This window comes from uncultured Paenalcaligenes sp. (genome assembly GCF_947630565.1).
Classification (GTDB): Bacteria; Pseudomonadota; Gammaproteobacteria; order Burkholderiales; family Burkholderiaceae_B; genus Paenalcaligenes; species Paenalcaligenes faecalis.
The window spans coordinates 57,672-115,342 of sequence record NZ_CANRIC010000001.1; the positions used below are offsets into that span (position 1 = coordinate 57,672).

Genomic DNA, 57,671 nt, shown 5'->3' on the forward strand with positions numbered 1-57,671 from the left:
CAGGCTCTGTGGTTCGTGTCGAAGACATGACCATTGCTTATTGGAACAAACGTTATAATGGTGCTCGACGCTTAGCTAGTGTTAAATAAGCAAAACTCAATATAAAAAAGGCGCTTTAAGCGCCTTTTTTATTAGGTTTATTTTCACTACATCAACACCTAGTGTAATTGTTTATACGGACAATTTTCACAATAGCCTTCTTGTGTTAAGGCTGCCTTAACACTGCAGACTGACCGTCTACAAGCAACGATTTTGATACCAGATCGTTGGGCTGCAGCTCTAAATGTTTTCATCACATTATGCCCAAGAAAATCCGTTAATAAAATCAACAACTCTGTGCCTGATGGCAGAGCTAAGGTTTTCTTTTGATGAGCCGGATCACGGCCACTAATATGCTGTTTGATCTTGATGTTATGAGTTTTGAGCAAGTCTGGAATATTCCCCAAGCGATCTGCTCCGACGATAACAGCACTTACCTGTTGCAACATAACATAGTCTCCATCTATTGATATGATTACAAATGATAATCATTCTCATTTAGATTGTCAATTGATGTCTTAGATCAAAATCAACTATGGCGAATCACGTTCACTCATTTGCACCCAATGCAGCCTCAATCACATCGCGCTCCAAATCAGGATTTAACATCTCTAGCATGACATATAAATAGTCACGCATAAATGTTCCCTCTTTGACAGCAACCTGTGTTTGATGAGTACCGAATAAATGGCCAGCAGGTAAGCCGACTAGAGCCTTATCACGACGAGGATCAAACGCCATGCCCGCAATAATTCCTATACCTAGACCAACATCCACATAGGTTTTAATTACATCTGCATCAATCGCCTCTAAAACAATATCAGGAGTAATGCCTTCTTTGGCGAACGCATTATCAATAGAGGTACGACCTGAAAAAGCGTGGTCATACGTCACGATTGAGTATTTGGCTAATTCTTTTAGGCTGAGCGCCTCGGCTCGATTCGCTGGCAAATCAGCCAATGGGTGATCTGGACGCACTACGACGGTGTGCTGCCACGAATACACAGGCATCGTAATCAAGCCAGGGGTGTTTGATAAGGTCTCTGTCGCTATAGCTAAGTCAGCTTGTTCGTGCAAGACCATCTGCGCCAATACGGGAGGGCTGCCCTCGGCTAACGACATATGTACCTTGGGAAAGCGCTCTCTAAAAGCGGGAATCACCTTAGGTAATAAATAACGGGCTTGAGCATGCGTACAACCGATGACTAAAGCGCCCTCGTCGTGACGAGCAAAATCATCACTCACTCTGCGTAAGTTATCTACCTCACGCATAATACGCTCAATGACTTGAGCCACGGCATCGCCCGGACGTGTCAGTCCTTTTAGGCGTTTACCGTGACGTTCAAAAATTTTAATACCTAGCTCGTCCTCGAGCTCAATAATCGCTTTAGATACCCCAGGTTGTGAGGTATATAAGGCACGAGCTGCATCCGTTAGATTGTAGTTTTGACGAATGGTTTCTCGTACGAAACGAAATTGCTGTAAATTCATATGATAAGCCCCAAAGTTATGATCTTATTATATAGAATATAGATAGCTTATATTATTCCCTTTAGTTATATGCTTAACCGTATTTTTACTTAACTATTATCTCTATTTTTTGGAGCTTTAACCCGTAACCGTTGCCAGAACATCACGATCATTAACAGCGCAAACAAAGCGTGGACCATCCACACCCCAATTTCAAATGGCAGGCTCTCGTTTGCAATCCAACCACGGGAAAGATTTATTAGGTTCATATAAAGTAACCCAATCAAACCGGCCAGCATCACATCACCTGACTTACCTAAACGTGGATTGACTGCGCCTAAAGGAATCGCCAATAAACACAGATTAATAACCGCTAAAGGTAAAGCTAAACGCCACATTATCTGCGCCCAAGATTTTGCCGTCTGATCGGTCAACAACTGAGTCGTAGGTCTACCTTTAATGTGTTGCTCTGCTTTTGCCCGTATATTTTCTGGGCTGCTTTGATCGTCTTTACTTTCTAATCGAACCCCATAACTATCAAAATACGCTAGACGTAATTGCGGAGCACCGGGTAATACATCATAACGTTGACCTTGTTTTAAAACGAGAAATCGGTCTCCGTTATCAGCAGTTTCAATGTGTGCACTGTTTGCCGTAATCACATTGACCCAGCCCTCCTCATCAATCACCCTAGCCACAACCTTGCCTAAATCGTCCTCGGTTTGTTCGGGGGACTCAGTGAAAAAGACACGATTACCGTCCTCGGTCTCAATAAATTGACCTACCGTGACCTTGCTTAGATCAGAGCGTAACTCAAAACGCTGACGGTACTCGGACATCTGTCTATAAGCCCAAGGCGAAGCATACAGTGTTAATAGAGCGATCAATATTGCCACTGGCACAGCACAGCGCAAAATAGGTGTAATCCAATCTTTGAGAGAAAGACCGCTGGTAAACCACACCACCATCTCGGACTCTCTGAAACTGCGTGTCACCGTGCTTAATACGGCAATAAATAGTGAAACCGTTAAAATAACCGGTAGGGCCGTGATACTCGAAAATACGGCTAAACTAAATACGACCTCGGCTCCAATACTACCTCCTGCTGCCTCGCCTAATAAACGAACCAATAACACACTTAGCCATACAATCAGCAGTGTAGACAACACCACACCCGCATGGCTTAGAATTTCAGATACAACGGCGCGTTTAAATAAAGACATATATGCGACAATAGATAGGTACATTGGCATGGAGCCAATTTTTAAAGGAACAATTATGGAATTTAGCACACAAAGTACAACTGATTTAGCCAAAATCCAAACTCAAGCCTTGAGCGTTGGCGTATTTAAAAATCAAGAACTAAGCGACGCCGCGCAACAAATCGATCAAGCGAGCAATGGGGCCATCCGTGCTGTGCTTGAAGCCGAGTTCAAAGCAGATGCTAAAACCCATCTCGTATTACGTCACCTAGATGGTGTGGCAGCTCAGCGCATTGTATTAATTGGTCTAGGCGAAAAAGCCAAATACAATGCAAAGGCTCATGCAGCTGCAGAGTCTGTGTTTGCATCGTACTGCAAATCGGCCTCCATCACTGAGGCGGTATCAACATTAGCTAGTATAGACGTAGCACAAAATACCGTCGCTGATCGAGCCCGTGCCGCTGCTCAAGCCGTAGGTTATGCCAATTACGCTTACGATGCGACCTTAAGCAAAAAAAATGAAGACAAAAGCATCGAAAAATTTGCTGTGTGGTCAGCGCCAACCTTAACGGCTGAAACCCAAACAGGGCTCACACATGGTAAAGCCATCGCTGACGGCGTTAATTTTACTCGCTTATTGGCCGATTTACCGCCTAACGTGTGTACCCCAACTTATCTCGCTCAGGCTGCTAAAAAACTCGGCGAAGAGTTCGATTCATTAAAAGTCGAAATTCTTGAACGCAAGCAGATTGAAGCGCTCAAAATGGGCTCCTTCCTATCCGTTGCTAAAGGCTCTGAAGAACCGCCTGTCTTTATTATCATCAAACACAGCCCTGCTCAAGCTTCTGACGAAGCCCCTTTAGTTCTTGTCGGTAAAGGCTTAACCTTTGATGCCGGTGGTATTTCCTTAAAGCCCGCTGCCAACATGGATGAGATGAAGTACGATATGGGCGGTGCTGCCAGCGTACTGGGTGCTATGCGTGCAGTCGCTGAACTCAATCTAAATCGTGAAATCATCGGTGTTATCGCCTCATGCGAAAACATGCCTAGCGGCAAAGCCAATAAACCCGGTGATGTCGTTACCTCTATGGCAGGTAAAACCATTGAGATTTTAAATACAGATGCTGAGGGTCGCCTTGTTTTGTGTGACGCTCTCACTTATGTAGAACGATTTAACCCTGCGGCGGTGATCAATATCGCCACCTTAACAGGCGCATGTATCGTTGCTCTTGGTGACATCAATAGCGGTTTATTTAGTAACAACGATGCCTTAGCAGAGCAGGTCAAAGAAGCCAGTCAACAGACCAATGACGGCGTATGGCAATTGCCTATCACTGACGAATATCAAGCTAAGCTTAAATCTAACTTTGCGGATATCGCCAACATTGGTAGCCCAGGTGCAGGCTCTATCACTGCGGCTTGCTTCTTAGCTCGCTTTACTGAAAAGTACCCTTGGGCTCATTTAGATGTAGCTGGCACAGCCTGGAACAGCGGCGCAAACAAAGGCGCTACGGGTCGTCCAGTTCCAGTTCTCGTTCAGTACTTGATCAATCAATGCGCTGAGTAATATGTCTGTACGCGTCGATTTTGCCTTCGGCGCGCCCAACCGTTTGCGCACTACCTGTGATGTGGTGCGCAAACACTATTTAGCTGGGCGCAAACTCATCATTTATCAGTCAGACTCCAGAGAATTACTACGCCTAGATCGTATGCTTTGGGGCTTTGAGCCTACAGCCTATATTCCACATGTGATGGTCGAAGACCCACTAGCCAATCAAACGCCTATTTTACTTTGCCAACACGCTGACGCTCTCACGACCCCTGTGTATCCAGAAGCCTGGCTCATTAACCTAGATCAGCAAGGCCCTCCTCTACCTAGTTCTTTTACTCGTATTTTAGAGATCGTCTCTAACCAAGAAAGCGATAAGAGTTTTGCCAGACAGCGCTGGCGCCATTATCAGCAACACGGGTATGCGCTTCATAGCCACAACTTAGCCTAATTACACACCTCTTTTACTCTGAATGCTTGATCTGTCAGCTAATAGTCAGCTATTCTTAAACCAATTAATCATGCTTCAAAGGAATTAAGATGGATAACTCTCATCAAAATATGCCCTCGTATGCAGGTAATGCTCAATCCGCATTGGCCCGCAATCGAGTATTACGCAATACGTATCTACTTTTAGCCGTCTCTTTGATCCCTACTGTAATTGGGGCATGGGTAGGCTTACAAACTGGTATTAATAGCCTTATGGGCTCTAGCCCTGGCTTTAGTGCAATCTTGTTTTTAGCTGGTGCTTTTGGTTTGATGTTCTTAATTGAGCGTAATAAAAATAGCTCTGTAGGCGTAGCCCTATTATTAGCCTTTACCTTTTTTATGGGTGTCATGCTCTCTCGCATGTTGGGCTTTGTGTTGGGGATGGGGAATGGGGCTCAGCTGATTATGCTGGCTTTTGGTGGCACTGCTGCTGTATTTGGTACGATGGCAACCATTGCCAGCACCACTAAGCGCGATTTCAGTGGAATGCAAAAATTTCTGTTCATTGGTGCTGTTATTCTTATTGTGGCATCACTGGCTAATATCTTTTTGCAACTACCAGCGCTGATGCTGACGATTTCCGTCATGGCCATCGCCATTTTCTCTGCCTTTTTGTTGGTAGACCTACAACGCATCATTAATGGCGGCGAAACCAATTACATTTCCGCAACGCTATCCGTTTACCTAAGCCTCTACAATATCTTTAGCAATTTATTGATGTTATTAGGTGTATTAGGGGGCGATCGCGACTAATTCGCATGCCAACCATACAAAAACGCAGTCAAGCAAAATGCTGACTGCGTTTTTTTTTATTTTAATTTACCCAAACGCCAATCATATACGAGTTTCCATATCCCCTCACTGGCAATCAACGCGACAGCTATCCAGATCGGAATATATGTCCACCATTCCTGAGAAGCTATGGGCTCACCTAATAATAAGAAGGCCACCCAAAATAGCAACATCGGCTCTACATAGCCTAGCAAACCAAATACCCCTAGAGGTAATAAGCGACTCGCACTTAAATAGCCCACCAACGCCACAGAACTAATCAAGCCAAATAAAGGCACTTGCCAAAAAAAACGCGGCGTATCCATAAAGCGCGCAACTAAACCGATGTCTTGGGTATATAGCACATACAAGGCGGGTAATAATAAAAAGCTAAAATCAAACCACAATGAGGGCAACGCACCAATACGTAAATAGCGACGCAACATAAAATAAGGCGGATAACCAAAAGCAACTAAAGCCGTAGCCCATGAAAAAGAATACACACGCCAAAACTCATGCAATACCCCTGCTGCCGCAAAAGCAACAGCGACCCACTGTACCCAGCTAAGTTTCTCTTGGTAGAACACACGCCCAATCAACACCATCACTAAGGGCAATAAAAAATAGCCCAGCGATACATCCAATGCTTTTTGATGCACTGGCGCCCAGACAAATAACCACGTCTGTGTACCGAATAAGAAGGCACTTAGCGCCAATAAAAGAAAAAAACGAAAGTCAGTTACTAGTCGTAAGAAAATGGCTTTTACTTCGTCCCAGCGTTTAATTTTAGTGATAACAACCGCTAAGGCGGGCAAACCTAATACAATACGCCAAGCAAAAATCTCACCGCCAGATAGAGGGTCTAATATAGCGGCAAAATAATAAATAACAGCAAATAAAAAAGAGGCACCGACCGAAAAGGCAATACCTTGTTTCATACTGATTCCGCCATATAAAAAGAGCTAGCCAGCAAGACTAGTTCTGCATAGCCAACCGATAGTGTTTACCGAAATGAAAGAGTCGCTCACGCTTTAATAGCTCTAACACAGATAAAGGTTCTTTATCAGGAGCCGTTACTGCCACAGGCATTTGCTCTAGGATGACGCATAAATCCTGTTGTGCAATCGGCCACAATGAACAGAAAAACAAATCCGGCTCATACCTATCCAAGCCAAAACGTCGCAATTCACTGCGATTAAAATCTTTACTGTTACGCGTTAATATGCGTACAGTTTGTGATGTAAAACGTGCCTGCGCTGCTCTAGCTGCGGCAATCACATGCCAATCCTTAGGATCACTGTACGTTAACCCCTCTTTCCAATTATGAATGATACCTTGATCAGCCAACGGAAACTGCGTATCCCACTGAGTCCAATCTAACTCTAACTGAGAGCGCTCTACCCCCCATAGACGAGACGCATTTCTCAACCACTCGTCTCGAATAATTGGACTCCAAGCGGGTTGAAAATACCCTTTTTCAGCTAGAGACAAACAAATAAAACGCAAAACATTAGAAATCAGGATGCAAGCATCTAAAACCACAACCTCAGGTTGTTTATTTTCAGGCTCTAGCATGTTCTTGTAGCTCCATGAGTTCCATAAGTACATGACGTGTACGTAAAGGTCGACCTAACAAATAATCAATTCGATGCCGCAACTGTTGCCGTAGTCTAGGCTCATCTACGTGATCTGAAAAGTCAGGCGCTGACTCATCCAACCCATAACCCGTTTCTTGAAGTAAAAGCCATTCAAATTGACGTAAAGTCAGTGCGGCACGTTGACTACCCTGCACTAACGCATTTAGCGCAATTTTATATTGATCAAATAGCTCTGGGTGCGGGTCCTCACGCGGTAATAACCGTAGTATTAACTCGTTCATATACCAGGCCGACATCAAGGCTCGACCTGATAAAGGATGCAAACCAGCTAATTCGGCGCGGGTTAGGGTCTTAACTTCATTCGCTCCTGACCAAGACAACAATAAGGGTTGGAAGTTAAGTAGGACGGGTTTTAAAGCAGAATAAGGGCGCTTTGCGCCCTTTGCTACCAAAGCAACAATGCCATGGTCTCGAGTAAACATCTGTGTGATTAACGAACTTTCTTTCCACGCTGTTGAGTGCAGTAAATAGCTCGCCGCCTCTGAGACCCGTTGACGCTTATTACTCATGCCCTAATTCGCGCAAGGTAGCCTCGCGTTCAGTCCACCCTTTACGCACTTTGACATATACATCTAAAAACACGGGTTTTTCAAGTAAGTTCTGAATGTCCTGACGCGCCTCTGTTGCAATACGTTTCATGTGCATTCCATTTGCACCAAGCAATATAGGGCGATGGCCTTCACGCTCTACAAGTACACAGGCAGCAATACGAGCACCCGTCGGATTCTCATCCCACTGTTCTATCATGACGGCACAGCCATAAGGTAATTCGTCACCGACCAAACGGAAAATCTTTTCACGTAATAGCTCAGAAGCAATAAACCGCATAGAACGATCTGTGATCGTATCCTCTTCAAACATAGGCTCATTTAAAGGTAAATGTCTGGCGATTTCATCTAATAAGGTCTCTAACTGAACACCTCGTTGAGCACTAACAGGGAGCACAGCTGCATAATCGTACTTAGTCGCAACCTGAGCAATATAGGGCAATAGATCTGCTTTATTTTTAAATAAATCGACCTTATTTACCACCAGCAATACGGCGGCATCTTTAGGAAAAAGTGGAATTAACTGCTCATCTCCCGTATTCCACTTTCCTGCTTCTACCACATGCAATACCACATCTACATCGGTAAGAGACTGGGTCACTACACGATTCATCATGCGATTCATTAAACCACCATGACGAGTCTGAAACCCAGGCGTATCAACAAAAACGAACTGTTCTTTTTCGCGTGTTAATACACTATTAATGCGGTGACGAGTGGTTTGTGCCTTGCGTGACACAATAGAAATTTTAGCGCCTATTAACGCATTAGCTAACGTGGACTTGCCCACATTGGGGCGTCCTACTACGGTCACAAAACCGCAGCGAAAATCAGAATCAAAACTCATTGAGTATCCTGAATAAAATTAATGACGAGGACGACGCGCAACACGACTTGTTTTAGTCGGCTCAATCGCCTCGATGAGCTCAATCGCTTGTAGTGCAGCGGCTTGCTCTGCGGCCCTACGGCTACTGCCGTTAGCCTGCACCACAATATCAAGCTTATCAATGCGGCATTCCACATCAAACACCTGACTATGTGCCGCACCGTGCGTAGCAACAACTAAGTACAAAGGTAAATCCAAACGACGTCCTTGTAGCATTTCTTGCAGCAAGGTTTTAGGATCTTTGCCTAAGGTTTTAGGATCTACCGTCAATAAAATAGGCTCATATTGGCGACTCACCACATACGAGGCTGCCTCAAAACCGCCATCTAAGTAGACCGCGCCAAAGACGGCCTCTAGTGCATCAGATAAAATAGAAGGGCGTCTAAATCCGCCACTTTTTAATTCACCCTCGCCCAAACGTAAGTAATCTGACAAATCAAGCTGTTGAGCTATCTCTGCCAAGGTGGATTGTTTAACCAAGTTAGCACGCAAACGGGATAAGTCCCCTTCGTCAATGCGCTCAAACTGTTTGTACAGTAACGAAGCCACGATAAAGTTCAGCACTGAGTCACCTAGAAACTCTAAGCGCTCATTGTGTTTTGCATTATGACTGCGGTGTGTAACTGCTTGCTCTAGCAGAGCAGTATTTTGAAACTGGTAATCGATGGCGTCTTGTAAACGAGTAAGCCGTGCTGCCATTAGTGGAAACGTCCTATGCGACCGGGTTCGCTAAAATTCATCCAAATAAAAAACGCGCGACCCACTACATTTTCATCTGGTACAAAACCCCAATAACGGCTATCTAAGCTGTTATCGCGGTTATCACCCATCACAAAATAATGGCCATCTGGCACCACACAACGCATAGCTTGACGTGCATATTCACACTTGTCTAGATGCGGATAGCGCACAATCGGCATGTACTCATGATTTTGTTGGGTATTTAATAAGATCTCGTGTGGCTCTGCACCGAGTTGCTCTGTGAACTGAGACACATAACTATGTCGATCAGGTTCAAAATATTGACCACTAGGGGCTAAATCAATGCGCTTATCATTAATATAAAGCTGCTTGCCCTCGTAGCGAATCGTATCCCCAGCGACCCCAACAACCCGTTTAATATAATCAATACCTGGTTCAACAGGATATTTAAAAACCAAAACATCACCTGCTTTAGGGCTACCTAAAGGAATCAGTTTTTTGTTGATAACAGGGATACGAACACCGTATTGAAACTTATTCACCAAAATAAAGTCGCCATTTTGTAAGGTAGGCAACATAGATCCGGAGGGAATCCTAAACGGCTCAAAGATAAATGAACGCAGAACAAATACAAAGAGGATAACGGGGAAAAAACTCACCCCGTACTCTACCCACCACGGCATTAACCCCGCTTTAGCGCGGGCCTCATCCTTGAGCTCTTGTTGCTGTTGTGGGTTTAGTCCTGGAACATGCGGCACACTAGCGGCGGCCTCATCAGCTCGTTGACGACGTTTAGTCGCTAACGCATAACGATCCCAAAACCAGATGATTCCCGTAATCACCAACAAAATAAATAAAATCAGGGAGAAGTCCCAACGCATATGCGGCACCGTTTGTTATTTGTCTTCGACTTGTAAAATCGCCAAGAAAGCTTCTTGAGGAATTTCAACGTTCCCCACTTGCTTCATGCGTTTTTTACCTTCTTTTTGTTTCTCAATCAGTTTTTTCTTGCGAGAAATATCACCACCATAACACTTAGCCAATACGTTTTTACGTAGGGCTTTTACGTTTTCGCGAGCAATAACCTCGGCTCCGATAGCAGCCTGAATCGCAATATCAAACATTTGACGCGGGATAATACCGCGCATTTTAGACACCACCTCTCGACCGCGATAACGTGCATTTTGACGGTGCACAATCATGGAAAGGGCATCAACTCGATCTCCGTTAATCAAGAGATCCACTTTAACGACATCTGCGGCACGATATTCAATAAACTCATAGTCCATAGACGCATAACCACGTGATACGGATTTCAATTTATCGAAAAAGTCTAAAACAATCTCAGCAAGCGGAATTTCATAGACCAAACTAACTTGACGGCCTAAATACGTCATATTGATCTGAGCACCCCGTTTTTGGTTACAGAGTGTCATCACAGGCCCCACATAATCCTGAGGCATCAATAACGTCACTTGAACAATAGGCTCACGAATCTCGGCAATCTGTCCTACCTCTGGAATACGGGAAGGACTATCAATCATCAGCACCTCACCATCATTGCGATGTACTTCGTACACCACCGATGGGGCCGTAGTAATGATGTCCATATCGAACTCACGCTCTAGGCGCTCTTGAACGATTTCCAAATGCAATAGACCTAAGAAGCCACAGCGAAAACCAAATCCTAAGGCTTGTGAAACCTCGGGCTCAAACATCAATGACGCATCATTTAATTTAAGCTTTTCTAAAGAGTCACGAAGCTGATCGTATTCGCTGCTTTCAACTGGATATACACCAGCAAAGACTTGTGGCTTAACCTCTTTAAAGCCGGGTAACGGTAAAGGCGCAGCCTTATTACCGCTGTGCGTAATCGTATCGCCAACTTTAGCCTGCTCTAGCTCTTTAATTCCGGTCACCACAAAACCAACCTCTCCTGCTGACAACTGGTCCACAGGGGTTGCTTTGGGTGTAAACATCCCTATTTGTTCGCAGATATGGTTTGAGCCGTTAGCCATCATCTGAATTTTGTCGCGATGCTTTAATACACCATTCATGATGCGAACTAACATCACCACCCCAACGTAATTATCGAACCAAGAGTCAATAATTAAGGCTTGAAGAGGCGCGTCTACTGTACCTACAGGGGCGGGAATATGCGCCACTATTGCCTCAAGAATATCGTCAATCCCTTGGCCGGTTTTAGCACTAGCAGGAATAGCCTCTGAGGCATCAATCCCAATCACGTCTTCGATTTCTTGACGAGCTGCATCAGGATCTGCGGAAGGTAGGTCAATCTTATTTAATACGGGAATGACCTCAAGATCTTGCTCTAGGGCGGTATAACATGTGGCAACGGTCTGCGCCTCTACCCCTTGGGAGGCATCCACGACAAGCAAAGCACCCTCACACGCCTGCAGGGAACGGCTAACCTCGTAGGAAAAGTCCACGTGCCCGGGGGTGTCAATTAAGTTTAAACGGTATTCTTTGCCGTTTTTGGCTTTGTATTTTAGCGCTGCTGTCTGCGCCTTAATGGTAATGCCACGCTCTCGCTCAATATCCATCGAGTCCAACACCTGTGTGGACATTTCCCGGTCATCCAGACCGCCACAGCGTTGAATTAAACGATCAGCCAAGGTAGATTTACCGTGGTCAATATGAGCAATAATAGAAAAGTTGCGGATAAGATCCATAGACCCAAATAATAAAACAACCTGTTAGTCGGAGTCAGCCAATCAATACAAAAAAGGGGCGCTCAGGGCGCCCCTGCTTGGCTGTATAGTTTAGCCTTTTTTAAAGGGTTACTTGGTTGGTTTGACCAATACCCATTGGGCGTTGTTACCTCGCACTACTAAAAGTGCGGCATTTTTCCCTGCTGAAAGGGATTTTACTATGCGCTGATAACTATTTATATCTAAATCGTCGTGATTATTGATCTGCAAGATAATATCACCATCGGTAATCCCTGCATTCGTCGCTGGTTTGTCTGCACGTGTGACTTTTACCCCACTCTTTACATCCAAGCGCGCTAAGTCAGCAGCAGCTAAAGGCTCTACCTGTAGGCCAAGACGATCCGTGTCAACGGCGATTTCGGTAGGGGTCTCAGTTGCTGTACCCGTGGTTAATTCACCAACCTCTGTTTTTAGCGTTAGTGTTTTACCTTTACGCCATACCTCTACATCGACCTTTTCACCTGGTTTGACTGAGCCCACTATACGGGGGAGATCACTCATTTGCTTAATGGCTTTACCATCAAAGCTTAAGATTACATCCCCATTACGTATGCCCGCCTTTGCTGCCGGACCACCGTCTTCTGTGTTACTAACTAGCGCCCCTTTGCTATCAGATAAGCCCAGAGCTAACGCAACCTCTTCGCTGACATCGGTGATTTGTACACCTATTCTACCGCGAGTCACCTTGCCGTGGGCTTTAAGCTGATCCACCACATTCATCGCCTCATCAATAGGGATAGCAAGGGAAATCCCCATAAAGCCACCACTGCGAGATACGATCTGTGAGTTAACCCCAACGACCTGACCCGACAAGTTTAACAAAGGACCGCCTGAATTGCCCGGATTCACGGCCACATCTGTTTGGATAAAAGGTAAGTAGTCACCTGTATCGCGATTGATGGCACTAACAATCCCTACGGTTACGGTGGAGTCCAAACCAAAAGGAGAGCCGATCGCCATGACCCACTGTCCTTTTTTTAGGTCCGCAGGGTTACCTATAGTCAAAGGAGGCAAATCTGTGGCCTCTACTTTAATCAAGGCGACGTCCGTGCGCTCGTCTGCGCCTATTACCTTCGCTTTGTATTCTTTACCATCTACCAAAGTGACAAAAATATCTTTGGCCTCAGTAATCACATGATTGTTAGTTAAAATATAACCATCAGCTGAAATAATAAATCCTGAGCCAACCCCTCTGGGCACTACCCGCTCTTCGTCCTGAGAAGGTGCATTGCCACGATGCGGGTTTCCGTTCGGTCCAGGAGGCATAAAGTCAGGTCCAAAAAACCAACGAAATAAGTCATTCGGGTCGCCTCGCCCACCTATTGTTGGACGTACAGGTACCGACTCAGTTGTTCGGATATTCACCACTGACTTTTCTGTTTTTTCTACAATCTGACTAAAATCAGGTAATACTACTGCAGGGGCTGGCGTCGCATCTTGAGCCATTGCTGTGTGACTACCTAGACCTAAGCCAAGCATCACCGCCAAATACAGGCTACTAACAGTGTGACGAATTCGTTTAGTACGAGTTTGCATAAAATGGACTCCGTAGGTTGTTTTTATCTAGCAACAGGAACAAATTCTGTGTTGTTACCCAAATAATGTAGGGTCTCTAGGGGAACTTCACCAGTGGCAGTTAACCAAAAATCACCAATTCGTTTACGATAGAGATGAATACTGCCTTTTTTAGAGCCTGGGTCCGCTTTAAGACGCTGACTAAAACTATCAACTGGTTCTATAAAAATAGAAATCGAGGCTAATCCATCAGATAAGACCAGTTGGGCGACTTGACGCTCTGTGCGTATAAATCGAGTAATTTCAGTTACTGAATTAAACCCAACAGGATAAGGAATGCGCCAGCCTTGTGCTGCCAAATCGGTTTGCTCCATGTGAGCAGCAATGACCTTCCAGTCATTGTACTTCCAAGAGGTCTTTAGTGCATCCACCTCTACATTTTGCCCAATGGCTACATTTGCAAACGCCACCTGATTAAGCACTTTAATCTCTGGTTGCAATGACAGTGTTTGCAGCTTTAATAATAAATGCTGATCCACATCTACGCATAAATCGTAGCCATAACGCCAGCTGTCTCGTGGCATCAAAGTGTATTGTTGACACTGACGGCCTCCGACTCGTTGCGTAGGGCCTTGCTCAAAGGCATAGTATTTGTCTAAATGAGTCACATCACCCGTCAGAAATGCAGGAAAACGGTCATCTCTGGTTTTTTCTTGGATCACTATTTTTTGTTCAGGAATCAGGCATTGCGTCACATCATTCATACGAATGAATTCTCGGGCTAAACCATCAAGGATTTCTAAACGTTCATGCTCACCTTTGCCATCAACCACATGAACCAAGCGCATGGACTGCACACCCGCATCGCTGCTGTAACTCAGTACCCCCGAGTAGTCTAACTGTCTAGCGGCTTGCTGAACCTGCTGCAGCATCTCTGTCAATGGAGTCGAGGACGACTCGGCATAAGAAACACCTGAGTAACCAACTAAACTCAGGCTTAGAGACCAACACAGCGATCTACAAAAAGCCAACATAATTAATTACCTACTGAATAAGAGGCATAGCTAGCTAAGCCACCCCCTGTTAAGGATCGATGAGCATCAATGTAGTCCATCCATAACTCATCAGCACTTGCCAACACGGGAGATACCTCGTCAATAGGCTCTGGTTGCACAAACCAAAGAGTGGCTAATAAGGCAGCACTAATCGCTGCAGAAGGAACAAGCCAACGCCGCCATGCCTGTGCTTTTAAGGAGTTTGGGGCAAATACCACAGGCTCCTCATCAATCGCCTTAGCGAGACGAGCATAAAACAAATCCGATGGCTCTATAGCCAGATCATCGCTACGCAACACATCACCAATCAGGTGGTAGTTATCCCACAATTGACGACCATACGGAGTATCAAGCTGATCGGCATCCATACCCTGTTCATTATCTATCCAAAGAGAGATGGACTCTTCGAGACTTAGGCTTTGCATATCATCAGCCATATTGGTTTTTTTAGCTTGCATAGTAGTGGGTTCCTTAACTGCTACTTTCTCGTACCTGACGCAATTGCTCTGCAATCGCCTCTCGTGCTCTGAAGATGCGAGAGCGTACCGTGCCAATGGGGCAATCCATGGTCTCAGCAATCTCCTCGTAACTTAGGCCCTCGATTTCTCGTAGCAAAATCGCATTACGTAAATCTGCAGGTAAAGCATCAATCGCTGCTTTTACGGCATCGGCAACCTGCCGACTGACAAGTTCGGACTCAGGGGTGTTGATATCAGTTAGAGTGTCCGCCGGGCTAAAAGTTTCACCGTCTTCATTTTCATACTCATTCATCAACAAAGGACGACGATGCCGAGCGGCCTGCCAATTACGAGCTGAATTGATGGCGATACGGTAAAGCCAAGTATAAAACTGACTGTCACCTCTGAATTGAGGTAGAGCGCGATATGCTTTTATGAAGGTTTCTTGGGCTACGTCTTCGACCTCGGCTGGGTCATTGATCATACGAGCCAACAAACGCATAATACGCCGCTGATACTTTAAGACTAAAAGATCAAAAGCACGCTTATTGCCTTGTTGTACTTGGCGTACCAAATCCAGGTCTACGTCATGACTCATTACGTACCTTTAGAATCTGCAAATTGATATTGAAGCTGATAACGTAACAAATGAATATGTAACTGCCTCCAGGCTACGGGACATAATGCCCAGCGCCAAAATACCAATTGCTGTTTTTTTATACCATCATCAAGACTTAGACTAATGGCAAAGGGGCTGTACCAAACATGATAAATACGAATGGGCCCCGTCACCAGAGACGATGATAAACCAAACCCATGCTGTTCATCAAAAGACAAAGTGCTGATGGGCTGATGCCATAGTGTATATACCAATGCCGCCAACAGTCCCATTGCAATGGGAGCAAACAGCCACAGAGAATAACCCCAGTTATGCCACAACAAACCAAGTAAGGCGATAACTAAGACAAAAAACAATAAGCCCAACATGCACACACGTAACGGTGTACGTGAGTGCCAATGTTGGGCATTATTTAGCATAGTTTAAGACAAGCGTCTTAATACCATCGTGCCATTGGTGCCACCAAATCCAAAAGAGTTGGACATAGCAACATCAATTTTTAAATCACGGGCCTGATTTGCACTGTAATCCAAGTCACATGCTGGGTCTTGGTTAATAATGTTAATCGTGGGCGGTGAAATTTGATTGTATAACGCTAAGGTTGTAAACACAGCCTCGATACCACCAGCCGCACCTAATAAGTGCCCTGTCATCGATTTGGTTGAGTTCACTACTACCTTTCTAGCATGATCACCCAAAGCCAATTTAATTGACTCTGTTTCGTTGATATCACCTAAAGGCGTGGACGTACCATGCGCATTAATGTAATCAATTTCGGTTGGGTTGATGCCACCGTTACGTAATGCATTAAGCATACCGCGACGAGGACCATCACTATCAGGTGTAGTAATGTGATGAGCGTCAGAGCTCATTCCATAACCTACAAACTCTCCGTAAATACGAGCGCCACGTTTTTTAGCGTGTTCGTATTCTTCGAGTACTAAAACCCCTGCACCCTCTCCCATGACGAAGCCGTCACGGTCAATATCCCAAGGACGGGATGCAGTAGTTGGATCGTCATTGCGAGTGGATAAAGCACGCATAGCAGCAAAACCACCAATCCCTAAAGGAGAGATGGTTGCTTCGGCACCACCTGCTACCATCACGTCAGCATCGCCGTACTCGATAAGTCGAGCCGCATCACCGATGGAGTGTAGGCCAGTGGTACATGCAGATACCACCGCATAGCTAGGCCCTTTTAAGCCCAACATGATAGAGAGCTGACCGGATACTAGGTTCACTAAAGAACCGGGCACAAAGAAAGGGGAAATACGGCGTGGGCCACGTTCGAGGTAATCGGATTGTGTGGCCTCGATACGAGGTAAACCGCCAATACCGGAGCCAACAATGACGCCTACGCGATCAGCATTGTCTTCGGTGATTTCTAGGCCAGCGTCCTGCCACGCCTGCACACCTGCCGCAATCCCATAATGGATAAAAGTATCCATTTGTTTGGTTTCTTTGGCTGAGATGTACTTCGTGACATCAAAATCTTTAACCTCACCCGCAATTTGGGCAGTGAGAGCCGAGGGATCGAAATGCGTAATACGCCCGATACCTGAACGCCCATTAACGATGTTATCCCATGCGGTAGTGATATCGTTACCTACAGGGGAAACAATACCTAGACCGGTAATTACGACACGTCGTTTCACGGATGACTCCTAAATACAAAAAAAGCGGTTCGTAGCGAATGACCCAACGTGACACCTATATAGCAAGGTAGAGACAATCGCATCATTCTCTGTAAACCGCCTTGAGCTAAGGGACAAGTCAAGTAAATACAAGACTTGCCCACACCCAGGTTTGAAATTACTGCTCGCTGTTAGCGTTGATGTAGTTAACAGCTTGCTGAACCGTCGTGATTTTCTCAGCTTCTTCGTCTGGGATTTCGGTTTCGAATTCGTCTTCGAGCGCCATCACGAGCTCGACCATGTCGAGCGAGTCGGCACCGAGGTCGTCAAGAAAAGAAGATTCGTTCTTGATCTCGGCTTCGTTTACGCCAAGTTGTTCAGCGACGATCTTCTTGACGCGCTGTTCGATGCTTTCCATGCAGATTCTCCAAATTGGGGATTAATTCCCACAAACTATAGCCAAACAAATAAAAAAGGGTGCCGGCTATGACAAAAAACGGCAATATCGGTTGTGCTTTGCAAGCAAAGGCTAACTGATACGCCCCTTAAAAAATTAAGTTAAGTGGATAATTTAACCTTAGATCAGCTTTTAGCCAAGCCTTTTACATGTACATGCCACCATTGACATGCAATGTGGTACCTGTAATGTAATCAGCCTGCGGCCCTGCTAAGAAGGCTACAGCATTAGCAATGTCTTGGCTTTGACCTAATCGACCTAAAGGGATTTGGGTCAGTAAAGCCTGCGTTTGCTCTTCGGATAAAGCACGAGTCATATCCGTATCAATAAACCCTGGAGCTACACAATTCACTGTAATGTTGCGACTGCCTAATTCACGAGCCAATGCACGAGACATACCCGCTACGCCAGCTTTAGCTGCTGCGTAGTTAGCCTGTCCGGCATTACCACTGTATCCAACCACCGAGCTAATGTTGATTATACGTCCCCAGCGTGCTTTCATCATAGGACGAATTACGGCACGGCTAAGACGAAAGACTGAGCGTAGATTCGTATCCATCACCGCATCAAAGTCCTCGTCACGAAGACGCATTGCCAAACCATCACGAGTAATACCCGCGTTGTTGACAAGTATATGTGGGCCACCGTCCTTAGACAACTGGACAATTAAGTCATCGCACGCTTGGTCATCATTGACATCTAACTGCACACCTCGGCTAGTAGGACTGTCTAGGTAAGCCGTAATTTTCTCAGCACCTTCGGCAGTTGTTGCCGTACCAACGACTTGTGCACCTAGGGCTTGCAACTGCAATGCAATCGCCTGACCTAAGCCACGCGAAGCACCAGTAACCAAAGCGATTTTTCCAGCTAAAGGAGTAGTCATATTAGTTTTTCAAGCTGTTAAGAGTTTGTTCCAATGAGCTAGGATCAGTAATCGATAAAACAGTTAATTCTTTATCAATGCGCTTAACTAATCCTGAAAGCACTTTTCCTGGGCCACATTCTACAATATGTGTCACACCTTGGGCGCGCATTGTTTGAATTGTCTCTACCCAGCGGACTGGATGCCAGGCTTGGCGTACCAATGCCGATTTAATTAGATCAATCTCTACTGGCATTTCTACGTCCACGTTATTCAAGATAGGAATACGTGGGCTGTGAAGCTCAATTTGATCTAATGCATGCTCGAGAATCTGGGCAGCCGGCTGTAATAAGCTGGAATGAAAGGGAGCAGAAACTGGCAATAACATAGCACGTCGCGCCCCTGCGGATTTTGCGATTTCGCAAGCCCGCTCCACGGCCTCTTTGTGGCCAGCAATCACTATTTGCCCTGGCGCATTAAAGTTGACGGGCTCTACCACCTGACCTTGGGCTGCCAAGGAACATACGTCCTTAATTTGTGCGTCATCTAGGTTCAACACAGCAGCCATCGCCCCTACACCCACAGGCACAGCGTCTTGCATTGCGTTAGCACGAATGCGCACCAACTTAACGGCATCCGATAAATCCAACACCCCTGCCGCAGTCAATGCGGAGTATTCGCCTAAGCTATGCCCAGCCACTAAACCAGGGATAGGCCCACCCGCATCTAGCCATGCATTAAACATGGCTACAGCAGAAAGCAACATGGCTGGCTGCGTATTGGTTGTTAAATTTAAATCCGTATCAGGGCCTTGAGCAATCAGTGCCCCTAGGTCTTGGCCTAGGGCTTGATTGGCTACGCCTATGGCATGCTGAACTACAGGGCTATCAGCCCACGCATCAAGCATACCAACTGTTTGAGAACCTTGTCCGGGAAATACAAATGCAATTTTCATGATTTTTATTGATAGTGAAAGTCGTTGCCGTCAAGCCTAACACAAAACCATTACATCCGCGCTAGGACTGAGCCCCAAGCAAAGCCCCCACCTACGCCCTGCATTAGCACCACATTTCCAGCCTGAATGCGGCCATCTTTGCGCGCTGCATCAAGAGCCAAAGGAACACTAGCCGCAGAAGTATTGGCATGCTTGTCTAGGGTCACAACAACTTTCTCTGTAGGCATCCCTAGTTTTCGACCAATGAAGTTAATAATGCGTACATTGGCCTGATGCGGTACCATCCAATCAATTTCAGAGAGTTCCAATTGAGCTTTAGCCGTTACATTTTGAGCTGATTTAGTCAGAGCATTGACCGCGAATTTAAAAACCGCTTGGCCATCCATACGTAAAAAGGGGTCACCGACAACCTCTCCGTAGGAGACATTTCCTGCGGTGCACAAAATGCCATGCTGACTGCCATCCGCATTCAGTTGCGCAGCCAAAATACCGGGTTCAGAGGACTTTGATAACACAACAGCCCCAGCTCCATCACCAAACAACACGCAGGTCCCACGATCTTTCCAATCCAGAATAGAAGAAAAAACCTCTGCACCAATAACTAAAGCGTTATTTGCAATACCGGATTTAATCAAGGCATCAGCTGTCGTTAAGGCATATACAAAACCACTACAGACGGCCTGCACATCAAATGCAGCGCCACCAGAAATCCCTAACTGATCCTGAATTAAACAGGCAGTACTAGGAAAAATATGATCAGGAGTCGAGGTTGCAACAATAATGAGATCAATCTCAGAGGCATCAATACCTGCGTCTGCCAAAGCAAGACGAGCGGCCTGAGTACCCAGCTGACTGGAAGTCATCCCTTTATCGGCTATATGACGCTGCCTAATCCCCGTACGCTCTGTAATCCACTGATCTGAGGTTTCTAAGCCTTGCTCGGCTAACTGAACAGCCAAATCATCGTTACTAACAATACGAGGAGGTAAATACCCACCTGTACCAATAATTTTGGTATATAGCATAGTGAAATCCTTTGCTAGTCGCGTCTACTGCGCTGACTCGGAATGTACGTCTAATAGAGCCTCGTTGCCCTTGCTGCTGGGTAGGTTGTGGCGTAGCTGATCAATAGCAGCATTTGTACCTGCTAATAAGCCACTACGAGCCGCATTACGAGCGCGTTGTAGCGCGTAGCCATACCCATACACATCGGCTGAACCGTGACTTTTAATAACAATACCACGTAAGCCTAGTAAGGCGGCACCATTGTAACGTCGGTTATCAACCCGATGACCTAGACGACTAAGCACAGGTTTGGCAATCAGTCCGGCTGCCATCGACAGGCTATTTCTGGTGAATTCTTCGCGCAGCATGGAGGAGACCATTTTGGCCAAACCCTCTAGGGATTTTAAGACTACATTACCTACAAAGCCATCACAAACAATAACGTTGACCGTGCCTTTGCAGATGTCGTCACCCTCTACATTACCGTAAAAATTCAAACCACTATGACGTAGTAGCTCGGAGGCTTGCTTGACGACCTCGTTGCCTTTGATGACCTCCTCGCCGATATTTAATAGCCCTATAGTCGGACTTTTATGTTTATCAACGATGGAAGCTAATGCAGAGCCCATGATGGCAAACTGCAGTAAATGTTCGGCGCTACAATCTACGTTAGCACCTAAATCAAGCATAATCGTTGCCCCACCCACTTGGTTTGGTATGGATGTGGCAATTGCCGGGCGGCTAATGCCGTCTAAGGTTTTGAGCACATAACGCGAAATCGCCATCCATGCGCCTGTATTACCGGCAGATATACACGCATCAGCTAAGCCGTCTTTAACGGACTGAGCAGCTACGCGCATAGAAGAATTTTTTTTGCGCCGCAAAGCGACCTCTACGGAGTCATCCATCGCGATGACCTCTGAGGCATGTACTATTTGATACCAATCACGATTTGGACCTGGATATTGCTGCAGATACTGAGCTATCCCGGCCTCGTCACCAATCAGCAGACAGCGAACATCTGTATATTGCTGAGCAAATTGAGCTGCGGCAGGAATGGTTACAGCCAAGCCTACATCGCCGCCCATGCAGTCGATGGCGATACGTATGGGTTGTTTAGACATGAGAAACGCTACGGCGCAATTAACGAATAATCAAATGAATTAATCGTCGTTTTTAGTTTGTAGCACTTTACGACCACGGTATGTACCGTTAGGGCTAATGTGGTGACGCAAGTGCAATTCGCCTGTTGTTGGCTCAATAGCAGTTGCTGGACCAGTTAACGCATCGTGTGAACGACGCATGCCACGACGAGATGGGCTCTTTTTGTTTTGCTGAACAGCCATGATGACTCCTGTGCACAGAGCAGATCAACAATGACCAGCCCCGTAAATGAAAAGAAATTAAATTACGATTTTTTAAGTTGGCTGAGGACGGCAAAAGGATTGGGCTTTTCGTCTTCGGCCTCTTCGTCTTGGTTCTGTAACGCTTCGGGTAGATCAGGACACTGATCATGACGCGGTACATAAGGCAAGCTAAGAATTAGTTCGTCTTCGACGAGCTCTAGAGCATCTAAATGGATAGAAGCCAATATGCGCTCTGGCACATCGGGATCATCAACATCAATATCCAAATCGAGTTCGTTATCAACGACTAAAACGGTGTTTTCGGTATCAATATGATAGTGAAAATCACGTAAACAACGCTGACATGTCAACACCACAAATCCATCGACGTGTATCGTCAAAAAGCGTTGACCTGCGTTGTCTAAACTGCCCGTTACGAACCAATTAATGGTTTGATCCTGTTGAGCAGGTAAGCCATCAAGAGCACGATCAAATAGAGAAATCGGGCTTTGTGCCGCAAAAACCTGACCGTTACGCGTAAACGTGGCGGTATCTAAAAGATATTGTGTTTGCTGCAAGGCTTGTATTTCCAATAACGAAGAAAAAGAGAGATAATACCGTGTTGACCCTAATCGAGTCAAACACTTCACTCATTTTACACTACAAAGCAATCATGCGTCTTATTCTGGCATCTGGTTCGATTTATAGGCGAAATCTGCTTGAACGCCTGCAGCTTCCTTTTTCGGTGCAATCACCGGACGTGGATGAAACCCCTCTAGAAAACGAAACCCCTTCTGAGCTTGCAACTCGGCTCGCCATTAGCAAGGCTAAGGCCGTAGCCAGCCAGCACCCTAACGCCATTGTAATTGGTTCAGATCAGGTGGCCGCATTGGGCTCTTTGTGCCTTGGGAAAGCCGGAAACCATGCGAAGGCCCATGCGCAATTGCGTCAGTTACGAGGTCAAAAAGTGGTTTTCCATACGGCTTTATGCGTGGCACAAAACACACAGTACGAAATCGTAAATGTACTAACCACCTGCCATTTTCGTGATTTATCCGATGCCGAAATAGAAAACTATCTACAATTTGAAAAGCCTTACGATACGGCTGGCAGCGCTAAAGCAGAAAGTTTAGGGATCGCCTTAATGCAATCCATGGAGTCAAACGACCCTACCGCTATTATAGGTCTACCCCTGATAGAACTCTCACGCCTATTGCGTCAATTTGGCCTCAATCCTTTAGCCTCTCCTATTGTGATCTAATCACCATGTCTAAAACCTTACACTTAATCCCCGTACCTCTTGGCGACTCTGCCAATGAGGTCTGGCTACCCTCTGCCGTTCAACAACAAGCTAGCCAGCTTTCATTTTTCATTGCTGAAAACGCAAAAACGGCTCGGGCCTTTTTAAAACAGATGGGTACAGAACGCCCTCTTCAAGACATTACCATTCACCAACTAGATAAGCATGGCACGCCGAAAAAACAGATCCAACAATGGCTACAAAGCCCTGAGGCTGAACATGGTATTGGCTTAGTCTCCGAGGCAGGTTGCCCTGCTGTGGCAGACCCTGGCGCCGTGGTGGTTTCCTTAGCTCATGATTTGGGTTTTACCGTCAAACCCCATGTAGGTCCTTCTTCCATTCTCTTAGGCTTAATGGCGAGCGGTTTGGATGGACAAAACTTTTGCTTTCACGGCTATGTTCCTAAACAAGCTGATGAGCAAAGCCGCACCCTAAAGCAGTGGGAACACAATTCTAAAAAGCAGCGCCAATCACAGATTTTTATTGAAACCCCCTATCGAAACCCAGCCCTGTTTGATGCCTTATTAAAAACACTAGACCCAAGCACTCGTCTTTGTGTGGCTAGATCATTAACTACACCGGATGAATGGGTTCGTACACACAGCGTTAGCCAATGGCGCAATCAAACGGCTCCTGAGCTAAATAAATACCCGACTCTATTTTTATTCCAAGCCAGTGCGTAACTCTTTTACTCTCTATGGCAGTCTTATACTTTGTGGACTGCTGGCCGCCTGTAGTTCCTCTCCTAAAATAGGAGAGTATGCTGTCCATAACAGCATCCAATCCGAGGGGCAAAACAGCCGTGTGCGCCATATTGTGCTGCATTACACTTCGGCTGACACGGCAACCTCTATCAAAGTACTAACACAAAAAAACGTCAGTAGTCATTACCTCATTACTGATGAGAGCCCACCCAAGCTCTATCAATTTGTCGATGAAAATAAGCGCGCATGGCACGCGGGCGTTAGTCAGTGGCGTGATTACGTGGACCTTAACACCAGCTCAATTGGTATAGAAGTTGTCAATGCTGGTCGCTTAGCAAATGGCGACTGGGCCCCCTACCAGCCAGCCCAAACACAACTGCTCATCACTCTTCTTCAAGATATTATTGAACGCCACCGAGTAACCCCAGCAAACATCATCGGACATAGCGACATCGCGCCACAGCGAAAAATTGACCCAGGCCCATTATTCCCTTGGGCTGATCTCGCCGCTGCGGGCATAGGACGCTGGTATGACACACGCGCAGCTCAAACATATCAGCAACAATTAGAACAGTTTGGCCTACCCAGCACTCTGGAAATCCAGCAGCTATTACAAAAAGCAGGCTACCATGTACCACAGCATGGACAGTGGGACAAAGCTAGCCAGAACGTATTTGCCGCTTTTCAGATGCACTATAGACCCAGCCGATACGATGGTGTACCAGACGCTCAGTCCATAGGCATATTAAAAGCCCTGCGCGAATAAATCAGGCAGGGCTTGGGTAACTAAAAATACGGGTCTACTGCGTTTTTAACCGATTAAAAATCCAATCATGCATCTCAGGCACAGATTCAACGATGATAGTAGGCTCTGATTTTTCTAGTGTCGCTACGTCATGGGCGCCATACGTTACAGCCAAACTATCCATACCTACATTATGCGCCATGTGAACATCATGCGTAGTATCCCCTACCATCAATACAGACTCAGGGCGCAAATCCAATTCCCATAGAATCTCGTGAAGCATTTGAGGATCAGGCTTGCTTTGCGTCTCATCTGCACAGCGAGTGGTATTAAAGTAAGACGTTAATTCGACTGCTCTTAATACTCGATCCAGCCCAGCACGACTTTTACCTGTAGCCACACTGATAGGGATAGCCCGTTGACGCAATCCATCTAACATAGGCACCGCACCATCAAACATTTTTATGGATTTGTCTCGCTGGAAAAAATGATGGCGATAGCGCTCAATAAAATCAGGCATCAGCTCTGCGGTTAACTCAGGCACAGCTTTATAAAGCCCTGTCTCTAATGACAAACCAATAATCCAACTCGCTTGCATTGTAGACGGCACAGGCAAGCCAACATCAGCACTCGCTAGCTGAATCGACTCAATGATGGAGTGCGTGGAATCCATTAAGGTGCCATCCCAATCAAAGATAACTGCATCGTACTGTTTCAAGACTGACTCTCCAAAGTAGAAATAATCTGTACACATGCCGCAGGCAACGGAGCCTCTAGCTCTAGCCATTGCTCCGTAACGGGGTGCTGCATACGTAAGCGTGATGAATGTAAAAACATGCGCTTAAAGCCTAAACGAGCAAAATGAGCACGCACCTCATCCGATCCATATTTATCGTCACCAACAATAGGAAAGCCAGCATGGGCAAGATGCACGCGTATTTGATGTGTACGACCTGTCTTTAATTCTGCCTCAACCAAACTGTACCTACCAAAACGTTGTAATAAAGAGATGATGGTATGGGAGGGCTTGCCTTCGGGATCAACCCGTACCCTACGCTCTCCGGATGCGGTCATCCAGCGCAATAACGGCGCTTTCATGTGCTGACGATCATTCACCCAATCACCATCAACTAAGGCCTGATAAAATTTGTCAATTTGGCCATTTCTAAACATATCATGTACCGCCACTAAAGCAGCCCGACGCTTAACGACGATTAATAGCCCGGATGTATCACGGTCCAATCGATGACCTAATTCTAAAAACTTCGCCTCTGGGCGTGCCGCCCGTAGCTGCTCAATCACACCAAAGGACACCCCGCTTCCCCCATGTACAGCAACCCCCTCGGGTTTATCAATGACTAGCAAGTAGTCATCTTCAAACACAATAGGGAACTGTGCGGCAGGTACTATCGGCTTCGCATCAGGGTCGGGCATTCGCATCGGAGGAATTCGTACAACATCCCCCGCCTCTAAGCGATATTCATTTTTGGCACGTCCTTTATTTATACGTACCTGTCCACTGCGGATGGCTTTATATATGTGACTTTTAGGCACACCTTTGCACTCGCGCACTAGAAAATTGTCCAGACGTTGTCCGGCCCACTCGGCACTTATTTCAATAACCCGCACTTGCGGTATGGTCTTTTTCACTGCTAATGGTTTTCTCATACTCAAAAGAGGCATATAATCGCCTCAGCCTATGGGAACTGTGACACCGCTAGACGTAGAGATGCAAGGTGCGTCTCCGCTAGCCGTAAAAGTATTTATTGTAATACGTATTGTGCACAGTTTTCGGGTCATACGGTCGCCGGAACAATACAAATGGCACAGACGCGGTTAACACGCTCCGCGCATGTCAGTTGTAAGTTATCCGCGTGCGGCACTGAATATCTGCAAAGTTATCGTTGTAAACAGAATTTAGCACCCGTTGTACCTGACAAATACAGCGGTGGTTCCCAGCAATTTTTTATTCGTCAAACACGACTTATTGTGAACATGACCCGTATGCTGACTGAACTGCGCAATTATCTGCGCGCTGTGCCCATTCGAAAAAAAGTGGGCTCCGTTTAAGTTATATTTGCCCACTTCTTCGCAGCCATTGCAGTGCCACACACCGAGTGACCCGAGGTCGCGCGCCGATTGTCTGCGTGCTATGACTACGGAGAATCACACTCATGAAACGCATGTTGTTTAATGCAACACACCAAGAAGAACTACGTGTTGCAATAGTCGACGGTCAAAAATTGATCGATCTCGACATCGAATCCGCCGGACGCGAACAGCGCAAAGGCAATATCTACAAAGGAGTCATTACCCGCATTGAGCCAGGCTTAGAGGCTTGTTTTGTTAGCTATGGCGAAGACCGCCATGGCTTCTTGCCGTTCAAAGAGGTCGCTCGCACTTACTTCAAAGAAGGTGTTGATGTACGTAGTGCCCGCATTCAAGATGCCCTAAGCGAAGGCCAAGAACTCATCATCCAAGTAGAAAAAGAGGAACGCGGCAACAAAGGCGCTGCGTTAACCACCTTTATTTCTTTGGCGGGTCGCTACTTAGTTCTGATGCCTAATAACCCCCGTGGCGGTGGTGTTTCCCGTCGCGTAGAGGGTGAGGAACGCCAAGAACTACGCGAAGCCATGGACCAGCTCAATACGCCTCAGGGCATGAGCATCATCGCCCGTACTGCGGGGATAGGGCGTAGCGTAGAAGAGTTGCAGTGGGACTTAAACTACCTATTACAGCTCTGGTCTGCAATTGATAGTGCTGCCAAAGAAAACCCAGCCCCTATTCTGATTTATTTAGAATCTAGCTTGGTTATACGTGCTATACGCGACTATTTTTCACTTGATATTGGTGAAATCCTAATCGATACAGACGACATTTATGAACAAGCTACGGCTTTTATGAATGTAGTGATGCCCGACAATGTCAATCGCGTGAAAATGTATAGGGACGATATTCCTTTATTTTCCCGATTCCAAATCGAAAATCAAATCGAAACTGCTTACTCGCGCACCGTACAGCTCCCCTCTGGTGGCGCTGTGGTCATTGACCACACCGAGGCCTTAGTCGCTATTGATGTGAACTCGGCTCGCTCAACTCGCGGCGCCGACATCGAGGAAACCGCATTACGGACTAACCTTGAGGCGGCTGACGAAGTCGCACGTCAATTGCGCTTACGTGACTTAGGCGGTCTGATTGTCATTGACTTCATTGACATGGAAGACGGCAAAAACCAACGTGCCGTAGAGCAGCGCTTAAGAGATGCTTTACATGTAGACCGAGCCCGCGTACAAATGGGCAAAATCTCTCGCTTTGGTTTGATGGAGCTCTCACGTCAACGTTTACGCCCTGCGCTAAACGAAGGCTCTCATGTTACGTGCCCACGTTGTACAGGCACAGGTGTTATCCGAGATGCAGAGTCCAGTGCTCTACACGTCTTACGCTTGCTACAAGAAGAAGCCATGAAAGAAGGCACGGCAGCTATTCATGCCCAGTTGCCCGTAGATGTAGCGACCTATCTGTTGAATGAAAAACGCAGTGACGTCACCAGTATTGAGTCTCGTCTCAACGTTAACCTAACACTGATTCCAAACAAAAATCTAGAAACACCGCATCACATTATTGAGCGTTTACGCCATGATGATGCTCGTTTGGATGAGCTAAAGGTCAGCTTTGAGCAGGTGAAGCCCGAAGAGGAAACTACACTCACGCCTCATCGCACCCATGAAATTAAACCACGCCCTGAGGCCCTAGTAAAAGGCATTACTCCGTCACAGCCTGCCCCTGGAGCCACCCCTGAGAAAACCCAATCAACGGGACTTTTTGCTCGTATTGGCGCTTGGTTCAAATCACTTACTGCACCTCCGGCTGCTAATGAAGAAAAAGTGGTGGAAAACAAAGACGAGCAGACGCAAAAGCGTCATCCTCGTCACAAAAATGATAGACGTAATACAGATAGACAGCGTCAGAACCGTAACAAAACAGAGCGCCGCCCAGATCCTACCGATCCTAAGGCCGTTGCTGAGACTACCGCTCGTAACCCTCGTCACCGTCGTCAAAACCCTAAGGCAGCCACGACAACACCGGCTATAGAGCCAACTACGCCCGTTACCGAGGAGACTCAAGAGCAACCGAATCGTCGTCGCCGTCGCAGCCCACGTAATCGTCGTCGTGACAATGCACCTACAGAAGAGCAGCAACAGCAAAATCTAGATCTACAAAACGACAGTACCGTAGAGGCTAACGATGCACCAACTCCTGCGCCTACCCCTGCTCCAGTAGCTAAGGAAACCAAAGCGCAAGACGAAGATTTATCTGCTGAAATCAATGACCAAGCAGACCAGGACGAAGATGAGCAGCCGTCTGAGCGCCGTCGTAGCCGTCGTCGCCGTAGTCGTCGTAGCCGTCGCCCTACAGAGAGCAACACCACTGCTGAAGATCAAATCGAGGAAACAGAAGAGGTTGCAACCACTGCCACCCAGTTTATTCCTCATGAAACCCCACGTTTTGATGCCAATGTACTGGAGCAAAACAAAGAGGAATCAGTAGAGCAGCCTGTTGTTGTCGCTGAAGTAGCTACTCCCGCTCCTGCCATAGAGCCACAGCCAGAAGCCCCACTAACAGAACCGGCTGTCGCTGTTACTAGCTCTGTCGAGGAACTACAAGCCGATTTAGCTCAGGCTGGCTTACAACAGGTTCAAACAACTCAAGCCTCACCTATTGCGGCCCCTGAGCCCATGCAACCTGTAGGTCGCAACCCACGTTCACGCTGGGCGGCTCCGGTTGCTTCTGAGCCCTTAATGCAGGTCGAGACAGGCGATGAGCCTCACCCAGTAGAAAGTGAGACTCCCGTAAAAGAGTCTCAGGCTACCGTTGCAGCAGAACCCGTCGTTGAGCAGGCCCCTGCTCCTAACACTGAAGACGCTGCACCACTAGCAACACCCTCTTCTATTGCAGAGGAAGTTGTCGCTGTTGATGAGCCTACTGTTGAAGCTGAAGCTGCTCAGCCTATTTTTGATCCTGCCGTTCTTGTCCCAACATTAGAGCAAGCAGGTTTAGAAATGGTTCAAACTCGTACCGATGCGGTTGATGTTGTTGCGGAACCCCCAGTTAAATTGGGTCGTCCACGTAAAGTCGTTGCCACAACGACTGACTCCGCCTTAGAGCAAGTGGAAACCTCATCCAACTAATCCTCTGACCCGAGTCACAACAAAAAGCCCCAGCTATTTTACATAGCTGGGGCTTTTGCTTTATCGTGTTTACTGTATCGTTACCGTGGCTGCACAGCCTCGGCTGGCTGACGCGTTAATAACGCAATAATTGAGGCCAACTCTTTACGCATTTCGCGACGATCAATAACGATATCAATCGCCCCTTTTTCTTGAAGAAACTCTGCACGTTGGAACCCTTCTGGAAGCTTTTCACGTACCGTTTGCTCAATAACACGAGGGCCAGCAAAACCAATCAAAGCATTAGGTTCAGCAACCACCACATCACCCATAAAAGCAAAACTGGCTGAAACCCCACCCATCGTCGGGTCTGTCAGCACACTAATAAAAGGCAAACCTGCTTCGGAGAGTTTTACGAGCATCGCATTCGTTTTAGCCATCTGCATCAAAGAAAATAAACTTTCTTGCATACGAGCACCACCCGATGCCGCAACACAGATAAAAGCAGAACGTGTACGTATCGCCTCTTGGACACCACGCACAAATCGCTCTCCCACTACAGAGCCCATAGACCCGGCCATGAACTCAAACTCAAAACAAGCAATTACTGCTGGCATGGACAGCACGGTCCCACTCATGACTACCATCGCTTCCGATTCCCCTGTCTCTTTAGTCGCTTGAGATAAGCGATCGGGGTATTTTTTTGTATCACGGAATTTCAGTGGGTCAACAGCACGCGTGTTTTCGCCAACCTCAGTACGGTTGTCTGCGTCTAAAAGAGCCTCTATACGAGCACGCGCATTAATACGCATGTGATGATCACATTTAGGACATACATTTAATGTAGCCTGCAGGTCTTCTTTGTAAAGCACTGATTCACACGAGGGACACTTAACCCAGAGTCCTTCGGGAACACGTTTACTGCTTTCGTGATTACGGTTAATTCGAGGAGGCAATAATTTTTGGATCCAGCTCATTGGGCAATCCTGTTCGGTTGACCTAGACATCAAAAAATAATCTAGATCGTAAATAGCTAGGCTCTTACGTACCTAGCCAAGTAAAAAGTTATCACAACACAAAATTTAAGCGATTAACGCCTGATGGACAGACTCCAACCAATCGGCTGCCGCCTTAATAGCCAACGCATCATCACCATGCTCATTAAAATTTTGTTCCATGGTTTCAATGATTTTGCTGCCAATTACCACGGCATCAGCATGCTCTGCTACTTTTTGTGCATTTTGTGCATCACGTATACCAAAACCCACGCCCACAGGGATCGTGACGTATTGTCGAATACGCTGCAACTGCTTGGCTACATCAGCCACGTCTAAGGAGGCAGAACCTGTCACTCCTTTTAAAGACACATAATAAACATAACCACGCGCAATGTCAGCAATCCGCTGAATTCGCGCATCCGTTGATGTAGGAGCCAAAAGGAAAATGGGGTCAACCTGATAATCCGTCAAGTACTGCACAAAATCCTCACATTCCTCTGGAGGATAATCAACAGTCAATACGCCGTCTACCCCAGCATGACCTGCAGCCTGAGCAAAAACCTGCTGCCCCATGGCCTCGATGGGATTGGCATAGCCCATAAGTACTACAGGCGTGGTCTCATCTGTTTCACGAAACTGAGCCACCATATCAAGTACCGTACGCAAGGATACACCGCGCGCAACAGCCCTTTCTGCGGCGCGTTGAATAACCGAGCCATCCGCCATAGGATCAGAGAAAGGCACGCCCAACTCAATCACATCAGCCCCTGCTTTAACCAAAGCATGCATCAATGGCACTGTCGCCGTCACGGATGGGTCACCGGTTGTAATATAAGGAATTAATGCAGCACGCCCATTTAAACGCTCAAAAGTCGCCTTTAAGCGCGGATTAGCAGTCATAGACATAAATAACACCTAAAAATTAAAGGCTAATGCCACTGAATTCAGCAACAGTATGCATATCTTTATCACCTCGACCAGATAAATTCACCAAAATGATTTTATCTTTAGCTAAGGAAGGAGCCATTTTAACGGCTTGCGCAATCGCATGAGAAGACTCTAAGGCTGGCATAATACCTTCGATACGACAGCAGTCATGAAAGGCCTTAAGCGCCTCATCATCATTAATGACCTCGTAGCGTGCACGTTTTAAATCTTTTAACCACGCGTGCTCTGGCCCAACGCCAGGATAATCTAAACCCGCCGAGATAGAGTGTGTCCCCTGAATCTGACCCGCCTCATCCTGCAGCACATAAGTACGATTACCATGTAGTACTCCGACCTGCCCCGCATTTAAGGATGCTGAGTGTTTGAGTGATGTTAAGCCTTCGCCCCCAGCCTCTACACCAACTAGCTGTACGTTAGGCTCATTTAAGTAAGGGTGAAAAATCCCCATTGCATTCGACCCACCACCTACTGCCGCTAAAATATAATCCGGTTGACGCCCGGTTTCGGCAGGCATTTGCTCTAGGCACTCGGTACCAATCACCGATTGGAAATCACGCACCATGGTCGGATAGGGGTGAGGACCTGCCACCGTACCAATAATATAAAACGTGTCTTCGATATTAGTTACCCAATCACGCATGGCCTCGTTCAAGGCATCTTTTAACGTGCAAGAACCGGAACTAACTGGGATAACTTCAGCACCTAATAATTTCATACGATACACATTAGAGGCTTGACGTTTCACATCATCACTGCCCATGTAAACCACACATTTCAAGCCATAACGAGCAGCGACTGTTGCTGTGGCTACACCATGTTGCCCCGCCCCCGTTTCAGCTATGATTCGAGGCTTACCCATGCGCTTAGCCAATAAAATTTGGCCAATACAGTTATTTACCTTGTGGGCCCCTGTGTGATTTAAGTCTTCACGCTTAAACCAGATTTGCGCCCCACCTAATTGCTCCGACCATCGCTTAGCATGATAAATCGGCGAGGGCCGACCGACAAAATGCTTTAACTCATACTCAAATTCACGTAGAAACTCGGGGTCATTACGGTATTTATCATAAGCGGCGCGTAGTTCGTCTAAAGCATGAACTAAGGTTTCGGCAACAAAAGAACCGCCATAAGGACCAAAATGTCCCTGCTGATCGGGATAGTTATAGACTGTCAAGGCATTACTCTCAGTATCTTTAATCATGACACACGATTATCGTGCAAAAAGGCATTTTAGCACCAACATTAATGGCGCTGTGCGTGCACCCCTGGGATTTCTTGTAGCGCACTGATTGTGCGCTGTATTTGCTCGCCATCATTGACCTCAATGGTAAAAAGCAACTGGGTCAGCGATCGACGACTTTGGCTGCTTACCCCTACTACATTCACGCGTAGCCGAGCAAACACCTCAGAAATATCCCGCAATAAATTGGGTCTTTCAGAGGCAGTCACAGACAAATCAATGGGATAAAGAGCATCAGACGTTTTACCCCAATCCACGTCAATAGCACGTTCAGGCTGAGCAGCTACTAAGCTACTATAAGACTTACAGTCACTACGGTGAATAGACACCCCACGACCTTTAGTAATATAGCCACAAATCGCATCGGGCGGCGCCGGCCTACAACAACGAGCCAATTGAGTCATCAATGAATCAACCCCAACCACCAAGACCCCACTGCGCCCTGTGCGCGTGACGTTAGCTCGATTCGCATTAAAGACTTTTGTTTGGGGCTCAGTATCATCCGTAACGGTAGGCGTCTTAAAAAGATTCTCTATGTGCCGCAAGCTAAATTCATCTTTAGCGACTGCTATATACAAATCATCGGCACGAGCAAAATCCAACTTTTGGGCTAACTGCTCTAGATTGACTGCCGTACGTCCTAAACGCTGTAGTTCTTTTTCTACTAGAGTCTGGCCCTGACTAATGCGCTGTTGTAACTCTACGGCATTAAACCAAGCTCGAACCTTTGCCCTTGATCGTTGGCTGGCCAAAAAGCCCAGCTGCGGGTTAAGCCAGTCTCTTGATGGGCCTCCGGATTTTGCAGCAATGATCTCTACGGTTTGCCCTGTTTTTAGTTTGGTGAGCAATGGAACCATCTGCCCGTCCACTTTTGCCCCCCTACAGCGATGCCCTAAGTCAGTATGTAAATAATAGGCAAAATCAACGGGCGTCGCCCCATAGGGCAGCTCAATCACACGAGCCTGAGGACTGAGTACATAAATATGTTCTGGTGTTACCGGAATAGCCTGATCTTCAGTTTGCTCATCGGTATGATCCCACGCCAATAACTGTCGCATCCAAGCAATCTTTTGCTCCTCTGCCGAAGCTGCCACCTGCCCACCTTTGGCCCCCGCTTCTTTGTAGTGCCAATGTGCAGCCATACCGAACTCAGCAAAATGATGCATTTCTGCGGTACGAATTTGAATCTCAAAAGTGCGGCCCGACTCATCGGCAACTACAGTGTGCAATGAGCGATAACCATTTGGCTTAGGACGTGAAATATAATCATCAAACTCATTGGGAATCGGTGTCCACATAGCATGAATCAGCGCTAAGGTGCTATAGCAGCTACGCTCATCCTCGACAATCACACGCAACGCTCGAATATCAAAGAGCTGATCGAAGCGCAAATTCTTATTGCGCATCTTGTTATAAATACTGTAAATGTGTTTAGGCCGACCATTCACATCCGCCTCAATCCCCATTTCCTTGAGTGCCTGTGTCAACGTTTGCACCACATGGGCAATAAAACTTTCTCGCTCGGCGCGTTTTTCTTCTAGTTGTTTAGCGATCGTTTTATAGGTATCGGGGCTTAAGAACCGAAAAGCCAGATCCTCCATTTCCCATTTTAATTGCCAAATCCCTAACCGATTTGCCAACGGGGTATAGAGTTCCATGGTCTCTTTTGCATAATCATATGGGCAAGGTTTTTTACAATGGACGAACCAGCGCAGCACCTGCAATCTAGAAGCCAGCCGCACCAAAACAATACGTAAATCTACCGCCATCGCCAAGAGCATTTTACGCTTCATCTCTTTTTGATCTGTGCCTGTGGCGGCTTGATCATGGGCCTGCGCAGCTAGCTCACCAATGTGATAGAGCGCTCTTGCCCCACCGACCATCGTAGCAACCTGTTCACCAAATTCCTTTTTGATTGCCTCGTGCTTCACTTTTTCATTTTCAGGGACCACCGCTAATAACGCACAAATTCGCGTATGTGCATCTGCATTTAAGTCGTGTAGAACCTCAATCACCGCTGCAATATGTGAATCCAGAGGTTCTCCCCATGGGGTGTACATGCCGTGAATCAAGGGTTCCACATGCTGCATAGCTAACTGTAATTTTTGCTGCTGAGCTATGGGCAAATCAGCGGCCACACGATGCAGCCAGTCCTCTGTAAAAGGGGATTGTGTGGTAATTGCCGACTGCGGCTGGGCGGGAATAAAACTAGACATGAGAACTACACACCAAATGAAATCACTACAATAGATATCTTACCTTTAGTTCTATCAACGAAAAACATAACGATATATCTGGTTTCCAGATAACTTACGCCGGATACTCTGGCAGATCAAAAACCTGACGTAAATAAGCCAAATACGCTGGATCATCACACATTGTTTTACCGGGTGCATCAGAGACTTTTGCTACAGGTTGCCCATTACAGCGCACCATTTTCATCACCACCTGCAAAGGCTCATACCCCAGGTCGTTAGTCAGATTCGTGCCTATTCCAAAAGAAACATGGCAGCGTCCAGCAAAATGCTTGGCTAACTGAATCGCCTTAGGAATGGTTAGTCCATCAGAAAAAATTAATGTTTTTGTTCTAGGATCAACACGATTTTGTTGGTAATGAGCCAATAAACGTTCTCCCCAAACAAAGGGATCACCAGAGTCATGGCGTGCACCATCGAATAACTTGCAAAAATACATATCGAAATCAGCAAGAAACGCATCCAACCCATAGACATCGGACAAGGCTATACCTAAATCCCCTCTGTACTCTTTAGCCCAAGTTTCAAAAGCGAATACTTGAGAGTCTCGTAGGCGTGGCCCTAGCGCCTGGCACGCTTGCAGGTATTCATGGGCCATGGTTCCTAAAGGTAGCACCCCATGCTTTTTTGCCATCCAAACATTACTTGTACCCGCAAAATGGCTACCCATTTGCTCTTTCATGGTGATAACGACCTCGTCATGCCAACGTTTGGAAAAACGACGTCGAGTGCCGTATTCTGCAACCCTAAAGTCTGCTAAGGCCGGATCATCTAAGACCCAATGCATTTTTTGTTGTAGACGTTGACGTCCCTCTTCCCAATCAGGTGTAGGCTGGGTGTTGCGAAAATACACTTCATTCACAATCGCTAACACGGGGATTTCAAATAAGATCGTATGTAGCCAGGAGCCCTCTACCTCTATGCTGAGTTCTCCGGGTTTATCTCCGTAATCAATATGAATGCAGCGTTCTGGCAGGTGAAACAAACCAAGAAAATCCACAAAATCACTTTTGATAAACCGGAGCTGCCGCAGATAGTTAAGCTCATCTTCGCGGAATCGAAGCTGGCACAGTGCTTTGACCTCAGCGCGGATTTCATCTATATAAGGATGTAGGTCAATATTAGGTGTACGGCACTGATAGCGATACTGAACCTGAGCAGCGGGAAAATGATGCAATACCACTTGCATCATAGAAAATTTATATAAATCAGTATCAAGTAAGGAAGTAATAATCATGGCCACGCCAGTCTAAACAAAGGGATACGGTCTGCACGTCTTCTAGCTATATTGTATGTTTTATACCAAGCTAAAGGGCCAAAAAGCGACTCTTTGGTTTAATTTCCATCTAAAGCCCATATATTCGTTAAAATAGATCCTTTTATCGAAAAAAATGAACCAATAGTTTTACAATCTGTCTATTTTCGATAACCTTACTATCATTTACCATCTTTTGATTGCATTGAATCACGCTGGAGCCACACTATGACACACGTCGTCACCGAAAACTGTATTAAATGTAAATTTACCGATTGCGTCGATGTCTGTCCGGTAGACTGTTTTCGCGAGGGCCCTAACTTCCTAGTTATTGATCCTGACGAATGTATTGACTGTGCGGTTTGTATTCCTGAATGTCCAGCCAATGCTATTTTCGCCGAAGAGGATGTCCCTGCCGATCAACTCCAATATATTGAGTTGAATGCAGAACTCACTCCTATTTTCGGCATGATCAATCGCTCTAAAGACCCCTTACCCGATGCCGATAATTGGAACGGGGTTGCAGATAAACTGCAATATCTAGAGCGTTAAAAAATCACTTTGCACACAAGGGCACCATTATGCTGTATGACTTACACGAACTACAACGTTCGTTTTTATCGCCGTTGGCTGCTTTCTCAGGCTCCAGCGCACAGCTTCTAACCCATCCTTATAGCCCATGGGCTTACACGCCCCTCTCCAAACAACTGGCTGCAGGCTACGAGCTTTTGCACCGTTTGGGCAAAGAATACGAAAAACCACTGTGGGATATCCCCTCTATTGAAAAAGACGGAAAAACAATACCCGTTAAAGACGAAACAGTCCATCACTTACCTTTCTGTAACTTAGTGCATTTCGAGCGTGAAGGCCTAAAGAAAAAAGAACCTAAGGTGCTAATCGTCGCCCCGATGTCGGGGCATCATGCCACGCTACTGCGCGACACAGTACGTACTATGCTAGTTGATCACGATGTCTATATTACCGACTGGATTGACGCTCGTATGGTACCGTTATCTGCGGGCCCTTTTCATCTCAATGACTATGTACGCTATGTAGAACATTTTCTTGAGTTTTTAAATGACGATGTACATGTTGTCGCCGTCTGCCAACCTACTGTGCCAGTACTGGCAGCAGTGTCATTGATGTCGGCACGCAACAGCCCCCATGTGCCAAAAAGTCTCACGTTAATGGGGGGGCCGGTTGATACTCGCGAATCACCGACTCAAGTAAACCGTTTGGCTACCACCAAACCATATAGCTGGTTTGAAAATAACTTAATTCAGCGTGTGCCTGCTCGTTATGCAGGGGCTGGTCGTCGTGTTTACCCAGGCTTTCTGCAACACACTGGCTTTATCGCCATGAACCCAGATCGCCATATGTCCTCCCACTATGATTTCTACAATCACTTAGTCAAAGGGCAAGATGATGATGCGGAATCCCATCGCCGTTTCTATGATGAGTACAATGCTGTTTTAGATATGCCAGCTGAGTTCTACCTAGATACGATCCGAATTGTTTTCCAAGAGCACGCCTTACCAAGAGGTACTTGGGAGGTCGATGGCGAATTCGTAACGCCTGCTGCTGTTACTAAAACCGCCCTATTCACCATTGAAGGTGAATTAGACGATATCTCTGGTTTAAATCAAACTCGCGCCGCCCAAACGCTATGTGAAAACATTCCTGAGGCCAAAAAACAGCACCATACCGCAATGGGCAGTGGCCACTACGGTATTTTCTCCGGTCGTCGTTGGCGTAATAACATTTACCCATTAGTCAAAGACTTTATTCAGAAAAACGCCTAACCATTCGGTTTTGGCAAAACAGGGGGCTTGGCCCCCTTTTTCATTATGCACACCTCCGAACTCATACAACGTATCGACGCAGTCTTACCGCAAACCCAATGTACTCGGTGCGGTTATGATGCGTGTTTGCCCTATGCTCAAGCGATTGCCATAGACAACGAAGCCATTAATCGCTGTCCACCAGGAGGCAGTGCAGGGATTGCCCTACTGGCTCAAATTACCCACCAAGCCATTCAAGAACTAGATCCTGAGTGCGGCACTCATAGCCCTCCTACTGTCGCCGTGATTGATGAAGAGCACTGCATTGGTTGTACCTTATGTATACAAGCCTGTCCGGTGGACGCAATTGTAGGGGCCAATAAACTCATGCATACCGTATTAGCTGACCGCTGCACAGGCTGCGATCTTTGCCTTGCCCCCTGTCCGGTGGACTGCATAGAAATGCAACCTATTGATAGAGAATGGACTGATGAGCTAGCCCAAGCTGCTCGCCAGCACTTTCAGTTACGAGAGCAACGCTTAGCACTAAAACATGATGAATCCGCATCCGTTGCTGCCCGTGTACTGGCCAACAAACCTAAAGTGAGTACACAAGCCGATTCTTCTACACACCGCAAAGCCACAATTGCCGATGTATTAGCCAAAGCACGCGCCCGCCGTCAGTCTTAATTGAAAAATAGTTAGCCTTATGAACCGTGAGATACGTACTGAAATTTTTTCTCGTCTTAGAGCCGCTAATCCGCACCCTACGACCGAGCTAGAATACGAAAATACCTTTCAATTACTCATTGCTGTTATTTTGTCTGCTCAGGCCACAGATGTCTCGGTCAATATCGCCACCCGTCGATTCTTTCCCACCCATGGCTCTCCCGAAGGCATACTAGAACTGGGGATAGATGGGCTTACTGAGTGTATTAAAAGTATTGGTCTCTATAAAACTAAGGCCAAAAATGTCATTCGCACCTGTGAATTGCTCATCGAGCACTTTAATGGTGAGGTTCCAGACACTCGCGAACAACTAGAAGCCCTACCTGGGGTTGGACGTAAAACGGCGAATGTAGTGCTCAATACCGCCTTTGGACAATATGCGATGGCAGTAGACACCCATATTTTTCGAGTCTCTAATCGAACAGGTATTGCTAAAGGCAAAAATGTGCGCGAGGTCGAGGACCGTCTCATGCGCCTAGTACCCAAAGAGTTTCTATTAGACGCTCATCATTGGCTCATTTTGCATGGTCGCTATATTTGCGTTGCTCGCACTCCCAAATGCCCTCAGTGTGGCATTGCGGACTTATGCGAATACAAAGAAAAGACTAAGGGCAAGTCCTAGCTATGTAAAACCCGCATAGCCGTTTTTTGTGTTGCACTGCATAATAAACGCATCACTGGTCATTTTTCCTCAATAGGAAAGAAAAATGAGTAAAACGGCACTAGAAATTCGGCATTTACATGTCTGGCATAATAAAAAGCCCATCATTGAAGACTTTAATTTAAGCGCTAAACAGGGCGAAATGATCGCCCTAGTTTCTGCTTGCAAAGACTCTCAACTTTCTCTGTTAGACAGCCTTTTAGGTGTCAATACAGATCGCCAAGGCTCTATACGGATTCATCAAACCGAAGCCATCCATTTAGCCGCACAACGCGTACCTGATTTAGGTATGACGCTGTGCTCTAAAGACACGGGATTAGTTTACGGGTTGTCCTGCCAAGAAAACCTTCTTTTACCTCTAGAAAGACATAGCCTAGGTGGTGGATTGTCGTTGACGGAAATCTATGACTTATTCCCTATTTTGGCTCAACAAAAAGAAGCCCCTTGCACGCGCCTTAGCCCTGGGGAGCAGCAGCTACTTGCTCTGGCCCGAGTCTTACGTACAGGTGCTGATATTATCGTGCTACATGACCTGTATGCTGATTTTTGTCCCGCGATTCAATCTTCGGTAACAACACTACTCAAACAGCTTAAAGAGCGAGATTACACACTCATTTTAAATGAGTCCAACAAACCCTTTGCGGCCAGCCTCGCTGATCGCCTCTACTGCATAAAAAATGGTAGAGCAAATCTATACGAGATCCATCACAATCACCCTATTTCAGCATAAACAATAAAAAACACGGCCTAAGCCGTGTTTTTTATTTAAGACCCACCCTTACTCTTTATCTTTGTGTCCTAAACCCAAGTAACTTTCAATCACTCGTGGGTTATCACTTAGATCAGCGGCAGGCCCTTCTAGCACAATCTCACCTGTTTCAAGTACATATCCATAATCTGCAACCTGCAAGGCAGCACGGGCATTTTGCTCAACAAGTAAAATAGAGACCCCTGTACGACGCAAGCGCGCGATAATCAAAAAGATCTCACGCACAATACGTGGTGCTAAACCTAGGCTAGGCTCATCAAGCATAAGCAGTTTAGGACGAGACATTAAAGCCCGCCCTACTGCCAACATTTGACGTTCACCGCCTGATAAGGTCCCGGCTTGCTGTGTACGACGCTCTTTGAGGCGAGGGAATAACTCGTAGACCTCATCCATCGTATCGCGCCAACCACTAATGCGCTGACGATACAATCTAAAACCACCTAATAATAGGTTGTCTTCGACGGACATACTTGCGAACAACTCACGGCTCTCGGGAACCAAACAAAGGCCTTCGGATACTCGTCTTTCGACTTGCCATCCATTTACGGCACGACGATCATAAACCACATCCCCATCGCTGCGCCCTGTGGCCGGTAAGTTACCCATAATCGAGTTTAACATGGTTGACTTTCCAGCCCCGTTACCCCCAATCACCGTCACGATACTACCGGGACGCACCACAATATTGGCATTATTTAGAGCACTTACCTTGCCATATTGTGCATTTAGGCTTTTTACCTCTAAGAGTGGCTGCATCATACGGCCTCCTTTGTGGGGGCTACACCCGCCAACTCATCTTCATCAAAGTCATCATCAATACCGCCTAAGTACGCCTGCAGTACCGCTGGGTTCTGTTGAATCTCTGTAGGCTCGCCTTCGGCTAGCTTTGTACCAAAGTCCATAACAACCAAGTGATCGGTCAAATTCATCACGAAATCCATATCGTGCTCAACCAACAAGATACTCATACCCTCTACACTTAGCTGATTTAAGACTTGGGCTAACTCTTGCTTTTCTTTATAACGCAAGCCTGCCGCAGGTTCATCAAGCAGCAGCAATACAGGGTCAGCAGCCAAAGCACGCGCAATTTCTAAAATACGTTGTTGGCCTAAAGCTAAGTTACCGGCCTCTTCGTACAAGTAATCACCCAAACCGACTCGCTCTAGCTGTACTGCGGCTTCGTGCAGCAGTTCTGCCTCGCTGCGACGATCAGTATGCAGGGCCGCAGAAACCACCCCTACATTACGACGCAAGTGAGCACCTAACGCTACGTTTTCAAGCACTGTCATCGTAGGAATGAGCTGAACGTGTTGGAAAGTACGGCCAATTCCTAAACAGGCAATGTCTCGGGCACGCAAATTATCAATACGTTGACCTTGGAATCGAATGTCACCAGCAGTTAAAGGAAGCACACCAGTAATCAAGTTAAAGGTCGTGGATTTACCCGCACCATTAGGACCAATTAGCCCCATGATCTCACCCGCATGCAATTTGAAGCTGATGTCATTAACAGCCACCAAACCACCAAACTGTTTACGTGCTTTATCTAACTCTAGTACCAAAGACCCTTTTTCTGGACGAGTTCGCTGTACCAGCGCTTCTGCTACAGGAGGGGGTTCCATACGGCGCTGTTTAACACCGCCCGTTACCGCAGACCAGGCTTTAGCCAAGATAGGCCACAACCCATTTCCTGCGTATTGCAGAATAAAGATCATGAGCAAACCAAATACAATCAACTCGAAGTTAGCGGTTGTATCAAACAAACGTGGCAACCAGTTTTGTAGCTGATCTTTTAAGGTGAGAATTGCCGCTGAACCTAAAACCGCCCCCCACACGCTACCTGCACCACCTACTACCGCCATGAATAAATATTCAATGCTGTAGTTTAGACCAAATGGACTTGGGCTCACGGCACGCTGTAGGTGAGCATAAAGCCAACCCGACACACAAGCGAGTAAAGCCGCGTACACAAAGATAATAACTTTGTAGTTCGCCATGTTCACACCAAACGATTCGGCCATACTGCTGCCATTTTTCAAGGCACGAATAGCACGACCAGGGCGTGAGTGTAATAGGTTATGAGTTAGCAATAAGCTAAGCAGCACAAACAGCCACACTAAATAATACATATTACGCCCCACCCCTAGGGATATCCCAAAGACAGATAAAGGCGCAATACCAGAAATACCATCATGCTGACCTAAAAACCCTAAGTTACCAAACAAATAGTACAAGGATAAAGACCAAGCAATGGTGCCCAATGGCAAATAATGACCTGACAAGCGCAGTGTAATCGCACCAATAATACCGGCGAAAACCAAGGTCAAAGCCAAAGCGACTAAAAGAGTCATCCATGGTGACCAACCCATACGAGTTGTTAGGTACGCCGTTGTATAGGCACCGATCCCTACAAAGGCAGCCTGACCAAACGAAGTCAAACCACCCACGCCCGTTAATAAAACCAAGCCTAATACCACTAAGCTGCTAAGGCCTATGTAGTTCAGTTGAGTAATCCAAAACTCGGGCACAACATTGAGTTGCGGCAATAAGGCCAATGCGCCTACCACAACCACTAAAAGCAAGCGATTCATGTCCTTAGTCCTCGTCATCTACATGGCGAACGCCGAACGAGCGCCACAGTAATACAGGGATGATCAAAGTAAATACGATGACCTCTTTGTAGGAGCTGGCCCAGAAAGACGAAAATGCCTCTAGGATACCCACAAAAATAGCTCCGGCTGCCGTTAACGGGTAGCTGGCTAAGCCACCTACAATAGCGGCCACAAAGCCCTTTAATCCAATTAAAAAACCCGTGTCGTAGTAAATAGTCGTAACGGGAGCAATCAGCATGCCAGATAGTGCGCCAATCGCCGCTACCAAGGTAAAGGTAATCCGACCCGACATAATGGTACTAATACCGACTAATCGAGCACCACGACGGTTCACGGCTGTGGCGCGCAGGGCTCGACCGTATAAAGTGCCGCCGAAGAACATCCACAATGCACCAATCAAAATGGCTGCTGCAGCTAATACGAATAAGGTCTGTGCTGACCAAGACATACCGAAGATATCGACCTGACCAGACATGAATGGCGGTGTACGCCAGCCCTCTGCACCGAAAAACACCAAGCCTAAGCCCGTAAGCGCAAAGTGAACGGCAACAGAAGTAATTAAAAGCACTAAAACACTGGCTTCGGCAACACGTTGATACACCAGACGATAAATCATTGGCCCTAAGGGAACGACTAACGCCATAGAGAACAACACGCTAATCCACAAAGGCGTGTCTTTATGTAAAACCAAAGGTAGGAGTAAATATAAACCGACAGGTAAAGCAACCGCCCATAAGGCTGTACGCCACAAACCCGTATAGAGTTTATTACGGAACGCACTAATACATTCCAGCAAAAAGACTAAGCCACCTGCAATTAACAACAGATGTACTGTGCCTGGAACTTGACCATTAACAAGAAAAGCGAGAGTAAGTGCACCAAACGTGACGAACTCGCCTTGAGGAATAAAAATGACACGGGTTACGGCAAAAACTAGCACCAAAGCTAGGCCTAACAAAGCATAAATTGCCCCGTTAAGTAAGCCGTCCTGTAGCAAAATCAGAACTATTGTTGAATCCATCTCGGATACACCATGACAACACACACAATAATAAAGCCAACAAATAGATCACTGATCTAGCTGTGACTCGGCCAGCCCCGTAGCTTACAGGCAAGGAGCTGGCCACGTAAATAACTAAAAGCTATTAAAGATCAGGTTGATATGTCCACTTACCATCAACCACTTTAACCATGACACGAGCACGCTCATCCATTCCTGCGTGATTATCAGGTGCCATATTAAATACGCCCTGAGATACGGCTAGATCCGTTGTTTTTTCAATTGCATCACGCATCGCTGCACGGAACTCAGGCGTACCAGGTTTAGCGCCTGTTGCTAAAGCACGCGGAATCGCGTCCTCGACAAGCATACCGGCATCCCACATGTGACCGCCAAAGGTGTTGATGGAGCCCTCACCGTATTTAGCCTCGTAACGCTCTTTGTATTGCAACGCCGTAGCTTTAATGGGGTTGTCATCAGGAAGCTGATCCGCTACCAATAGTGGACCGGCTGGTAACACCATGCCTTCGCAATCTTTACCACAAACACGCAACACATCGTTATTAGCTGCACCGTGTGTTTGGTAGATCGTGCCTTTGTAACCGCGGTTTTTGAGCTCGCCTTGTGGTAGTGCCACAGGGGTTCCAGAGCCAGCAATCAAGATGCCATCTGGGTTTGCGGCGGTTAGCTTCAAGACCTGACCGGTTACCGAGGTATCTGTGCGGCTGTAGCGTTCGGCGACAACCATCTTGATACCTTTGGCCTCAGCGGCTTTTTCCATTACGTTAAGCCAGCCATCGCCGTAGGCATCGTTATAGCCAATGAAGCCCAAGGTTTTAACGCCCTGTTTTTCCATAGCATCAGCTAAAGCCGCCGCCATCAACTGGTCATTTTGTGGTGTTTTAAATACCCACTCGCGAGCTCCTTGAACAGGCTCTACAATACGCGCGTTAGCTGCCACACTCACCATAGGTGTTTTTGTTTCGCCAGCTACGTCTACCATAGCCAATGAACCAGGAGTCACTGAGGTACCAATGACCACATCCACATTGTCTTCGGTAATGAGTTTACGCATATTGCGTACCGCCACGGTCGTATCTGTGGCATCATCCAAAACGATATACTCAACCTTTTGACCACCTACTTCGGCGGGCAATAGGCTCACTGTATTACGCTCAGGGATACCCAAAGAGGCCGCTGGCCCAGTAGAGGCTACGGTAACACCAACTTTAATCTGCGCTACAGCGGCCATAGGTAAAGCTAAAGCGATAGCGCCAGCTAAGACTGTGCGTCGTAAGGACGGGGATAGCTGCATAGTTTGTCTCCAGATGATTGATTTATGGTGCAATAATTATGATATGCACCTTGTTATACATTTTTTCCAACAGATACAGCATAAACGTATCAAATTGCCTGAGAAAGCAATATAGGTATTAACCTTAAATAGGCCAGTCCTAAACCATTTACGCCTGAACAAAGGCTGCCATTATGGGCAATAACATACAGTTTCGTCTTTAAGGGCTTTCCCTGTTTTTATGAAAATACCCCCAACATCACTGCAACGACCTAGCTGTTTACCTGTTTGCGCTAGAGGCAAACAAGGCTACACTGTTAACTCATTTATTTTTGTTTTTTGCCATAAAAATTATGAATAAAGTTCGTAAAAGCTTAGCTGAATGGCAAGCTCAACTCAGTCCCGAAGCCTTTTATGTTACACGCCAACAAGGGACCGAGCGCCCATTTACGGGCAAATATAACCAACATACTGAATCAGGCATCTACCGCTGCGTTTGCTGCAGTACGCCACTGTTTGCCTCAGACACTAAATTTGATGCCGGATGCGGTTGGCCTAGTTATTTCTCAGCCTTAAATCCAGATCATGTCCGAGAAGAAATCGACGAGAGCCACGGCATGATTCGTACTGAAATCATCTGCAATGTCTGCGATGCGCATTTAGGCCATGTTTTTCCTGATGGCCCACCCCCTACAGGCTTGCGCTATTGTATTAACTCCGTCGCCCTACAATTTGAACCCGCATGAAAAAACTGCTTTTTGATCTATTCCCTCTGGTTCTATTTTTTATCGCATTTAGAACCTTTGATATGTACACTGCCACCGGTGTGGCAATGGCAGCAGCAGCCATTCAAATTCTTTGGCTTAAATTGCGTCAAAAAACAATTGAAACAACACACTGGATCAATCTAGGTGTAATCGTGGTTTTTGGTTCTGCGACCCTGTTTTTTAAAAATGACGCCTTCATTAAATGGAAACCGACGGTTTTATATTGGCTATTTGCCTCCATTCTATTAGGCAGCTACTGGATCTTAGGGCGCAACCTAATGCAAAAACTAATGGGCGGTCAACTGGTGCTCCCAGAAAATGTATGGACTAAGCTGAACTACAGCTGGGCTGCATTTTTCGTTATCTCAGGTGCAATCAATCTATTCATTGCGTTTTCTGGTCACTTTACTGATGCGCAATGGGTTAGTTTTAAAGTCTTTGGCTCTCTGGTCTTATTAGTGATCTTTGTCATTATTCAGTCGTTATGGCTAGGAAAATACATCAAAGACCAACCAGATCAATAGGAGTATTATTATGTCTACCCAAGAGCGCATCGCGCTTGTTACAGAACGGCTCAGTGCCTTACACCCTACTCATTTCGAGGTGGTTGATGAGTCACATTTACATGCAGGTCACGCTGGAGCACAGGGTGGAGCCAATCATTTTCGGTTGATTATCGGCTCTGATCAGTTCGAGGGATTATCAACTCTGGCTAAACATCGGCTTATTTATAGCCATGTTCAAGACCTAATCCCCCACCCTATCCATGCGCTTGCCATCGAGCTTAAATAAACAAAGGATTCCCATGAAGCGTTTTGCCGTATTAGCCCTTAGTTGTGCCTTAGCAGCTCCCTTAGCTGCACAAAATATTGTGACCGTAAATGGTCAATCTATTAGTCAAAAACAATTTGATGACTTTATCAGTCTACTCATCAAACAAGGCGCCCAAGACTCTCCTGAACTACGAGAGCAAGTCAAAAACGAAATGACGATTCGCCTTATCGCTGTTCAAGAGGCTGAAAAAGCAGGCTTAGATAAAAAAGCCGAGGTCGCTCAAGAGCTTGACTTAGCTCGCCAAGGCATCTTAGTCCGTGCGCTGCTAAGTGATTACATTGAAAAAAATCCACTTTCAGAAAAAGACTACAAAGCTGAGTACGAGCGCTTGAAAAAGGAAGAGGCGGGACAAAAAGAATTCAAAGTTAGCCACATCTTGGTTAAAGACGAGGCAGAGGCTAAAAAACTACTCGCCGATATTAAAGCGAAAACTATTAGTTTTGCTGATGCTGCCAAACAAAACTCAATGGATCCTGGCAGTGGCGCCCAAGGGGGCGATCTAGGCTGGGCCCCAAGCGGTCTATATGTGCCTGAGTTTGCTGCTGCTGTTGAAAAACAGAAAAAAGGTGAGCTTAGCGCTGCTCCGGTTGAGTCTCAATTTGGCTGGCACATTATCCAAGTTGATGACAGCCGCAATATTGAGTTTCCTAAATTCGAAGAGGTTAAACCTCAAATCGAAGAAATGCTACGTCAGAAACAACTGACTGAGTATCAAGAAAGCCTCATGAAAAATGCAAAAGTGAACTAATCACTAACAAAAAAAGCGACTCCGTTCATTCAAACGACGTCGCTTTTTTTAATCTAGCCTGGCTTAGAGCAACAAATGATTCAAAGCCTCTTCATCTAATAAAGCAATACCCAGTTCTTGCGCCTTGAGTAACTTAGATCCAGCCTCGGCGCCAGCCACGACATAATCGGTCTTTTTCGACACAGACCCAGTCACCTTCCCACCGGCTTGCTCAATACGGGCTTTAGCCTCATCTCGCGTCCAGTTAGACAAGGTTCCTGTCAATACAAAGGTTTTTCCTACTACAGCACTATTTGCTGCTATAGGTTGGCGCTCTATTCGTTGCGGCTGTACCCCAACATGCGTTAGTTGCTTTAGTACATCCCGATTGTGTTCCTCGGCGAAAAAATGAGCAATAGACGCCGCGACAATTGGCCCTACATCATCAATTAAAACCAATTCCTCTTCGGTGGCTGCCATCAAATGGCTCATGTCTCCAAAGTGTTCAGCTAACGCCTTTGCGGTGGCCTCTCCTACATGCCGTATTCCTAATGCATAAATTAAGCGTGCTAATGGCGGATTTTTAGCTGCATTCAGTGCATTCACCACATTAGAGGCTGACTTTGCCCCCATGCGGGGATAGCTTGCCAACTCTAGCTCATTTAAGGTGAAAAGATCTGCCACACTTTTGACTCGATCAGAATCAACCAACTGCTCAATCAGCTTAGTGCCTAAACCATCCACATCTAACGCCTTTCGGCTAGCTGCATGCTCTATGCTTTGCTTACGCTGTGCGGCACACACCAAGCCTCCAGTACAACGGGCTATTGCCTCGTCCTCTAGACGCTCTATGGCTGAATCACACACGGGGCAATGAGTAGGGAAAACATACTGAGTCGTCTGCTCTGGCCGTAAATCAAGTACGGGAGCCACAACCTCTGGAATCACATCACCGGCTCGACGCACTATCACCGTATCACCAATGCGCACATCTTTACGGCGTATCTCATCCTCATTGTGCAAGGTTGCATTCGTTACCGTTACGCCCCCTACAAACACCGGCTCAAGGCGAGCCACAGGAGTCATAGCCCCTGTACGCCCTACCTGCACATCAATACCAACTAAAGTGGTAGTCGCCTCTTGAGCTGGAAATTTATGTGCAATAGCAAAACGTGGAGCGCGGGCCACAAAACCCAATACATCTTGAAAGGCCAAATGATTAACTTTATACACCACCCCATCAATCTCATAGGGTAGCTCGGCTCGATGCTGAGCCGTTTGCTCATAAAAATCCATCAAGGCTGTCACACCGTTTAACACTTTACGATGTGAATCCACGGGAAAACCGAGCGTTTGCAACCAATCCAGCATCTCAGACTGACTAGAATAAGGGGGGGCTTTGAAATCGGTAGACGTAGCGGCGCTAAACAAATCAACCTGTTTATTTAGTACAGGCATCTGAATCTCACCCCAACCATAAGCAAAAAACCGCAAGGGACGCTGGGCAGTAATACGAGGATCTAATTGACGTAAACTACCTGCTGCCGCATTACGCGGATTGGCGAAGGCCTTTTCCCCCCGTTTTAACTGGGCCTGGTTCAGCGCCAGAAAATCAGCCTGATGAATTAAGACCTCTCCTCGTACCTCAAGAATTGCAGGCCAATGAGCACTGTCACCATGCAGCCGAAGAGGAATTGATTTGATAGTCCGAACATTGGAGGTGATGTCCTCGCCGGTATAACCATCACCACGCGTTGACCCACGTACTAAGACGCCCTGCTCATAACGCAAATTAACAGCTAAGCCATCAAATTTATACTCTGCGTTATAGGCAATACTCTGTGTGGCGGTGATAAGGCCCTCGGCACGCAGCACGTCTGTGACTCGCTTATCAAAGGCAAGTAGTTCTTCTTGATCAAAGGCATTACCTAAGGACAACATAGGTACGGCATGCGCCACACTAGAAAAGGCAGAGACTGGGCTAGCCCCTACGCGCTGTGTAGGCGAGTCAGCTGTAACCCAATCCGGATGCGCTGCCTCTAGCTGCTGTAATTCCCGTAAGAGAAGGTCGTACTGACCGTCAGCAATCACCGGATCATCTAACACATAATAACGGTGATTATGATAATTTAACTGCTTTTTTAATTCTTCTACGCGTTGTTTCACGCAAATACCCGCTGTGTATGTGTATCGCCTGCTCTAAAACCAGCTTGTTCGAGCTGCTCGTATAACTGATACAACTGTTGATCTATATCTTGGTCATAGTGATCGGTCAGTATCTGGCCTTGATCGTCAATTAAATCCGCATCTAAGCGCAAAGCCAAATCACGCCCTACACTAGCCATGCGGCTAAAGGCTTGCTCATCTTTAGGGCTATTAGGTAAATCCAATAATAAATCCAAACGATCTATAGTGGCTGACTGCAAATCCAAGGCCGGCTTACCATTAAACAATAACGTAAAACGAGGCAAACCTGAACTAGCTAACCAAGCCAATTGCTTGCCATATTCCATAAACCCAGCACTGAGAACAATTTGACGCACCGTATTTGTCGCAATGGGTTCTTGAAACTGTAGACTAATGCCTACCTGCGCATCTAAATTAGCACACAACTGATCTAAACCCTGTGCTCGCTCTATGACCTCGGCTTGATCTGGCCCATCAACCGTACCATCCAGTTGCTGGGCTAAGCTTTGAGCTGCCATCCATAACCTAGACCACTCTATCTCTGTTAAGGGCCCCTTTCGATTAGCTAAAATTACCGCTAACTGCATTGATGTGTAGGTTTCGTCCTCGTGTGGATACGCATGATGCTGACCCGTTGACGTAGAGGCAAAAAGTCGTACAGGCTTCGTATCAACACGCAAATAGGCGCGTAATAAATCAATTAGCTGCCCACCTGGTACGGGCTGAGGAAAATGCACATCAATCACAGCCTCTGAGGTGGGATCAATCTCCTCGGCAGGAATCGCTGGCTCTGTTTTTTTATCCGCCAATGTTTCAGCGATGCGTACCGTGGGTTCACGACGTTCGGCCTCTAGTTGTGCCATCAGTGGGTCTGCCGGGGCCTCTGGGAACTTGTCCTGCATTTTTCGCCGAATGCGGTGGTCTTGCCACCAGTTATACACGACAACGAGCAAAATCAGTATCGCCCCTAGCGCCACCAAACCTATTTGCAAATCACTCATTATTCGATCCGACCCTTTTTAGGCTAAACCTGTCTATATATTAGTGCGTCATCTCGACCGCCGCTGCCATATCTACCGCTACGATGCGAGAGACACCTTGTTCTTGCATAGTAACCCCAACTAATTGTTTTGCCATCTGCATCGCAATTTTATTATGAGATATAAATAAAAACTGCGTGTGATCGCTCATACTTTGTACTAAGTTTGCATACCGCTCTGTATTGGCATCATCCAAAGGAGCATCGACCTCATCCAGCAAACAAAAAGGGGCTGGATTGAGTTTAAAGAAAGCAAAAACCAACGCCGTGGCTGTCAATGCTTTTTCTCCACCCGACAAGAGCTGAATAGTGCTATTTCGTTTGCCAGGAGGCTGCGCCATGACTTGTACACCCGCATCTAAGACCTCATCTCCTGTCATGATAAGCCTAGCCTCGCCCCCTCCAAATAACCGAGGAAACAGTTCGCCAAAATGGGCATTGACCTCATTAAACGTCGTTTGCAACAAGGCTCTGGTTTCTCGATCTATTTTACGAATAGCATCTTCCAGTGTTTCAATTGCCAACGTTAAATCATCATGCTGTGATTGTAAATAAAACTGACGCTCTTGGGCAGTCTGTAATTCTTCTAGTGCTGCTAAGTTCACCGCACCTAGCCCCTCTATGGCACGATTAACTCGTTGTACCTCAGACTGTAACCAGGTTAGCTTTTGCCACTCATCGGATTGCCCCTGAACCAAAACAGCTAAAGCTTGACGATCAACCTGATGGCTGTCTAATTGCTCAGCATATTGCTCGACCGTCATACGTGCAGCCTGCTCTGCCAGTTGCATCTCCATGACTTTTTGACGTAACGGTTCAATTCCATCACCTGTCTGATGCCGATTATGCTCTAAATCATGCAATTGTGCAGCCATGGTAGACAACTGTTTCTGAATATCCTGATGTGCATCCTCGTGCTCGACCCGCTGCTCTAAGGCCTCTTGCAAACTAGCATGCAACTCCAACACATCCACCTGCTCATATTCGTCAATTAATCCAGCTAACTCAGCTTGAGTACGCTGACTCAAATCTGCTGCTTGCTGACGACTTCGTAGCAACTCATCAACCCGGGCTTGTACTAGACCTTTATTGTATTTAAGTCGCTCATTTTTTTGCTCTGACTCTCTTTGCTGCTCTCGCAACAAACGCAGCTGATCGTTGTATGCCGACAATTCGTCTTGCCAAATCAATAGCTGCTCCTCATGCTCAGCTAAGAACAGGGCTTGCTCCTCACTTTTTTCTACAGACTCCTCTATCATTTCTACTAATTGCTGCTGTTGGTCTTGAAGCTCCAGGATCTCGTTTTTTAATTGCCTTTCTCTTTGCTGCTGCTGCTGAGTACGCTGCTCTGCCTGTTGATAATGCAGTTGCAGCTCATGCGTCTGCTGCACCAAGTCTTGTAACCGTGTCTGCGCACTAAGATGATGCTGTTTAATGGCCTCCAACTCACTTTGACTTTGCTGTAGGTGTTGCTGCGCCGCCTCCACATGCAGTTGTTGTGCCTGCAAGGCTTTTGTTTGTTGTTCTATCGCATGTTGACGCGCCAATATTCCAGCTTGCTCCGAATCAGCTGCATAAAGTAAAACCTGATGCGCCTGCACAATATGACCTTCCTGAACAACAAAGCTGACCTCTGGCCCAACAGTAGTAATCGCAGTCAAAGCCGTCTGCAAGTCAGAGGCAATATAATATCCGGCTAATGCCTGCTCAATCGTTGCCTGCCAACGTAAGTCCTGAACCTTCACAACCTCGGCTATAGGTCGTAGCCCCACCTGAGACAGAAACGACGCCTCTTTTTCGGTAGGTCGCATAAACCAAAGGCGTGCAGGCGGTAAGGTCGGTAACTGTTGCAAAACCGCCCAATCCTCCGTAACCAAAGCATTTAAACGCTGCCCAAGCACGGCCTCTACCGCCTGCTCCCAACCTGACTCCACCTGTAAAAACTGCCATAGTCGTTTACTATCAGACAATTGATGCTGCTGTAGCCAATCCGTCAGCTGACCTTGGCTTTGCACTTGGGTCTGCAAGGCCTGTAAAGCCTCTAACTGAGCTTGAATTTGTGTGTGCTCACGCTCTTGCTTTTGCAAAAGCAAGCCAGCCTTTTGTTGATGCTCTTGTTGCTGCTGCACTTGATTTCCCAACTGCACCACCTGCTGTTGCTGTTGTTGCTGGGCTTGCTGGGCTTGCTCCCAATCACTTTTGAGTCGCGCCACATCTAGGGGAACATCAGAACGCAGTTGGACTAAATCATTTTCAAATCGCTGTTGACGTAACTGATGTTGTGAGCGCTGCTGTTGCAAGGAGTCAATGCGCTGTTGGGCTAAAGCACGCTGCTGATTAGCCTGTTGAATTTGGGCGGCAAGCTCACTGATTTGACGCTGCTTTTGCTCTAGCTGCTCTTGGGCTGGCTCAACTCGCAACATAATTTCCTCTAGCTGAGCTAAGGATTCCTCAATCAGTAAGGCCGCTTCTTCGAGTTCATGTTGCTTCTGATCTAACTCTGACGCACTCTCGGCATGCAGCTGCGCCCATTCTTTTTGTTGAGCCTGCAATTGCGCCTGACGTTGCTCCATCCGTGTTTGTGCTGTATTAGCATGATGAATCTCTGCCTCAATACGACTTACTGTTGCATTACTTTGAAACAGCGCCTGCTGAGCTTTTTGCACCTCATCAGTCAACGTCAAATGCTGCTGACGTAATTGCTCAAGCCGTGTCTCAGTACTACGCATATCCGCCATAGCGGCCTCAACAGCAGTTTGTGCTTGCTCTATGGCTAAAAAATGCTGCTTTTGTTCTTGTCGTGCATTTTTTTCCCGTAACCACCAAAGAACATGCTGCTTTTGCTCACCTTCAGCTTGTAGAGCCCTATATTGCTTTGCTACCTCGGCCTGCGACTCTAGGCGAGTCAACTGCTGCTCTAGCTCTTGCAAAATATCCTCTAAACGGATCAAGTTTTCACGCGTGTCTCGTAACCGACTCTCCGTCTCTCGGCGACGCTCTTTGTATCTAGACACACCCGCCGCCTCTTCAAGGTAAACCCGTAATTCCTCTGGGCGAGCTTCAATCAAACGGTTAATCATGCCTTGACCAATAATGGCATAACCACGCGCACCTAAACCCGTCCCTAGGAAAATGTCATTGATGTCTCTACGTCGTACTTGTTGGCCATTAATAAAATAACCACTCGTACCATCACGAGTCAGCTCACGACGCACTGAAATCTCTGAGTACGTTCCCCACTGCCCTACAATACGCCCCTCTGAGTTATCAAAGGTTAGTTCAACCGACGCCCTAGCTGCCTGCTTTCTTTGCCCTGAGCCATTAAAAATAACGTCTTGCATAGAGCCTCCCCGTAATTCCGAGGCTCGACTTTCCCCCAACACCCATCGTACGGCGTCAATAATATTGGATTTGCCGCACCCGTTCGGCCCCACCACGCCGACCAACTGGCTAGGGGTGGGGATAACTGTGGTATCAACAAACGATTTAAAACCAGATAATTTAATTTGAGTTAGACGCACCAAAAACCTACTAGGCAAATTTACTGTGGCTTGTATATGATAACGCAGCCAATACTAAGGGCTGTAATTTACCTAGAAAAATGGCATAAGGCTATACTACAGACACATAAGGTCTAAAATGGGTCTATATTAAGCTTAGACATTTGCATCACCCCTATCACATAGAGATTCATTTTGAACAAAGGTTTCTTCCTAGTCATGGCAGCTCAAGCGCTGTCCTCTGTAGCAGATAACGCATTATTGATTGCCGCCATTGCACTAATCGCCGACCTACATGGCCCTGACTGGATGGTTCCTTTAATGAAGTGGTGGTTTGCTCTGGCCTATGTGTTGCTAGCGGCCTTTGTCGGTGCATTTGCGGATGCTTTCCCCAAGGGGCGGGTGATGTTCATCACCAATGGCATTAAATTTGCTGGGTGTGCGTTAATGTTTAGTCTACATACATTAACCACCGAACAAGACTCACAGCTATTTTTTATCTTTTTTGCCTATACCTTAGTCGGAATCGGGGCAGCTGCGTATTCCCCTGCTAAATACGGCATCGTGACCGAAATGCTAAAGCCAGAAATGCTCGTCAAAGGCAATAGCTGGATCGAAGGACTCACCGTACTGTCTATCATTATCGGTACCGTATTAGGGGGGGTTCTCATCCATCCTGATGTATCCCCTGTACTACAAAGCAGCCCATTGGTTAGTAGCGTGGCAGCCAACCGCACCGAGGCAGCTATTTTGATCATTGGGCTTATTTATTTAGCCGCAGCTACCTGTAACCTGCTGATTCCTAGAACCAACATTCATTATCCAAAACAAAAAACAAACCCACTTGCCTTAATTAAAGATTTCAAAGGCTATGTGTGTATTCTCTGGCAAGACAAAGTCGGACAAATTTCGTTAGCCGTCACCACTCTATTTTGGGGCGCGGGTGCCACCCTACAATTTATTGTCATCGAATGGGGAGCCCAGCAATTAGGATACAGACTAGATCAATCGTCCATTTTAATGGGGGTCGCGGCCTTAGGGACGGTGATGGGAGCCTACTTAGCCGGTAAAGTACCATTAAAAAAAGCGCTCAGCGTTTTACCTATGGGGGTAGCAATGGGTTTTGTGGTGCTACTGATGCCTTTTGTAGAAAGCACCTGGGCAGTGCATAGTCTACTGCTTTTAATCGGCGCTACCTCGGGCTTTTTCGTTGTCCCCATGAATGCCCTCTTACAGCATCGCGGACATGTACTATTATCCGCTGGCCACTCGATTGCTGTTCAAAATTTCAATGAACAGCTCAACATTCTATTTATGCTCAGTTTTTACAGCTTATTGTTGTGGCTAAATCTGCATATCAATGTAATTATTACTATCTTTGGATTACTCGTGGCTTGTTTAATGGTTGTGTTCATTTATTGGAATAAACGAAACCACTCATTAAATCCTAACTTAGCGGCGTGCATTGGCCAAGAGGGTCATGGCCAAGCACTAGAAAAATGCCAATAAAACTAGCTGCCCATCAACTGCTTCATCAGCAAGACATCTCCCCACGATTGCGCTTTAAGCTGTGGGCGCAATAAAATAGATGCTGGGTGATAACTGACTACTACGGGTAAATGGCGGCCACTTTTAGGCTCTTGCCATTGATGCACTTGGCCTCGCAACCCCTCAAAAGGTGTGCCTTCGCCTAAAAACAAAGATGCCGCCTTAGACCCCAGTACCAATAAACGTTTTGGTTGAATCAACTCGATTTGACGCCATAAGATCGGCTGGCAGGCGACTAATTGCTCTGGTATTGGCTTTGTTGCCGCCCTACATTTGAGTAACTGAGTCAAATACAGCTGATGAGATACGTCCACCCCGATACTTTGCATCTGCGCGGTAAACAGTTCACCACTTTTACCTTGCATAGGCAGCCCAGAAATCTCCTCATTGCTGCTTGGTGCTGTACTAATGACCATCCAATCGGGCTGATTTATTTGTCCCGCCCCTAATACAGACTGCACCCGCTGTTCGTGTAACGAGCATGCTTGACAGCGATTCGCATACGCCTGTAGCTGCATTAAATCCATCTGCGTTAGCTCGGAGGGTAGCTCTGGTTGAAGGCGATCCTTTGCCAGAGAAGGTTGAGCAACAGGCTCATTCGCTGGGGGAACAAAAACAGGGGCACTCGCTTTTTTGGGGCGTAGCTCAGCCAAGCTGTCACTTAACGCCTGCCGCGCACTCATCACCCCCGTTTCTTTGTTTTCCAGCGTATGCGTTGCTATTGCACGATCTGCCTTATTTTCCGTGTTAGGCGATTCCTTAGTGCGATAAGGGGCAATAAAAGGAGCCGCCACCTGAAGTTCAGTCAGCCAGCTTATTTGCAACGTAGAAAGATTAAGTGAAGCCGTGGGCATTATCATCACAGTTAAGCTAAAACCTTAGTATAAAGGGCGGCATGCTCTCGTTGTGTAGTATCCGTACTGTAATAGTTCTTACGTAATCCTACCTGCCTATACCCCGCCCCTTGGTACAGCTCAATCGCGGCACTATTCGATACCCGCACCTCTAAATGCATTTTTACACTGCCTTTAGCTCGGGCTGCTTGTTCGGCATAGCACAGCAACTGCTGGGCTATACCTTGGCGTTGATGGGACTCCGAGACTCCTATAAGCAACAGCTCACTCTCATCTACAGTCAACATCACCACCGCATAAGCCACTACCTGACCAGCAAAGGTAGCAACCCAAACGAAATGCCCTGCAGAAAGACTGCTCTCGAATTGAGTCGCAGACCAAGGATGCTGCTGCAAACTAGCCTCTATAGCGACAACCTGAGAGATATCGTCGACCTCTAGAGCCCGTAGCTGCACCGACTGCCAAGTAGCCGAAGGATTCCCCCCTAGCCCTTGCTCACGCTCAACGATAGTAAAAGCCACCCGATTACGTACATATAAAGGGGCCGCTAAGGCAGGATCAATCAATTGATTTTGTTGATAGGCTAACAACCCTAATTGCGCAATGGTTTCAGCTCGGGCTAGCTCTGCTGTGCCGATAAGCACATCATACTGCTGTACTGCTTCGCATAACCCATCGAATGCCTGCAACGCATCACCGGAAAGACGAATCGCTGTCGTCAAGCCTAAGTCGATCAGTTGTGAGTTAAGTTGTTGAATATAGTGGTGTAGTTGATCCACACTGATCAATACGGGCTTATGCAAA

57 protein-coding genes (2 of these 57 cut by a window edge) are annotated in these 57,671 nt (G+C 46.6%); 18 read left to right on the plus strand and 39 right to left on the minus strand.

What is annotated here, in order from left to right; genetic code table 11:
* On the plus strand, window positions 1-89 hold the end of the coding sequence (locus Q0Z62_RS00270; protein ID WP_269901556.1) for a C40 family peptidase. Its footprint begins 547 nt before the window's first position; 89 of the gene's 636 nt are visible here — the last part of the coding sequence; the start codon falls outside the window, past its left edge; it ends in the stop codon at window positions 87-89.
* Window positions 90-158: 69 nt separating this feature from the next.
* On the opposite strand, the gene Q0Z62_RS00275 is transcribed toward Q0Z62_RS00270, so the two are convergent.
* The 3 genes from Q0Z62_RS00275 to lptF form a co-directional block, all read right to left on the minus strand.
* Window positions 159-488, minus strand: a complete 330-nt coding sequence (locus tag Q0Z62_RS00275; protein WP_298050059.1) for a DUF2325 domain-containing protein — start codon at window positions 486-488, stop codon at window positions 159-161.
* Window positions 489-588: 100 nt separating this feature from the next.
* Window positions 589-1,530, minus strand: a complete 942-nt coding sequence (locus tag Q0Z62_RS00280) for a CysB family HTH-type transcriptional regulator (protein ID WP_298050061.1) — start codon at window positions 1,528-1,530, stop codon at window positions 589-591.
* An 89-nt stretch (window positions 1,531-1,619) separates the two neighbouring features.
* Window positions 1,620-2,732, minus strand: a complete 1,113-nt coding sequence (lptF, locus tag Q0Z62_RS00285) for an LPS export ABC transporter permease LptF (protein ID WP_298050063.1) — start codon at window positions 2,730-2,732, stop codon at window positions 1,620-1,622.
* A 55-nt stretch (window positions 2,733-2,787) separates the two neighbouring features.
* Here lptF and Q0Z62_RS00290 point away from each other — a divergent pair, with 55 nt between their 5' ends.
* The 3 genes from Q0Z62_RS00290 (at window position 2,788) to Q0Z62_RS00300 (ending at window position 5,502) form a co-directional block, all read left to right on the plus strand.
* The gene (locus Q0Z62_RS00290) at window positions 2,788-4,278 is read left to right on the plus strand and encodes a leucyl aminopeptidase (RefSeq protein ID WP_269901552.1); all 1,491 of its coding nucleotides are present in this window, start codon (window positions 2,788-2,790) and stop codon (window positions 4,276-4,278) included.
* A 1-nt stretch (window position 4,279) separates the two neighbouring features.
* A complete protein-coding gene (locus tag Q0Z62_RS00295; RefSeq protein ID WP_269901551.1) occupies window positions 4,280-4,711 on the plus strand; it encodes a DNA polymerase III subunit chi in 432 nt (143 codons plus the stop codon).
* 89 nt (window positions 4,712-4,800) lie between these two features.
* Window positions 4,801-5,502, plus strand: a complete 702-nt coding sequence (locus Q0Z62_RS00300) for a Bax inhibitor-1/YccA family protein (RefSeq protein ID WP_269901550.1) — start codon at window positions 4,801-4,803, stop codon at window positions 5,500-5,502.
* Between the two features lie 56 nt (window positions 5,503-5,558).
* Here Q0Z62_RS00300 and rarD read toward each other — a convergent pair whose 3' ends face one another.
* The 20 genes from rarD to Q0Z62_RS00400 all read right to left on the minus strand — a co-directional run bounded on the left by rarD (window position 5,559) and on the right by Q0Z62_RS00400 (window position 22,530).
* Window positions 5,559-6,458, minus strand: a complete 900-nt coding sequence (rarD, locus tag Q0Z62_RS00305; protein ID WP_298050067.1) for an EamA family transporter RarD — start codon at window positions 6,456-6,458, stop codon at window positions 5,559-5,561.
* Window positions 6,459-6,495: 37 nt separating this feature from the next.
* The gene (locus tag Q0Z62_RS00310; RefSeq protein WP_298050069.1) at window positions 6,496-7,095 is read right to left on the minus strand and encodes a PIN domain-containing protein; all 600 of its coding nucleotides are present in this window, start codon (window positions 7,093-7,095) and stop codon (window positions 6,496-6,498) included.
* Window positions 7,082-7,687 (minus strand): DNA repair protein RecO, encoded by a 606-nt coding sequence (recO, locus tag Q0Z62_RS00315; RefSeq protein ID WP_269901547.1) that lies wholly within the window; start codon window positions 7,685-7,687, stop codon window positions 7,082-7,084. The genes Q0Z62_RS00310 and recO overlap by 14 nt, the downstream gene beginning before the upstream one ends.
* Window positions 7,680-8,573 carry a GTPase Era gene (gene era, locus Q0Z62_RS00320; protein ID WP_269901546.1) on the minus strand — a complete coding sequence of 298 codons (894 nt, stop codon included), beginning with the start codon at window positions 8,571-8,573 and terminating at the stop codon, window positions 7,680-7,682. The genes recO and era overlap by 8 nt, the downstream gene beginning before the upstream one ends.
* An 18-nt stretch (window positions 8,574-8,591) precedes the next feature.
* Window positions 8,592-9,311, minus strand: coding sequence for a ribonuclease III (rnc, locus tag Q0Z62_RS00325; protein WP_298050071.1), 720 nt, complete (start codon window positions 9,309-9,311; stop codon window positions 8,592-8,594).
* A complete protein-coding gene (gene lepB, locus Q0Z62_RS00330) occupies window positions 9,311-10,195 on the minus strand; it encodes a signal peptidase I (RefSeq protein ID WP_269901544.1) in 885 nt (294 codons plus the stop codon). The genes rnc and lepB overlap by 1 nt, the downstream gene beginning before the upstream one ends.
* A gap of 15 nt (window positions 10,196-10,210) precedes the next feature.
* Window positions 10,211-12,007, minus strand: a complete 1,797-nt coding sequence (lepA, locus tag Q0Z62_RS00335; protein ID WP_269901543.1) for a translation elongation factor 4 — start codon at window positions 12,005-12,007, stop codon at window positions 10,211-10,213.
* A 108-nt stretch (window positions 12,008-12,115) separates the two neighbouring features.
* Window positions 12,116-13,525: a Do family serine endopeptidase gene (locus Q0Z62_RS00340; RefSeq protein WP_298050179.1), complete on the minus strand. Its 1,410-nt coding sequence runs from the start codon at window positions 13,523-13,525 to the stop codon at window positions 12,116-12,118.
* A gap of 80 nt (window positions 13,526-13,605) precedes the next feature.
* Entirely contained in the window at window positions 13,606-14,595 is a 990-nt protein-coding gene (locus Q0Z62_RS00345) for a MucB/RseB C-terminal domain-containing protein (protein WP_269901542.1), read from the minus strand.
* 2 nt (window positions 14,596-14,597) lie between these two features.
* Window positions 14,598-15,074 (minus strand): sigma-E factor negative regulatory protein, encoded by a 477-nt coding sequence (locus Q0Z62_RS00350; protein WP_269901541.1) that lies wholly within the window; start codon window positions 15,072-15,074, stop codon window positions 14,598-14,600.
* Between the two features lie 13 nt (window positions 15,075-15,087).
* Window positions 15,088-15,672, minus strand: coding sequence for an RNA polymerase sigma factor RpoE (gene rpoE / locus Q0Z62_RS00355; RefSeq protein WP_298050076.1), 585 nt, complete (start codon window positions 15,670-15,672; stop codon window positions 15,088-15,090).
* Complete coding sequence (locus Q0Z62_RS00360) at window positions 15,672-16,112, minus strand: hypothetical protein (RefSeq protein ID WP_298050078.1); 441 nt, start codon at window positions 16,110-16,112, stop codon at window positions 15,672-15,674. Before Q0Z62_RS00360 ends, rpoE begins: the two co-directional genes overlap by 1 nt.
* Before the next feature lie 3 nt (window positions 16,113-16,115).
* Window positions 16,116-17,348: a beta-ketoacyl-ACP synthase II gene (fabF, locus tag Q0Z62_RS00365; RefSeq protein WP_298050081.1), complete on the minus strand. Its 1,233-nt coding sequence runs from the start codon at window positions 17,346-17,348 to the stop codon at window positions 16,116-16,118.
* A 157-nt stretch (window positions 17,349-17,505) separates the two neighbouring features.
* The gene (gene acpP, locus Q0Z62_RS00370; RefSeq protein ID WP_077733660.1) at window positions 17,506-17,745 is read right to left on the minus strand and encodes an acyl carrier protein; all 240 of its coding nucleotides are present in this window, start codon (window positions 17,743-17,745) and stop codon (window positions 17,506-17,508) included.
* A gap of 184 nt (window positions 17,746-17,929) precedes the next feature.
* Entirely contained in the window at window positions 17,930-18,667 is a 738-nt protein-coding gene (fabG, locus tag Q0Z62_RS00375; protein ID WP_298050086.1) for a 3-oxoacyl-ACP reductase FabG, read from the minus strand.
* A gap of 1 nt (window position 18,668) precedes the next feature.
* On the minus strand, window positions 18,669-19,601 hold the full coding sequence (gene fabD / locus Q0Z62_RS00380) for an ACP S-malonyltransferase (protein ID WP_298050088.1): 933 nt from the start codon (window positions 19,599-19,601) through the stop codon (window positions 18,669-18,671).
* Between the two features lie 50 nt (window positions 19,602-19,651).
* Complete coding sequence (locus Q0Z62_RS00385; protein ID WP_298050090.1) at window positions 19,652-20,626, minus strand: beta-ketoacyl-ACP synthase III; 975 nt, start codon at window positions 20,624-20,626, stop codon at window positions 19,652-19,654.
* 24 nt (window positions 20,627-20,650) lie between these two features.
* On the minus strand, window positions 20,651-21,730 hold the full coding sequence (plsX, locus tag Q0Z62_RS00390) for a phosphate acyltransferase PlsX (RefSeq protein WP_269901534.1): 1,080 nt from the start codon (window positions 21,728-21,730) through the stop codon (window positions 20,651-20,653).
* 39 nt (window positions 21,731-21,769) lie between these two features.
* Window positions 21,770-21,952, minus strand: a complete 183-nt coding sequence (gene rpmF / locus Q0Z62_RS00395; protein ID WP_269901533.1) for a 50S ribosomal protein L32 — start codon at window positions 21,950-21,952, stop codon at window positions 21,770-21,772.
* Between the two features lie 62 nt (window positions 21,953-22,014).
* Window positions 22,015-22,530, minus strand: a complete 516-nt coding sequence (locus tag Q0Z62_RS00400) for a DUF177 domain-containing protein (protein ID WP_298050093.1) — start codon at window positions 22,528-22,530, stop codon at window positions 22,015-22,017.
* Window positions 22,531-22,625: 95 nt separating this feature from the next.
* Here Q0Z62_RS00400 and Q0Z62_RS00405 point away from each other — a divergent pair, with 95 nt between their 5' ends.
* Genes Q0Z62_RS00405 through Q0Z62_RS00415 form a run of 3 tightly spaced genes read left to right on the plus strand, consistent with a single transcriptional unit; the run spans window position 22,626 to window position 24,722 of the window.
* Entirely contained in the window at window positions 22,626-23,213 is a 588-nt protein-coding gene (locus tag Q0Z62_RS00405) for a Maf family nucleotide pyrophosphatase (protein WP_269901531.1), read from the plus strand.
* A gap of 5 nt (window positions 23,214-23,218) precedes the next feature.
* The gene (locus tag Q0Z62_RS00410; RefSeq protein ID WP_269901530.1) at window positions 23,219-23,935 is read left to right on the plus strand and encodes an SAM-dependent methyltransferase; all 717 of its coding nucleotides are present in this window, start codon (window positions 23,219-23,221) and stop codon (window positions 23,933-23,935) included.
* Window positions 23,928-24,722 carry an N-acetylmuramoyl-L-alanine amidase gene (locus Q0Z62_RS00415; RefSeq protein WP_269901529.1) on the plus strand — a complete coding sequence of 265 codons (795 nt, stop codon included), beginning with the start codon at window positions 23,928-23,930 and terminating at the stop codon, window positions 24,720-24,722. The genes Q0Z62_RS00410 and Q0Z62_RS00415 overlap by 8 nt, the downstream gene beginning before the upstream one ends.
* Before the next feature lie 34 nt (window positions 24,723-24,756).
* On the opposite strand, the gene Q0Z62_RS00420 is transcribed toward Q0Z62_RS00415, so the two are convergent.
* Together Q0Z62_RS00420 and Q0Z62_RS00425 are read right to left on the minus strand one after the other, a co-directional pair.
* Entirely contained in the window at window positions 24,757-25,419 is a 663-nt protein-coding gene (locus Q0Z62_RS00420) for an HAD family hydrolase (protein ID WP_298050099.1), read from the minus strand.
* Window positions 25,416-26,384, minus strand: coding sequence for an RluA family pseudouridine synthase (locus Q0Z62_RS00425; protein WP_269901527.1), 969 nt, complete (start codon window positions 26,382-26,384; stop codon window positions 25,416-25,418). The genes Q0Z62_RS00420 and Q0Z62_RS00425 overlap by 4 nt, the downstream gene beginning before the upstream one ends.
* Before the next feature lie 491 nt (window positions 26,385-26,875).
* Here Q0Z62_RS00425 and Q0Z62_RS00430 point away from each other — a divergent pair, with 491 nt between their 5' ends.
* Window positions 26,876-29,890, plus strand: coding sequence for an Rne/Rng family ribonuclease (locus Q0Z62_RS00430; protein WP_298050102.1), 3,015 nt, complete (start codon window positions 26,876-26,878; stop codon window positions 29,888-29,890).
* 80 nt (window positions 29,891-29,970) lie between these two features.
* Here Q0Z62_RS00430 and accD read toward each other — a convergent pair whose 3' ends face one another.
* The 5 genes from accD to pncB all read right to left on the minus strand — a co-directional run bounded on the left by accD (window position 29,971) and on the right by pncB (window position 36,547).
* Entirely contained in the window at window positions 29,971-30,846 is an 876-nt protein-coding gene (accD, locus tag Q0Z62_RS00435; RefSeq protein WP_298050105.1) for an acetyl-CoA carboxylase, carboxyltransferase subunit beta, read from the minus strand.
* A 105-nt stretch (window positions 30,847-30,951) separates the two neighbouring features.
* Complete coding sequence (trpA, locus tag Q0Z62_RS00440; protein WP_298050181.1) at window positions 30,952-31,767, minus strand: tryptophan synthase subunit alpha; 816 nt, start codon at window positions 31,765-31,767, stop codon at window positions 30,952-30,954.
* A 22-nt stretch (window positions 31,768-31,789) separates the two neighbouring features.
* Window positions 31,790-32,989: a tryptophan synthase subunit beta gene (trpB, locus tag Q0Z62_RS00445; protein ID WP_298050183.1), complete on the minus strand. Its 1,200-nt coding sequence runs from the start codon at window positions 32,987-32,989 to the stop codon at window positions 31,790-31,792.
* Window positions 32,990-33,057: 68 nt separating this feature from the next.
* The gene (locus Q0Z62_RS00450; protein WP_298050106.1) at window positions 33,058-35,271 is read right to left on the minus strand and encodes a bifunctional (p)ppGpp synthetase/guanosine-3',5'-bis(diphosphate) 3'-pyrophosphohydrolase; all 2,214 of its coding nucleotides are present in this window, start codon (window positions 35,269-35,271) and stop codon (window positions 33,058-33,060) included.
* 94 nt (window positions 35,272-35,365) lie between these two features.
* The gene (gene pncB / locus Q0Z62_RS00455; protein WP_298050109.1) at window positions 35,366-36,547 is read right to left on the minus strand and encodes a nicotinate phosphoribosyltransferase; all 1,182 of its coding nucleotides are present in this window, start codon (window positions 36,545-36,547) and stop codon (window positions 35,366-35,368) included.
* 246 nt (window positions 36,548-36,793) lie between these two features.
* Between pncB and fdxA the strand changes: the two genes are divergently transcribed.
* The 5 genes from fdxA to Q0Z62_RS00480 all read left to right on the plus strand — a co-directional run bounded on the left by fdxA (window position 36,794) and on the right by Q0Z62_RS00480 (window position 40,466).
* Window positions 36,794-37,117: a ferredoxin FdxA gene (fdxA, locus tag Q0Z62_RS00460; RefSeq protein WP_269901522.1), complete on the plus strand. Its 324-nt coding sequence runs from the start codon at window positions 36,794-36,796 to the stop codon at window positions 37,115-37,117.
* Window positions 37,118-37,146: 29 nt separating this feature from the next.
* Window positions 37,147-38,367, plus strand: coding sequence for a polyhydroxyalkanoate depolymerase (locus Q0Z62_RS00465; RefSeq protein WP_298050113.1), 1,221 nt, complete (start codon window positions 37,147-37,149; stop codon window positions 38,365-38,367).
* A gap of 45 nt (window positions 38,368-38,412) precedes the next feature.
* A complete protein-coding gene (locus Q0Z62_RS00470) occupies window positions 38,413-39,036 on the plus strand; it encodes an RnfABCDGE type electron transport complex subunit B (RefSeq protein WP_269901520.1) in 624 nt (207 codons plus the stop codon).
* A gap of 19 nt (window positions 39,037-39,055) precedes the next feature.
* The gene (gene nth, locus Q0Z62_RS00475; RefSeq protein ID WP_269901519.1) at window positions 39,056-39,697 is read left to right on the plus strand and encodes an endonuclease III; all 642 of its coding nucleotides are present in this window, start codon (window positions 39,056-39,058) and stop codon (window positions 39,695-39,697) included.
* 85 nt (window positions 39,698-39,782) lie between these two features.
* Window positions 39,783-40,466, plus strand: a complete 684-nt coding sequence (locus Q0Z62_RS00480; protein WP_298050117.1) for an ATP-binding cassette domain-containing protein — start codon at window positions 39,783-39,785, stop codon at window positions 40,464-40,466.
* 48 nt (window positions 40,467-40,514) lie between these two features.
* Here the strand turns inward: Q0Z62_RS00480 and Q0Z62_RS00485 are convergent, their stop codons facing one another.
* The 4 genes from Q0Z62_RS00485 to Q0Z62_RS00500 form a co-directional block, all read right to left on the minus strand.
* Window positions 40,515-41,264 (minus strand): ABC transporter ATP-binding protein, encoded by a 750-nt coding sequence (locus Q0Z62_RS00485; RefSeq protein ID WP_298050119.1) that lies wholly within the window; start codon window positions 41,262-41,264, stop codon window positions 40,515-40,517.
* Window positions 41,261-43,096 carry a branched-chain amino acid ABC transporter ATP-binding protein/permease gene (locus Q0Z62_RS00490; RefSeq protein WP_298050122.1) on the minus strand — a complete coding sequence of 612 codons (1,836 nt, stop codon included), beginning with the start codon at window positions 43,094-43,096 and terminating at the stop codon, window positions 41,261-41,263. The genes Q0Z62_RS00485 and Q0Z62_RS00490 overlap by 4 nt, the downstream gene beginning before the upstream one ends.
* A gap of 4 nt (window positions 43,097-43,100) precedes the next feature.
* The gene (locus tag Q0Z62_RS00495; protein WP_269901515.1) at window positions 43,101-44,138 is read right to left on the minus strand and encodes a branched-chain amino acid ABC transporter permease; all 1,038 of its coding nucleotides are present in this window, start codon (window positions 44,136-44,138) and stop codon (window positions 43,101-43,103) included.
* A gap of 124 nt (window positions 44,139-44,262) precedes the next feature.
* Complete coding sequence (locus Q0Z62_RS00500) at window positions 44,263-45,432, minus strand: ABC transporter substrate-binding protein (protein WP_298050126.1); 1,170 nt, start codon at window positions 45,430-45,432, stop codon at window positions 44,263-44,265.
* Between the two features lie 332 nt (window positions 45,433-45,764).
* Here Q0Z62_RS00500 and msrB point away from each other — a divergent pair, with 332 nt between their 5' ends.
* The 4 genes from msrB to Q0Z62_RS00520 are packed head-to-tail and all read left to right on the plus strand — an operon-like array spanning window position 45,765 to window position 47,760.
* Window positions 45,765-46,157: a peptide-methionine (R)-S-oxide reductase MsrB gene (gene msrB, locus Q0Z62_RS00505; RefSeq protein WP_298050129.1), complete on the plus strand. Its 393-nt coding sequence runs from the start codon at window positions 45,765-45,767 to the stop codon at window positions 46,155-46,157.
* Complete coding sequence (locus Q0Z62_RS00510; RefSeq protein WP_269901512.1) at window positions 46,154-46,702, plus strand: septation protein A; 549 nt, start codon at window positions 46,154-46,156, stop codon at window positions 46,700-46,702. The genes msrB and Q0Z62_RS00510 overlap by 4 nt, the downstream gene beginning before the upstream one ends.
* 10 nt (window positions 46,703-46,712) lie before the next feature.
* Window positions 46,713-46,970: a BolA family transcriptional regulator gene (locus Q0Z62_RS00515; protein ID WP_269901511.1), complete on the plus strand. Its 258-nt coding sequence runs from the start codon at window positions 46,713-46,715 to the stop codon at window positions 46,968-46,970.
* Window positions 46,971-46,983: 13 nt separating this feature from the next.
* Window positions 46,984-47,760, plus strand: coding sequence for a peptidylprolyl isomerase (locus Q0Z62_RS00520; RefSeq protein ID WP_269901510.1), 777 nt, complete (start codon window positions 46,984-46,986; stop codon window positions 47,758-47,760).
* 63 nt (window positions 47,761-47,823) lie between these two features.
* On the opposite strand, the gene ligA is transcribed toward Q0Z62_RS00520, so the two are convergent.
* Genes ligA through smc form a run of 3 tightly spaced genes read right to left on the minus strand, consistent with a single transcriptional unit; the run spans window position 47,824 to window position 54,486 of the window.
* Entirely contained in the window at window positions 47,824-49,905 is a 2,082-nt protein-coding gene (ligA, locus tag Q0Z62_RS00525; RefSeq protein ID WP_298050133.1) for an NAD-dependent DNA ligase LigA, read from the minus strand.
* Complete coding sequence (locus Q0Z62_RS00530) at window positions 49,902-50,927, minus strand: cell division protein ZipA C-terminal FtsZ-binding domain-containing protein (protein ID WP_298050135.1); 1,026 nt, start codon at window positions 50,925-50,927, stop codon at window positions 49,902-49,904. Before Q0Z62_RS00530 ends, ligA begins: the two co-directional genes overlap by 4 nt.
* Before the next feature lie 40 nt (window positions 50,928-50,967).
* Window positions 50,968-54,486, minus strand: a complete 3,519-nt coding sequence (smc, locus tag Q0Z62_RS00535) for a chromosome segregation protein SMC (RefSeq protein WP_298050137.1) — start codon at window positions 54,484-54,486, stop codon at window positions 50,968-50,970.
* Window positions 54,487-54,660: 174 nt separating this feature from the next.
* On the opposite strand from smc, the gene lplT reads away from it, so the two are divergent.
* A complete protein-coding gene (lplT, locus tag Q0Z62_RS00540; protein WP_298050139.1) occupies window positions 54,661-55,974 on the plus strand; it encodes a lysophospholipid transporter LplT in 1,314 nt (437 codons plus the stop codon).
* Between the two features lie 2 nt (window positions 55,975-55,976).
* Here the strand turns inward: lplT and Q0Z62_RS00545 are convergent, their stop codons facing one another.
* Together Q0Z62_RS00545 and tsaB are read right to left on the minus strand one after the other, a co-directional pair.
* The gene (locus tag Q0Z62_RS00545) at window positions 55,977-56,873 is read right to left on the minus strand and encodes a uracil-DNA glycosylase (RefSeq protein ID WP_298050185.1); all 897 of its coding nucleotides are present in this window, start codon (window positions 56,871-56,873) and stop codon (window positions 55,977-55,979) included.
* A 5-nt stretch (window positions 56,874-56,878) separates the two neighbouring features.
* Window positions 56,879-57,671, minus strand: the 3' portion of a protein-coding gene (gene tsaB, locus Q0Z62_RS00550; protein ID WP_298050140.1) for a tRNA (adenosine(37)-N6)-threonylcarbamoyltransferase complex dimerization subunit type 1 TsaB. 461 nt of this gene lie beyond the right edge of the window; 793 of the gene's 1,254 nt are visible here — the last part of the coding sequence; its start codon lies off the right edge, out of view — the gene reads right to left on this strand; its stop codon occupies window positions 56,879-56,881.

Bases quoted from the DNA above. Each gene is read 5' to 3' on its own strand.
- Q0Z62_RS00485 (WP_298050119.1), bottom strand. From the start codon at position 41,264: ATGATGCAGCCACTCTTAGAGGTAAAAAGCCTAAATGCACAATATGGC.
- Q0Z62_RS00295 (WP_269901551.1), top strand. From the start codon at position 4,280: ATGTCTGTACGCGTCGATTTTGCCTTCGGCGCGCCCAACCGTTTGCGC.
- Q0Z62_RS00530 (WP_298050135.1), bottom strand. From the start codon at position 50,927: ATGAGTGATTTGCAAATAGGTTTGGTGGCGCTAGGGGCGATACTGATT.
- Q0Z62_RS00520 (WP_269901510.1), top strand. From the start codon at position 46,984: ATGAAGCGTTTTGCCGTATTAGCCCTTAGTTGTGCCTTAGCAGCTCCC.
- era (WP_269901546.1), bottom strand. From the start codon at position 8,573: ATGAGTTTTGATTCTGATTTTCGCTGCGGTTTTGTGACCGTAGTAGGA.
- Q0Z62_RS00300 (WP_269901550.1), top strand. From the start codon at position 4,801: ATGGATAACTCTCATCAAAATATGCCCTCGTATGCAGGTAATGCTCAA.
- rpmF (WP_269901533.1), bottom strand. From the start codon at position 21,952: ATGGCTGTTCAGCAAAACAAAAAGAGCCCATCTCGTCGTGGCATGCGT.
- Q0Z62_RS00515 (WP_269901511.1), top strand. From the start codon at position 46,713: ATGTCTACCCAAGAGCGCATCGCGCTTGTTACAGAACGGCTCAGTGCC.
- acpP (WP_077733660.1), bottom strand. From the start codon at position 17,745: ATGGAAAGCATCGAACAGCGCGTCAAGAAGATCGTCGCTGAACAACTT.
- accD (WP_298050105.1), bottom strand. From the start codon at position 30,846: ATGAGCTGGATCCAAAAATTATTGCCTCCTCGAATTAACCGTAATCAC.
- lepB (WP_269901544.1), bottom strand. From the start codon at position 10,195: ATGCGTTGGGACTTCTCCCTGATTTTATTTATTTTGTTGGTGATTACG.
- rpoE (WP_298050076.1), bottom strand. From the start codon at position 15,672: ATGAGTCATGACGTAGACCTGGATTTGGTACGCCAAGTACAACAAGGC.
- nth (WP_269901519.1), top strand. From the start codon at position 39,056: ATGAACCGTGAGATACGTACTGAAATTTTTTCTCGTCTTAGAGCCGCT.
- Q0Z62_RS00290 (WP_269901552.1), top strand. From the start codon at position 2,788: ATGGAATTTAGCACACAAAGTACAACTGATTTAGCCAAAATCCAAACT.
- Q0Z62_RS00495 (WP_269901515.1), bottom strand. From the start codon at position 44,138: ATGGATTCAACAATAGTTCTGATTTTGCTACAGGACGGCTTACTTAAC.
- msrB (WP_298050129.1), top strand. From the start codon at position 45,765: ATGAATAAAGTTCGTAAAAGCTTAGCTGAATGGCAAGCTCAACTCAGT.
- Q0Z62_RS00280 (WP_298050061.1), bottom strand. From the start codon at position 1,530: ATGAATTTACAGCAATTTCGTTTCGTACGAGAAACCATTCGTCAAAAC.
- Q0Z62_RS00450 (WP_298050106.1), bottom strand. From the start codon at position 35,271: ATGTCTAGTTTTATTCCCGCCCAGCCGCAGTCGGCAATTACCACACAA.
- Q0Z62_RS00410 (WP_269901530.1), top strand. From the start codon at position 23,219: ATGTCTAAAACCTTACACTTAATCCCCGTACCTCTTGGCGACTCTGCC.
- Q0Z62_RS00350 (WP_269901541.1), bottom strand. From the start codon at position 15,074: ATGCAAGCTAAAAAAACCAATATGGCTGATGATATGCAAAGCCTAAGT.
- Q0Z62_RS00275 (WP_298050059.1), bottom strand. From the start codon at position 488: ATGTTGCAACAGGTAAGTGCTGTTATCGTCGGAGCAGATCGCTTGGGG.
- Q0Z62_RS00345 (WP_269901542.1), bottom strand. From the start codon at position 14,595: ATGTTGGCTTTTTGTAGATCGCTGTGTTGGTCTCTAAGCCTGAGTTTA.
- Q0Z62_RS00470 (WP_269901520.1), top strand. From the start codon at position 38,413: ATGCACACCTCCGAACTCATACAACGTATCGACGCAGTCTTACCGCAA.
- Q0Z62_RS00425 (WP_269901527.1), bottom strand. From the start codon at position 26,384: ATGCCTCTTTTGAGTATGAGAAAACCATTAGCAGTGAAAAAGACCATA.
- Q0Z62_RS00430 (WP_298050102.1), top strand. From the start codon at position 26,876: ATGAAACGCATGTTGTTTAATGCAACACACCAAGAAGAACTACGTGTT.
- recO (WP_269901547.1), bottom strand. From the start codon at position 7,687: ATGAGTAATAAGCGTCAACGGGTCTCAGAGGCGGCGAGCTATTTACTG.
- pncB (WP_298050109.1), bottom strand. From the start codon at position 36,547: ATGATTATTACTTCCTTACTTGATACTGATTTATATAAATTTTCTATG.
- rarD (WP_298050067.1), bottom strand. From the start codon at position 6,458: ATGAAACAAGGTATTGCCTTTTCGGTCGGTGCCTCTTTTTTATTTGCT.
- Q0Z62_RS00510 (WP_269901512.1), top strand. From the start codon at position 46,154: ATGAAAAAACTGCTTTTTGATCTATTCCCTCTGGTTCTATTTTTTATC.
- Q0Z62_RS00405 (WP_269901531.1), top strand. From the start codon at position 22,626: ATGCGTCTTATTCTGGCATCTGGTTCGATTTATAGGCGAAATCTGCTT.
- Q0Z62_RS00360 (WP_298050078.1), bottom strand. From the start codon at position 16,112: ATGCTAAATAATGCCCAACATTGGCACTCACGTACACCGTTACGTGTG.
- lepA (WP_269901543.1), bottom strand. From the start codon at position 12,007: ATGGATCTTATCCGCAACTTTTCTATTATTGCTCATATTGACCACGGT.
- plsX (WP_269901534.1), bottom strand. From the start codon at position 21,730: ATGTCTAAACAACCCATACGTATCGCCATCGACTGCATGGGCGGCGAT.
- fabG (WP_298050086.1), bottom strand. From the start codon at position 18,667: ATGACTACTCCTTTAGCTGGAAAAATCGCTTTGGTTACTGGTGCTTCG.
- Q0Z62_RS00310 (WP_298050069.1), bottom strand. From the start codon at position 7,095: ATGCTAGAGCCTGAAAATAAACAACCTGAGGTTGTGGTTTTAGATGCT.
- trpA (WP_298050181.1), bottom strand. From the start codon at position 31,767: ATGACTGCTAATCCGCGCTTAAAGGCGACTTTTGAGCGTTTAAATGGG.
- fabD (WP_298050088.1), bottom strand. From the start codon at position 19,601: ATGAAAATTGCATTTGTATTTCCCGGACAAGGTTCTCAAACAGTTGGT.
- lptF (WP_298050063.1), bottom strand. From the start codon at position 2,732: ATGTCTTTATTTAAACGCGCCGTTGTATCTGAAATTCTAAGCCATGCG.
- Q0Z62_RS00385 (WP_298050090.1), bottom strand. From the start codon at position 20,626: ATGCTATATACCAAAATTATTGGTACAGGTGGGTATTTACCTCCTCGT.
- Q0Z62_RS00545 (WP_298050185.1), bottom strand. From the start codon at position 56,873: ATGATAATGCCCACGGCTTCACTTAATCTTTCTACGTTGCAAATAAGC.
- Q0Z62_RS00465 (WP_298050113.1), top strand. From the start codon at position 37,147: ATGCTGTATGACTTACACGAACTACAACGTTCGTTTTTATCGCCGTTG.
- Q0Z62_RS00500 (WP_298050126.1), bottom strand. From the start codon at position 45,432: ATGCAGCTATCCCCGTCCTTACGACGCACAGTCTTAGCTGGCGCTATC.
- Q0Z62_RS00340 (WP_298050179.1), bottom strand. From the start codon at position 13,525: ATGCTTGGCTTAGGTCTAGGTAGTCACACAGCAATGGCTCAAGATGCG.
- Q0Z62_RS00480 (WP_298050117.1), top strand. From the start codon at position 39,783: ATGAGTAAAACGGCACTAGAAATTCGGCATTTACATGTCTGGCATAAT.
- Q0Z62_RS00490 (WP_298050122.1), bottom strand. From the start codon at position 43,096: ATGAATCGCTTGCTTTTAGTGGTTGTGGTAGGCGCATTGGCCTTATTG.
- fdxA (WP_269901522.1), top strand. From the start codon at position 36,794: ATGACACACGTCGTCACCGAAAACTGTATTAAATGTAAATTTACCGAT.
- rnc (WP_298050071.1), bottom strand. From the start codon at position 9,311: ATGGCAGCACGGCTTACTCGTTTACAAGACGCCATCGATTACCAGTTT.